We start from the raw sequence: 57,296 nt of genomic DNA, 5'->3' as shown, positions 1-57,296 counted from the left end.
CGATATCGCCATCGGCCGCCGCGTCGTCGTTCTCGGCGGCGGCATGACCGCGATCGACGCAGCCGTGCAGGCAAAATTGCTCGGCGCCGAAGAGGTGACGATCTGCTATCGCCGCGGCAAGGAACACATGAACGCCTCGGAATTCGAGCAGGATCTGGCCGCCTCCAAGGGCGTCATCATCCGCCATTGGCTCGCGCCGAAGCGCATCCTTGACAAGGACGGCAAGGTCGCTGGCATCGAGGTCGAATATACCGAGCTGCGTGACGGCAAGCTCGTTGGCACCGGCGATGTCGGCGTCATTGCTGCCGACCAGATCTTCAAGGCGATCGGCCAGACGTTCGAAGCCTCAGGCCTCGGCGCGCTGCGCATGGAATCCGGCCGCATCGCCATTGATGGCGAAGGCCGCACCTCGATCGAAGGCGTATGGGCCGGCGGCGACTGCGTGCTTGGCGGCGACGACCTGACGGTTTCGGCCGTGGCACAGGGTCGCGACGCGGCCGAATCCATCAACCGTGCGCTCGCTGCCGCCACGCCGGCCGCTGCAGTCGCCTGAAAGGAGAACCGATATGGCTGATCTCCGCAATAATTTCGTTGGCATCAAGTCTCCGAACCCGTTCTGGCTGGCCTCCGCGCCGCCGACCGACAAGGCCTATAACGTCGAGCGCGCCTTCAAGGCGGGCTGGGGCGGCGTCGTCTGGAAGACGCTCGGTGAAGAAGGTCCACCAGTCGTCAACGTCAACGGCCCGCGCTACGGCGCGATCTGGGGCGCCGACCGACGTCTGCTCGGTCTCAACAACATCGAACTGATCACCGACCGCGACCTCTATACCAACCTGCGCGAAATGAAGCAGGTGAAGAAGAACTGGCCGGATCGCGCGTTGATCGCCTCGATCATGGTCCCCTGCGTCGAGGATGCCTGGAAGGCGATCCTGCCGCTGGTCGAGGAAACGGAAGCCGACGGCATCGAACTCAACTTCGGCTGTCCACACGGCATGTCCGAGCGCGGCATGGGTTCCGCAGTCGGACAAGTGCCGGAATATATCGAAATGGTCGTGCGCTGGTGTAAGCAGTACACGCGCATGCCCGTCATCACCAAGCTGACGCCCAATATCACCGATATCCGCAAACCTGCCCGAGCCGCCAAGGCCGGCGGCACCGATGCCGTGTCGCTGATCAATACGATCAACTCGATCGTCTCCGTCGATCTCGACAATTTCGCTCCGAACCCGACTGTCGGCGGCAAGGGCAGCCATGGCGGCTATTGCGGCCCGGCGGTGAAGCCGATCGCGCTCAACATGGTGGCCGAGATAGCCCGCGATCCTGAAACCTATGGCCTGCCGATATCGGGCATCGGCGGCATCACCACCTGGCGCGATGCAGCGGAATTCCTCGCGCTCGGCGCCGGCAACGTGCAGGTCTGCACGGCAGCCATGACCTATGGCTTCAAGATCGTCGAGGAGATGATTACCGGCCTTTCCGACTGGATGGACGAGAAGGGACATCGTACTCTGGACGATGTTATCGCCCGCGCCGTGCCGAATGTCTCCGACTGGCAGTATCTGAACCTCAACTACATCGCCAAAGCGAAGATCGACCAGGATGCCTGCATCAAGTGCGGCCGCTGTCACATCGCCTGCGAGGACACCTCGCATCAGGCGATCACCAACATGGTCGATGGCGTCAGGCGCTTCGAGGTGATGGAAGAGGAATGCGTCGGCTGCAATCTGTGCGTCAACGTCTGCCCGGTCGAGAACTGCATCACCATGGAAGAACTGCCGGCCGGCGCCCTCGACAAGCGCACCGGCAAGATCGTCGATCCGAACTATGCCAACTGGACGACGCATCCGAACAATCCGATGGCACGCCAGGCGGCGGAATAACGGTAAAGTCCGCAATCATTCAAAAGGCGACCACAGCTTGCTGCGGTCGCCTATTATTTTAGGCGCAATCCTCCGAAGGATCGAGCCGCGGCTCAGCCCTGACGAATCCGAAGCCCGTCGACGAAAAGCTGTTCCAGATAGCGGGCAGCATCCTCGAAACGTCCCTCGCCAGAATGCTCGTCGCCAAGCACCGCGCGCACTTGTACGTCGAAATCCGCATAATGCTGTGTGGTCGACCAGATCGAAAAGATCAGGTGATAAGGATCGCATTTGGCGATCTTGCCGGCTTTTGCCCAGGCGCGGATGACCTCGGCCTTCTCGTCCACAAGCGCCTTCAGCGGCCCACGCAGCTCGTCCTCAACATGCGGCGCGCCCTGCAGCATTTCATTGGCAAAAAGCCGGCTTTCGCGAGGAAAATCACGGGCCATCTCGAGCTTGCGGCGGATATAGGAACGGATCTCGCTTTCGGGGTTGCCATTGGCATCGAAAGCGCGCAGCGGCTCCAGCCAGGTAAACAGCACCCGGTCGATCAAGGCCCGATGCATCGCCTCCTTGGTGCGGAAATAGTAAAGCAGATTGGGCTTCGACATGCCCGCTACTTCGGCGATCTGGTCGATGGTCGAGCCACGAAAACCGCTGACGGAAAATACGTCCAGCGCGGCTTCCAATATGATTTCCTCTTTCTCTTCCTGGATACGGGTACGGCGCTGCGTCCTGGCGGCTCTGGGGATGGCCATATCTGCTCTGTTTCTCCTTGAAATCCAAGCCTTTCGGCCGTTCCCTCATTCACCCTGTCGATGCATCGGATCTGGCAATCGCCTGAAATTTTATCGGAATTTTTCGTGCTTTTCGTCTTGAGCCGCGCCACGGAAGTTGTAATGTTTACCAATCGGTCAAATTATCTGTCAGATGTCTCCTAAAGGCAACTGGCGATTTCCGGGCAAGAAAAACAAGACGGCGCTCCGGAATTTGAAATAAGACCAACGGGAACAATTTCGGGCATGCGCCTTGCGTGCCCCAGGACAAACAGGTGAGGATTGCATCATGGTGGCAGCGCCAGGAGAAAACCTGCGTATCAATGGCGATCGCCTTTGGGATACGCTGATGGACATGGCGAAAATCGGCCCCGGCATTGCCGGCGGCAACAATCGCCAAACGCTGACCGATGCCGACGCCGAAGGACGCAGCCTTTTCAAGACCTGGTGCGACAAGGCCGGCCTGACCGTCGGCGTCGACAAGATGGGTACGATGTTCGCGACCCGCGCCGGCACCGATCCAGATGCGCTGCCCGTCTATGTCGGCTCGCATCTCGATACCCAGCCGACCGGCGGCAAGTATGACGGCGTGCTCGGCGTGCTTGCCGCGCTGGAGGTTGTGCGCACGATGAATGACCTCGGCATCAAGACCAAACATCCCATCGTGGTCACCAACTGGGCCAACGAGGAAGGCGCGCGCTTCGCGCCCGCCATGCTCGCCTCCGGCGTCTTTGCCGGCGTGCACACACTTGATTATGCCTATGGCCGCAAGGATCCCGACGGCAAGACCTATGGCGAGGAGCTGAAGCGCATCGGCTGGCTCGGCGACGAAGAGGTCGGTGCTCGCAGGATGCATGCCTATTTCGAATATCATATCGAACAGGGCCCGATCCTGGAGGCCGAAAACAAGACGATCGGCGTCGTCACGCACTGTCAGGGCCTTTGGTGGCTGGAATTCACGCTGACCGGCAAGGAAGCGCATACAGGCTCGACGCCGATGGCCATGCGCGTCAATGCCGGCCTCGCTATGTCGCGGATCATCGAGATGGTGCAGAGCGTCGCCATGGAAAACCAGCCGGGGGCGGTCGGCGGTGTCGGCCAGGTTTTCTTCTCGCCGAATTCGCGCAATGTCCTGCCTGGCAAGGTGGTCTTCACCGTCGACATCCGCACGCCGGACAAGGAAAAGCTCGATCGCATGCGTACCAAGATCGAAACCGAAGGCAAGAAGATCGCCGATGCCCTCGGCGTCGGCTGCTCTGTCGAAGCCATCGGCCATTTCGAGCCGGTCACCTTCGATCCCAAGCTCGTGACTTCCGTGCGTAACGCGGCTGAGAAACTCGGCTACAGCCATATGAACATCATCTCCGGCGCCGGTCACGATGCCTGCTGGGCCGCCAAGGTTGCCCCCGCCACCATGGTCATGTGCCCCTGCGTCGGCGGCCTCTCCCACAATGAGGCCGAAGAAATCTCCAAGGAATGGGCGACCGCCGGCGCGGATGTGCTGTTCCACGCAGTCGTTGAGACGGCGGAGATCGTGGCTTGATCATGGCTCACGCCCGGCCATCCCCCTCATCCGCCCTTCGGGCACCTTCTCCCCGAGGGGAGAAGGGGCTTCCCTCCGTTGCGCCATCTTTCTCAACAAACCGCGGACACAATCAGAAATTGTGTTGCACCAAAGGCTCGCCACACCTCTCCTTCTCCCCTCGGGGAGAAGGTGACCCGAAGGGTCAGATGAGGGGGCGCCACGGATGCCAGACTCTTAAAAACAGGGAACAGACACCATGAGCACAGTCATCAAGGGTGGAACCATCGTCACGGCCGATCTGACCTATAAGGCGGATGTGAAGATCGAAGGCGGCAAGATCGTCGAAATCGGGCAGAATCTCTCGGGTAGTGAAGTGCTGGATGCGTCCGGCTGTTATGTCATGCCCGGCGGCATCGATCCGCACACGCATCTGGAAATGCCGTTCATGGGCACCTATTCCTCCGACGATTTCGAGAGCGGTACCCGCGCTGCCCTTGCCGGCGGCACGACGATGGTGGTGGATTTTGCACTCCCCTCGCCCGGCCAGTCGCTGCTCGAGGCGCTGACCATGTGGGACAACAAGTCCACCCGCGCAACCTGCGACTATTCCTTCCACATGGCAATCACCTGGTGGGGCGAACAGGTCTTCAACGAGATGGAAGCTGTCGTCCGCGAGAAGGGCATCAACACATTCAAGCATTTCATGGCCTATAAGGGCGCGCTTATGGTGGATGACGACGAGATGTTCTCTTCCTTCCAGCGCTGCGCCGAGCTTGGCGCTTTGCCGCTCGTCCACGCCGAAAACGGCGATGTGGTCGCGCAGATGCAGGCAAAGCTGCTGGCCGAAGGCAACAACGGCCCGGAAGCGCATGCCTATTCCCGCCCGGCGGAAGTCGAAGGCGAGGCAACGAACCGCGCCATCATGATCGCCGACATGGCCGGTTCGCCTGTCTATATCGTTCATACCTCCTGCGAACAGGCGCATGAAGCCATCCGCCGCGCTCGGCAGAAGGGCATGCGCGTCTATGGTGAGCCGCTGATCCAGCACCTGACGCTCGACGAAAGCGAATATGCCAATGCAGATTGGGACCATGCCGCCCGCCGTGTCATGTCACCCCCCTTCCGCAACAAGCAGCATCAGGACAGCCTCTGGGCCGGTCTCGCCTCCGGCTCGCTACAGGTGGTGGCGACCGACCACTGCGCCTTTACGACCGAGCAGAAGCGTTTCGGCCTCAACGACTTCACCAAGATCCCGAACGGAACCGGCGGCCTTGAGGATCGTATGCCCATGCTCTGGACCTACGGCGTCAACACCGGCCGGCTGACGATGAACGAGTTCGTCGCGGTCACGTCGACCAACATCGCCAAGATCCTCAACGTCTATCCGAAGAAGGGCGCGATCCTTGTGGGCGCCGATGCCGATATCGTCGTCTGGGACCCGAAGCGCTCGAAAACCATCACCGCCAAGACGCAGCAGTCGGCGATCGATTACAACGTCTTCGAGGGCAAGGAAGTGACCGGCCTGCCGCGCTATACGCTGACGCGCGGCATCGTCGCCATCGAGGAAGGCACGGTCAAGACCCGAGAAGGCCACGGCGAGTTCGTCAAGCGCGAGCCCTTCACCGCCGTCAACCGGGCACTTTCCACCTGGAAAGAAGTCACCGCGCCACGCAAGGTGCAGCGCAGCGGCATCCCGGCAAGCGGGGTATGACGCTTGGGCACGGCGCTTCGGCTCATCGGCCATCTAGAGCAATTCCAGGAAAAGTGCGCAGCAGTTTTCCGTCCGGAATTGCGTAGAAACAAGGAGATAGAGCATTTTCGCGATTCAAAGAAAAGCGAGACGGCTCTAGCACGGCACATACCGTTCCAGATCCGGCAGCAGGACGACGCTTTCCTGCTCGTTCGGATCGGTGCGGGCGATGACCGCTGTCGCCGGCCGGTCGCTCAAGTTCGCGGGAAGATGCGGGACGCCGGCCGGAATATAAAACATCTCGCCCTCGCGCACGATGACATGCTCTTCCAGCTGGTCGCCGAACCAGCAATGCGTCTCTCCGGAAATCGCGTAGATCGCCGTCTCATGCGAGGCGTGAAGATGCGCCTTGGCGCGGGCACCCGGCGGGATGGTCAGAAGATGCATGCAAATCCCCGTCGAGCCCACTGTCTCGGCGGCAATCCCTTCGAAATAATTGAGACCCTGTTTTCCGGCATAGGTACTGCCGGGCCGCACGAGACGGCAGGTGGGCTTCGATGAGACACTCATGGCATTGCTCCCCTCTGTTCAGTAGCCCCAAGACCTTCTCGCCTCTCCGGACTGCGGCAATGCCAAACAGGATAACACGCAATCCGCCTCAAACATGCGGCGAAAACAGGACTGGTAGGTGTTAATGACGTCATCCGCTTCCTCCGTCGTCTCCGCGCGGAATCTCTGTCTCACCTACAATACGAATGACGGGCCGGTGCATGCGCTGAGCAATGTCGATCTCGATGTTCGCAAGGGCGATTTCGTCTCCTTCATCGGCCCTTCGGGCTGCGGCAAGACCACCTTCCTGCGTGTCATCGCCGACCTCGAGCGTAAGACATCGGGCGATATCAGCGTCAACGGCATGTCGCCGGAAGATGCCCGAAAAAATCGCGCCTATGGCTATGTCTTCCAGGCCGCAGCCCTTTATCCCTGGCGGACGATCGAGAAGAATATCGCCCTGCCGCTCGAAATCATGGGCTATGACAAGCAAGAGCAGGTCAAGCGCATCGCCCGGACGCTGGAACTCGTCAATCTCAACGGCTTCGAACACAAGTTTCCCTGGCAGCTGTCCGGCGGCATGCAGCAACGCGCCTCCATTGCCCGCGCCTTGGCTTTCGATGCCGATCTTCTCCTGATGGACGAGCCCTTCGGCGCACTGGACGAAATCGTTCGCGACCACCTCAACGAACAGCTGCTGAAACTCTGGAAACAGACGAACAAGACCATCTGCTTCGTCACCCACTCCATCCCGGAAGCAGTCTATCTCTCGACGAAGATCGTCGTCATGTCGCCGCGGCCGGGCCGCGTCACCGACGTCATCGAATCGACGCTACCGACGGAGCGGCCGCTTGACATTCGCGAAACGGCGGAATTCCTGGAAATCGCCCACCGCGTCCGGGAAGGGCTGAGAGCAGGGCATAGCTATGAGGAATAGGATGATGGACGGCTCCGTCGCGCGACGGCCCCTCACCGTACCGAGCCCAAGGCAATCGCATATAGGAGCAGGTCGGTGCGGTCTTTACCTTCTCCCCTCGGGGAGAAGGTGGCCCGAAGGGTCGGATGAGGGGGTTAACCGCTTCAAAGCCATCGGCTTCCGCTTTCTTGGCAAGCCCCCTCATCCGCCTGGCGGCACCTTCTCCCCGAGGGGAGAAGGAGGTGCGCTGAAGCAGCCTCATTCTCATGCAATTGCCGTACTGTCGGAGCCGGGAAAACAACGCCGCTCCGCAATCGGAGGAATATCATGAACCCGCAATTCCTCCTCTGGCTTGTCGGCGCGATGGCGATCTTTATCGGCGGTGCCACAGCTTCGCGCGCCTATATCGCCAACAACAACATGTTGGTCTTGATCCTGTCGCTCGCGCTCTATTGTATCGGCAATCTGATGATGGTGCGGTTGATGCGCGAGGGCGGACTTGGCCTGGCGATCTCCGCTTCCTCCATCGCGCAGCTCGTCGTCGTCAATGTCATCGCCTTCATCGTCTTCGGCGAACGGCTGAGCCTGCAGCAACTTGCCGGCGTGGGTCTTGGCATCATCGCCATGATCCTCATGCTGCTTCCCGCGCAAGGAAGGGCATGAGCATGGAAAAGGAACAGTTCTTCAAGCACAAGTTCCTGCCGGTCACGACGATCATCCTGGCGATTGTCCTGCTCTGGTATGTCTTCGCCGTCATTCTCAATGCGCCATTCCAGCGCGATCTCGACCGGCGCGGCAACGTAACACCGACGATGGTAGAATTCATCGGCAAGACGCTGTCGCAGCCGAAACCGACCCTGCCCGCGCCGCACCAGGTAGCGCAGAATGTCTTTGAAAACACTTTCCTGCGAGTGCCGACAAGCAATCGCAGCCTCGTCTACAACGCTTGGATAACGCTGGCGCCAACAGCAGTCGGCTTTGCCTTTGGCACGATTCTCGGCGTCCTCTTTGCAGTCGGTATCGTCCATCTCGTCGCGCTCGACCGCAGTCTCATGCCCTGGATCATCGCGTCGCAGACGATCCCGATCCTCGCCATCGCGCCGACGATCATCGTCGTCTTCAGTGCCCTTGGCATAGACGGGCTGATCCCGAAGGCGTTGATTTCCACCTATCTGTCGTTCTTCCCGGTCACGGTCGGCATGACGAAGGGCCTGCGCTCTCCGGAAATCATGCATCTCGATCTGATGCGCACCTATAATGCCAGCAGCTGGCAGACCTTCTGGAAGCTGCGCGTGCCGGCTTCGGTCCCCTTCCTCTTCACCTCCATGAAGGTCGCGATCGCCGCAAGCCTGGTCGGAACGATTGTCGGCGAGCTGCCGACGGGCGCAGTCGCCGGCATCGGCGCAAAACTGCTCGCAGGCTCCTACTACAGCCAGACGATCGACATATGGGCCGCTCTCGTGGCAGGCTCTGTGCTTGCGGCCGTTCTCGTGGGCATCGTCAGCATTGCGGCGCGCATCGTCGACCGTTCGATGGGAGGCAGAACGGCATGAGATCCTTTCTTTTCTCCTGGCAGGGCATTCTTGCACTTCTTCTCTGTCTTGCAGCCATCCCCGCATTGCCGCTGCTCGCAGCGGATGCCGCGGCACCCGTCAGCAGCGGAACTACCTTCGTCATCTTCATTCTGATTGCTGCGGCGGCCGCCCTCTCCTTCATGCGTCTCTCCGATGAGCTAAGCGCATCGATCCTCTTCTTCGGCGCACATGCCGCAGCATGGCTGCTGCTTGCCGGAATTTCCGGCAATGAAGGCAAGGCACAGCTATCCTTCTTCATTCTGATTGCCGCTTCATGGCTGCTGGCCTGGCGCTGCGTTTCCGTCCTGTCGTCGATGCGTTTGCACTCGACCGCCGGCAACTATACGCTGCGCCTGCTGATCCCGGCGATCTTTGGCATATGGATACTGATCATCTGGGAAGCTGTCACTCGCGGCGCCGGCGTTTCCCTGGTCCTTCTGCCGCCGCCAAGCGCCATCGGCGCCAGGATCGCCAATTCGATTCCGACATTGTGGATCGATGTCCGCCAGACGATCCTCACCGCCGTCCTGATCGGCTATATCATCGGCTGCGCCAGCGGCTTCATCGTCGCCATTCTTGCGGACCGCTTCGCCTTCCTGCGGCGCGGCCTGCTGCCGATCGGCAATTTCGTCTCGGCCCTGCCGATCATCGGCGTCGCACCGATCATGGTCATGTGGTTCGGCTTCGATTGGCAGTCGAAAGCCGCCGTCGTCGTCATCATGACCTTCTTCCCGATGCTGGTGAATACGGTGACAGGCCTTGCCGCCGCCGGCAATATGGAACGCGACCTGATGCGCACCTACGCATCGAGCTACTGGCAGACGCTCTTCAAGCTGCGCCTGCCCGCCGCCGCCCCCTTTATTTTCAATGCGCTGAAGATCAACTCGACCCTGGCGATGATTGGTGCCATCGTGGCGGAGTTCTTCGGCACGCCCATGTCGGGCATGGGTTTCCGCATCTCAACCGAAAATGGCCGGTTGAACCTCGATATGGTCTGGGCTGAGATCGCGGTTGCCGCGATTGCCGGCTCGGTCTTCTACGGTATCGTCGCCATCATCGAACGAATGGTGACGTTCTGGCATCCGTCTATCCGTGGTGGGCAGACGTAATCCAGGATCCCCTCCAAGGGATCAAGGCATAACTTCAGAGGGAAAGGGTGAAGACATGAAAAAAATAATGTTTGCATTGATGGCAAGTGCCATGACGCTTGCCGCCACCCAGGGCGCAATGGCGGCGGATAAGTTGACCCTGCAGCTGAAATGGGTGGCCCAGGCTCAGTTCGGCGGCTACTTCGTTGCCAAGGACAAGGGCTTCTACAAGGAAGAAGGCCTCGATGTCGATATCAAGGCGGGCGGGCCTGATATCGCTCCGGAGCAGGTCATCGCCGGCGGCGGTGCCGATGTGATCGTCGATTGGATGGGCGGCGCACTGGTTGCCCGCGAAAAGGGCGTGCCGCTCATCAATATCGCCCAGCCCTTCGAAAAATCCGGTCTGGAGCTGATCTGCCCTAAGGATGGCCCGGTCAAGACGGAGAAGGATTTCAAGGGACACACCCTCGGCGTCTGGTTCTACGGCAACGAATATCCCTTCTTCGCCTGGATGCATAAGCTCGGCCTCAAGACCGACGGCGGCAAGGATGGCGTCAACGTTCTGAAGCAGAGCTTCGACGTGCAGCCCCTCGTCCAGAAGCAGGCCGACTGCATCTCCGTCATGACCTATAACGAATATTGGCAGGCGATCGATGCCGGCTTCAAGGCCGAAGACCTGACCGTCTTCAACTATACGAAGCTCGGCAACGACCTTCTGGAAGACGGCCTCTACGTCAAAGAAGACAAGCTGAAGGATGCGAAGTTCAAGGCCGACATGGTGAAATTCGTCCGCGCGTCGATGAAGGGCTGGAAATATGCCGTCGAGCATCCGGATGAAGCCGCCGAAATCGTCATGGACAATGGCGGCCAGGATGAAAACCACCAGAAGCGCATGGCGGGCGAAGTCGCCAAGCTGATCGGCAGCGGCAAGCTCGACATGAAGACCTATAACCGCACGGTCGAAGCCCTGCTCGATCAGAAGATCATCAACAAGAAGCCGGATGGCGCCTATACGCATGAGATCACGGACGCTGCTCTGAAATAAGCTCGGAGCACTCACAGAGGCTAAAACGCGCGAGGTTTCCGCCTCGTGCGTTTTTTTCATTTTGTAACAGCAGCAACAAAACGCTGGCTTTGTCGCTCCGTCTGGCTGAAAAGCCCTCAGCCATCAACTATTCGAATGCTGACATCACAATGCCGTGATTGCTTCGCAGGGTTGTAGACGATAGAAATGCCCGCGAAATCATTTTCTCGTGATCTTGCGATAATTGAAAACCGATCCCATCTACAGGGCGATTTTAGGATGAGGGAACTGCAAGGCATGACAGACGGATATTGATCCGCCGGAGAAGCCGGCCCGCATGCATCGCATCCCCGTGTTCGCGACGGAAAACAGCGAAATCTCATTTTATCAAACGCCGAACTGGAACCGGACGCATGGCCCTTACGCCGTTTAGACTTCTGAGCACGACCGCAATCCTGCTTTCCCTGCTGGGCGTGTCTGCCGCCCTGGCGGAAGAACCCCCGGTTACCGCGCCGAAACAGAACCTGCCCGCAATCGTCATCACCACAGCCACGATGCGCCACCTGACCGATAAGGTCGTCGCGACCGGCACGGTGAAGGCCGTCGAGGAAGTTTACATCCAGCCGCAGGTGGATGGCCTCTCCATCCGCTCTCTCAACGCAGATGTCGGCGACAAGGTCAGCGCGAACAGCACGCTTGCCACGCTGAACGATGATGCTCTTATTCTGCAGAAGAGCCAGATGCAGGCGACGCGGGCCAAGGGCGAAGCAAGCCTTGCGCAATTGCACGCCCAGCTCACCGAAGCCCGCGCCAATGCCGAAGAGGCAGAATTGCAGCGTGTTCGCGCCGTCACAATGGGCGCCAAGGGCACGATGTCAACCTCCTCGGTGGAACAGGCGAATGCCGCCGCCGCCGCCAACAAGGCGCGCGTCGTTTCCGCCGAGCAGGCGATCGCCGTTGCAGAGGCCGATCTGAAAGTTACCGACAGCCAGATCGCCGATACCGATCTCAAGCTTGCCAGAACAGGCATTAAGACCCCCGTCGCCGGCACCGTCGCCTCGCGCAATGCCCGCGTCGGCGCCATCGCCAACGGCAATGGCGATCCGCTTTTCACCATCATCCGCGACAGCCAGCTCGAATTGGTGGTCGATGTGTCCGAGAGCGATATCACCAAGATCACGAGCGGACAGAAGGCCTTGATCGCGCTTTCAGGCCGTCGCGAAAAGCTTGCCGGAACGGTCCGTCTCGTTGCTCCAATCGTCGATCCCGTCACCCGCCTCGGCGCGGTGCATATCACGATCGACGAAGGCGAGAAGGCCCGCGCCGGCATGTATGGTAGCGCCGAGATCATCATTCGCCAGGAAGATGGCGTTGCGCTGCCGCTGACGGCAGTCAACAGCGAGGAAAACGGTTCTTCCGCCCGCAAGGTCGAAAACGGCGTGGTCAAGTTCGTGAGCGTCGAAACCGGCATCCAGGATTCAGGCTATGTCGAGATCGTCAAGGGCCTGAAAGCCGGTGATGATGTCGTCGCCAAGGCCGGTGCCTATGTTCGCGACGGCGACCACATCACGCCGGTTCGCGATACGTCGCAAGCCTCCAACTGAGCGAGAACGACAAGATGAACTTCTCCGCCTGGTCCATCCGAAATCCGGTCGCCCCGCTCCTCGGCTTCTTCCTGCTGATGGTCGTGGGCGCGCATGCCTTCTTCAATCTGCCCATCACCCGCTTCCCGAACATTGACGTCCCTATTGTCAATGTCACCGTGACGCAAAGCGGCGCCTCGCCGGCCGAGCTCGAAATGCAGGTGACGAAGGAGATCGAAGACGCCGTTGCCAGCATCAACGGCATCGACGAGATACAATCGACGATCACCGACGGCCAATCGCAGACCGTCGTCGTCTTCCGATTGGAGGTGCCGACCGAGCAGGCCGTTCAGGACACCAAGGACGCCATCGACCGCATCCGCGGCAACCTGCCATCGACCATCGATGAGCCGATCGTCTCCAAGGTCGATGTCGTCGGCCAGGCGATCCAGAGCTTCGCCGTGTCCTCGCCGAACATGACGCTCGAAGAGCTGTCCTGGTACGTGGACGATACGGTCAAGCGCGCGCTGCAGGGCAAGGCGGGCATCGGCCGAGTGGACCGCTATGGCGGCGCTGATCGCGAAGTGCGCATCGAGCTCGATCCCAACAAGCTGAACGCCTATGGCATAACAGCGCTTTCGGTGAGCCAGCAGCTCCGCAGCACCAATATCGATCTTGGTTCCGGCCGCGGCCAGGTGGCCGGCAGCGAGCAGGCGATCCGCGTGCTCGGCGACGCCCGCAATGTCGCCCAGCTCGCCGACACGACGATCGCGCTCACCAACGGGCGCTTCGTAAAACTCTCCGATCTTGGCGCCATCAAGGACACCTATCAGGAACCGAAGTCCTTTTCGCGGTTCAACAGTGCCCCCGTCGTCACCTTCGGCGTATTCCGCGCCAAGGGCGCCAGCGAGGTGACCGTCGCCAAGACGGTTGCCGACACGCTCGACAAGGTGCGCGCGGAGAACCCGAACGTCTCGATCGAGATGATCGACGACTCCGTCTACTACACCTATGGCAACTACGAATCCGCGATGCATACGCTGATCGAAGGCGCCATACTGGCCGTCATCGTCGTCTTCCTGTTCCTGCGGAACTGGCGCGCGACGCTGATATCGGCGGTTGCCTTGCCGCTCTCCGCGATCCCGACATTCTGGATCATGAACCAGATCGGCTTCTCGCTGAACCTCGTCAGCTTCCTGGCGCTGACGCTGGCAACCGGTATTCTCGTCGATGATGCCATCGTCGAAATCGAGAACATCGCGCGCCACATCAAGATGGGCAAGACGCCCTATCGCGCTGCCATCGACGCTGCAGACGAAATCGGTCTGGCCGTCATTGCAACGACCTTCACCATCATCGCGGTCTTCGTGCCCGTCTCCTTCATGCCGGGCATTCCGGGGCAATACTTCATCCAGTTCGGCCTGACCGTCGCCTTCTCGGTGTTCTTCTCGCTGCTGGTGGCGCGTCTGATCACGCCGATGATGGCCGCCTATCTGATGCGCGCCGAAGACGGCGTTGACGATCATCACGACAATGACGGCCGCTTCATGCGTGGCTATAGCTGGCTGGTGCGGCTAACGACGAAGAAGTGGTACACGCGTTATCCGACGCTGCTGGCCGCCTTCGCCTTCTCGGTCGTTTCGGTCTTCGCTCTCATCGTCTTCGTCCCCGGCAGCTTCATCCCGCCGGAAGACTCCTCGCGCATCGTTCTGTCGGCGGAACTACCGCCGAACGCCCGGCTCGATGATACCGAGCAGGCGACCAACGAGATTTATCGGCGCGTGAAGGGTATCGACGGCGTCGAAAGTGTGTTCGTGCTCGGCGGCGCCTCACCGAAGGGCGATCTGGAACTGCGCCGCGCCACCGTGACGCTGACGCTCGGCAAGCTCGATCAGTCGCTGACAAAGAAGCTCGTGAACGATGTGCTCGGCTCTATCCCCGTTATCGGCCCCCACCTGCCGAAGGTTACCGTCCATGGCCGCGTGCGCCCGCAATGGGAGATCGAAAAGGAAGTCTTTGCCAAGCTGCGCTCGATACCCGACGTCCGCATCACCAAGCTGAACGATCGCGGCGACCGCGACCTGACCTATAACTTCCTCTCGCGCAACGAAAAGGACCTCAATCAGGCCGTCGGTATTCTGGAAGCCAAGCTGCGCGCCGATCCGGCGCTTGCCAATGTCAGCGCCGACGGCGCCCTGCCGCGGCCCGAGTTGCAGATCTTCCCGCGCAAGGACGAGGCGGCACGCCTTGGCATCACGCCGCAGATGATTTCGGATACGATTCGCGTGGCGACCATCGGCGATATCGACGCTTCACTTGCGAAGATCTCGCTCGATGATCGCCAGATCCCAATCCGCGTTCAGGCCTCACTCGGCATGCGCCGAGATCTGGCCGCGATCCGTGCGTTGCGTATCAAGACATCCATGGGCACCACCGGACAGGCGTCCACCGGCACCACTGTACCGCTATCGAGCGTGGCCGACATCGACTATTCGGAGGGCCTCTCCTCCATCAAGCGCAACAACCGTTTCCGCGTCGTTGCGATCGGCGCCGACCTGCCGCAGGGCGTGGCGCTGGATACGGCATCGGAACATTTCCTCAATATCGTCAACAACGCCAAGATCCCGGCAACCGTGCATCTGGCCGAAAGCGGCGATACCAAGGTTCAGAAGGAAATGCAGCAAAGCTTCGGCAATGCCATGCTGCTCGGCCTTCTGCTCGTTCTGACCGTGCTCATCCTGCTGTTCAAGGATGTGATCCAGCCCTTCACCATTCTGCTGTCGCTGCCACTGGCGATCGGCGGTGTGGCGCTGGCCTTGATCATGACCGGCAATGCGCTGTCCATGCCCGTCATGATCGGCATTCTGATGCTGATGGGTATCGTGACGAAGAACGCCATCCTGCTGGTCGATTTCGCCATCGAGATGATGCATCAGGGCATGCCGCGGCTGGAAGCGGTCGTCGAAGCCGGCCGCAAGCGTGCCCGCCCGATCATCATGACCTCGATTGCCATGTCGGCCGGCATGCTACCGTCCGCTCTCGGCGTCGGCGAAGGCGGCTCCTTCCGCGCACCGATGGCGATCGCCGTGATCGGCGGCATCATTGTCTCGACGGTACTCAGCCTTGTGGTCGTGCCGTCCTTCTTCCTGATCATGGACGACCTGTCGCGCCTGCTCGGCTACCTCTTCGGCAGGCTTGTCGGCAAGAAAGATGCGGACGACGAGGTCGTGACCAAGGAAGGCCTGGCCGTCGCCGTCAACGAAAACCGCCAGTCGCTCACCAATCTGGAAGAGCGCCTGGAGGCCATCGAAAACAAGGATGGAAGAAACAGGTCGGTGGGCACCAATGTGCTAAAGCTGCCGCCCTTTGCGGCAGAATAAAACAGTCTCAGCGGATATGGGAACAAGGACGGGCGGCTCAAAGGCCGCCCTGTTCCTTTAGAAAGTCGACGATCCTGCTGACGCCCTCGCCGCGCTTCATGTCGGAAAAGACGAAGGGGCGTGCCTGGCGCATGCGGGTGGCATCGCGATCCATCACCTCGAGATCGACCTCGACGAAAGGCGCCAGATCCTTCTTGTTGATGACGAGAAGGTCGGATTTGATAATGCCGGGGCCGCCCTTGCGCGGGATTTCCTCGCCCTGGCATACCGAGATCACGTAGATGGTGATATCGGCAAGATCGGGTGAAAAGGTTGCCGCCAGATTGTCGCCGCCGGATTCGATGAAAACGACATCGAGGTCAGGAAGCCGCTCGTTCAGGCCGGCAATGGCCTGCAGATTGATCGTCGCATCCTCGCGGATCGCGGTATGCGGGCAGCCGCCCGTTTCGACGCCGACAATGCGATCCGAAGGCAGCGCCTGCATGCGCACCAGCGCTTCCGCATCCTCGGTCGTGTAGATGTCGTTGGTGACGACGGCGACGGAATAGTCCTCGCGCATCGCCTTGCACAGCTTCTCCGTCAACGCCGTCTTGCCGGAACCGACCGGGCCGCCGATCCCAACGCGCAAGGGTCCATGTCTCGATTTCATGCTCGCAACTCCGATAAAGTGATAGCATAGCTAAGCGTCGGGCGGCCGCACAGAGGCGAATGACGTAGGCGATGCCTCAATTTCAATATCTTCTTTGTAACGCCATCATGACCTGAAGAGCCTCGTGCCCTGGGTCTCATGCCGCAGGCTCGCAATATCGGCCTGTATGGTCGCAGCGCCAAGATCGTCGAGGCTGGATTGAGCAGCGCGGCGCGCGACATCTGCAAACAGACCTTCCAGCCGCGCCAGAACGGCGACACCATCTTTCTGGCCGCTGACACCAAGCCGAATGCCGGAAGATACCATCTGCGAGGCCAGCGCATGCAGGAAGGCGGCAGCCGCCTTCTCGACGGCAATGCCATGCGCACCTGCGACGGCGCCAACCGCAACCGGATAGGCCGTCCTTGCCGGGAGCATGGAAAAGATCGCATGTGGCCAGGCGGCAGCGGCCGAGAGAAAGGCATCTCCAAGCAGCATGGTCTCGTTATGCCGCTCCTTCGAGCCAGCCAGCGCCTCGGCAAGTTCCGCAACGGTCGCAAGCCGCTGCACATCTGTGCCCGCCCCGTGCGCCTCCACAAGCAGCACTGCATCATTCCACGCGGAGCCATGCTCAATGAGCGCGGCAATCCAATTGCTGAGGCCGGTGCTGTCGCGCACCAGGCCGTCATGCACCGCACGCTCCAAACCGCCGGAATAGGCAAACGATCCCACAGGAAACGCTGGCGACAGCCATGCCATCAGCCGCAACAGCGCCTGCAGGTCGCCATCATCTGAAACCACCGCGTTAGTCATCACGGTTCAATCATGCGAATGGTTGTGATAATCGTGTCCGTGGTCATGCCCCTGACCATGATGATGGTCGTGGCCGTGCGAATGGCCTCCATGGGCGTGGTAGGCGCCTCGCGCGGGCTGGAAAGGCTCGCTGACTTCGGTCACGACAGCCCCCAGCCCCTCAAGCATGGACCGGATCACATGGTCACGCAGGATCAGGATACGCTCCTCCTCGATCTGCGCGGGGAGATGGCGGTTGCCGAGATGCCAGGCAAGCTCGATCAGATGCCTGCGATCGCGCGGGCGGATCTCGAAAAGCTTTTCATCAGCTGCAACGATCTCAATCAGCTCGCCATCCTCGCGCACCAGCAGATCGCCGCTGGCAAACAGAACCGGTTCCTTGAGGTCGAGCATGACCATCTCGCCATTTTCGAGATGCAGCAGTTTGCGGCGCAGATGCCTGAGATCATGCGGCAGGACGACACGATCGATCGGATTGGAGGAAGGAGTGCCGGCCGGCAGATAGGAAGTGACGCGTAGCATGACTGTTCCAGTTTAATACTTTGTCAGACCATGCAAAATAGTCGCCTCCCGCGCAAGCATCAATGGCGCATGGAAGCCTCACATCCGCTGCACATAGCGTTGCAGTTCCCTGACATCCGTCGTTGCCTCCTGTTCCTGCTCCGTGGCGCAGCGATGCCAGACCTGCGACAGACGCTCGCGCTCGTGCATGACACGGTTGCGGCCGAGCGTCTTGGCAAGATAAAGCGCCTTGTCGGCGGCGGCGTAGACGGTCTCCGTCTTGCGATCCGCGCCAATATCGGCAATCCCGGCGGAAATGGTGATCTTCACCGACCCGCCTTCAATGGCGATCGAATGTTCGGCGATCTGCTCCTTGATCTCCTCAACGCGCGCGATACGCTCGGCCGTATCACCGCCATGAATGATGACGCCGAATTCTTCACCGCCAAGCCGTGCAATCACGTCTTCTCCGGTGAAGGCATCGGAAAATAGCCGCGAGACCGCAACGATCACGGCATCACCGGATGCATGCCCGAAACGATCGTTGATCGCCTTGAACCGATCCAGATCGAAAATCGCCAGGGAAGCGCCATCTCCGGCCATACTCAACGCCTCGGTGAAAGCACGGCGGTTGAGCAGGCCGGACAGCATATCGGTGCGGCTCAACCGCTCGAACTCAGCACGGGAGACCGCGAGCCTGTGGATGGAAAAGCCTGCCAGCACCGCAAGCGCGCCGGACACGGTGCCCCCGATGATCCATGCCAGCAAAACGCCAAAACGCATCGCCTCGAAGATCGGCAATGGCAGAAGATCAAGCCATTGCATCACAAAAAGCAGCACCAGGATGATGGCAAGCGACATGATGACGGCGACGAAACTCATCTTAAGCGCGAAAATAAAAATCGCACGTCGCTGCTGAAAATTACCGAGTTCGGCCTGCAGCGAAATCCATTGCTTCATGCGATTCACCTTCCTCAGCCCACTATTTCAATCATGTGAGATAGGGGTGAAGACGCTTCCAGGTCTTTAATGGAATGATTAAAATGCTGCGCATTTCCCAAGTTGTGAACAGACGGGAAGGTACATCCACCAAATCCGGTTTGCCGGCAGAAATGCGCAATGGCAAGCCACCATGCCATGTCATTGATATTGCTGCGTCCAGTGCGCAACATATGAAAACCCCGGAAAACCGGGGTTTTCATATCTGCCGATAATCGGCGTCCAAAATATCCTCAGAAAAGGAAATAGCGCTGCGCCATCGGCAGCACGGTTGCCGGCTCGCAGGTCAGAAGCTCGCCATCGGCCCGCACTTCATAGGTTTCCGGGTCCACCTCGATATGCGGCGTCAGGCTGTTGTGGATCATCGATGCCTTGGAAATGCCGCCGCGCGTGTTCTTGACGGGCAGCAGCGCCTTGGCAACGCCGAGCTTGCCGGCAAGCCCGGCATCGAACGCCGCCTGCGAAACGAAGGTCACAGAGGAATTCGTCCGGTTCTTGCCATAAGCGCCGAACATCGGCCGATAATGCATCGGCTGCGGCGTCGGGATCGAGGCATTCGGATCGCCCATGGGAGCAGCCGCGATGGAGCCGCCGATCAATACCATCTCCGGCTTCACGCCGAAGAAGGCTGGATTCCAGAGTACCAGATCGGCACGCTTTCCGACCTCGATCGAACCGACCTCGTGGCTGACGCCATGCGCGATCGCCGGATTGATCGTATATTTGGCGATGTAGCGCTTCGCACGGAAATTGTCGTTGTCGCCGGTCTCCTGCGCCAGGCGGCCGCGCTGGCGCTTCATCTTGTCGGCGGTCTGCCAGGTGCGGATCGCCACTTCGCCGACGCGGCCCATGGCCTGGCTGTCGGATGAAATGATCGAGAAGGCGCCGATATCGTGGAGAATATCCTCCGCGGCGATCGTCTCCTTACGGATACGGCTTTCGGCAAAGGCAATGTCCTCAGGAATCGACGGCGATAGGTGATGGCAGACCATCAGCATGTCCAGATGCTCTGCGATCGTATTAACCGTATAGGGCCGCGTCGGATTGGTCGAAGACGGAATGACGTTCGACTGGCCGCAGATCTTGATGATATCGGGCGCATGGCCACCGCCCGCGCCTTCCGTGTGGAAGGCGTGAATGGTGCGACCCTTGATGGCACCGATCGTATCTTCCACAAAGCCGCTTTCATTCAACGTATCCGTGTGGATCATCACCTGCACATCGTATTCGTCGGCAACGCTGAGGCAGCAGTCGATCGCCGCCGGCGTCGTGCCCCAGTCCTCATGCAGCTTGAGTGAGCAGGCACCGCCGAGCACCATCTCTTCCAAGGCAGCGGGCAAAGACGCATTGCCTTTGCCCGAGAGGCCGATATTCATCGGAAAAGCGTCGAAGGATTCGATCATGCGCGCCAGATGCCAGGGGCCGGGCGTGCAAGTTGTTGCCAGCGTTCCATGCGCCGGCCCGGTGCCGCCGCCAAGCATGGTGGTGATACCCGACATCAGCGCTTCCTCGATCTGCTGCGGGCAGATGAAATGGATATGGCTGTCCATGCCGCCGGCGGTGACGATCTTGCCCTCGCCGGCGATTGTTTCCGTGCCGGGTCCGACGATGATGTTGACACCGGGCTGCATGTCCGGATTGCCGGCCTTGCCGATCGCGACAATGCGGCCGTCCTTCAAACCGATATCCGCCTTGACGATCCCCCAATGGTCGAGGATCAGCGCATTGGTGATGACGGTATCGACCGCGCCATTTGCTCGCGTCACCTGGCTTTGCCCCATGCCGTCGCGAATGACCTTGCCGCCGCCGAACTTCACCTCCTCGCCATAGGTGGTGAAATCCTTCTCCACTTCGATGAACAATTCGGTGTCGGCCAGACGCACTTTGTCGCCGACGGTCGGTCCGAACATGTTGGCATAGGCGGCGCGGGAAATCCTGTAGGGCATCAATCAATCTCCTTGGGAGGCAGAGAGGAGGTTCGTGTCGGCAAGTCGCCTCAGGCGGCCGAGGGATATGTAGGCGTCCACCAGCCGTTTCTCGGCGGCGAAGGGATGTTCTTCCCAGCCCGTGTGGCTGAAACCGGTAATGGCGATATCGTCGTCGGAATAACGCGCCATCACATCGGCAATCACGATCATGCCGCTGCTCGGCACAACGTAGGAGCCGGGATCATGCTCTGCGAGTGCCGCATCGACGCCTTCGTGAATGGATTGACCGATCACGACATGCCGCTTGCCGGTTGCCTGACAGAAGGCGGTGAACTGGTCGGTATAGTCGTCGCAGAAATCGTCGAGTTCCGGATGCGAGATCGCCAGCGGCGTGCGCAGCGCCGCGAATTTGACCGGATCGCGCACGCTCCAGATCTCGGATGCGGAAGCAACGGCAGGGCTCTTGCGCCATTCGGCCGAGCCGAGCATGGCGCGCGCCGGCCGGCCGGTATTGCACACCGCAACGACGTCGGTTCGGCTGCCGCCGGCCCCCATCGAGCGGCAATCGTTGAAACGGATCACAAGATCGGCGGCATCGATGACGGCTGCGGCACCTGCCGCAACCTCACCATTACCGACAATCATTACGCTACGCCTGGAACTCACTGGTTGCCCTCCGGTCCATCGGCGAGGTCCTTCAATTCCTTGGTCCGCTTCTTCGTCAGGTCCGCCTTGCAGCCGGAGACGAGCATGGGCTCCATGGAGCCACCACGCGCCTGGAACCCTTGGGCCTCGCATTCGCCGTCGCGATAATCCACCCAGGCTCGCTGCGCCTTGATAAGCGCCTTTTCCGCGCCCTTCATGTTGTTGTCGAGATCCGCGTCGATGGCGACCATCGCCGCGCGCGTCTTCTTGTATTGCGCATTCAACGCCTTGTCGGCCTCACCGAATTCGAGCACAGCACAGATATTCATGTCCGTCTGCGTCTGTGCATTGGCGCAATCGGCCCCAGATTTCTTCGCGGTTTTCTGCGCAAAGACCGGGCCGCAAACCAGAACGGCGACAAGAGCGGCAGCGGATGCAAGCAATTTCATCGACATTGCGCTTCCCCGGAGACTCTACAGCTTGCCCATGACCTGCTGACGGAAGCCGTAGACTTCGCGCTTGCCCGACAGCGGGATCAGCGTTACCGCGCGCGTCTGCCCCGGCTCGAAGCGCACGGCTGTTCCGGCGGGAATGTCGAGCCGCATGCCCCTTGCCTTGTCGCGATCGAAAGAAAGCCCGGCATTGGTCTCGGCAAAATGATAGTGGCTCCCGACCTGAACCGGCCGATCGCCGGTATTGGAAACCTCAAGCGTCACAGTCGGCGCTCCGGCATTGAGTTCGATGTCGCCGCCTGCGGCGATGATTTCACCTGGGATCATGGTTCTCTCCTCATGCGGCCCGGACGGGCGCGCATCCCTCAGCTTTCAGAACACGCTTGGTCGAAGCGGGATATTTGGCGAGCAAGGCTGCCGGACGGACAGGACGCCGCGCGAAGTCGCCGCCGCAGTTCGGGCAGACGCCGTCCAGCACCGTATTGGCACAATCGGCGCAGAAAGTGCACTCGAACGTGCAGATCATCGCCTCCTCGCTTTCCGGCGGCAGATCCCTGTCGCAGCATTCGCAATTGGGCCTCAGCTCCAGCATGGCAACCTCATCGGATGGGTTCGTGGACGGTCACGAGCTTGGTGCCGTCGGGGAACGTCGCCTCGACCTGAACGTCATGGATCATCTCGGCAACGCCTTCCATCACCTGATCGCGCGTGATGACATGGGCGCCGGTCTCCATCAGCTCGGCGACCGGGCGGCCGTCGCGTGCGCCTTCGACCACGAAATCGGTAATCAGCGCAATGGCTTCGGGATGATTGAGCTTGACGCCGCGCTCCAGCCGCCGCCGCGCTACCATCGCCGCCATCGAAATCAGCAGCTTGTCTTTTTCTCTCGGAGTGAGGTTCATCGCCTACCTATGTGATTGCTGTTTGCTCAATTTACAGATTCCAGACTTTCGGCACGGGCGCTCCGTCGCGCAAGGCAGAAATGATCGGAATAAGGATTTTTCTGAGCGCGAAGCCATCGGCGGCAGCGAGCCGCACGACGAGCTTCTCGCCCCAGTGGCTGGCGCCGCCCATATGCGTTTCAAGAAGCGGCCGGACGCGGCCGAGATAGGTCTCAGCCAGCGGCCCGACGTAAAGCAAGGTCGCAAAGGCAACCTGACGGTTCAACACGGCCATCTTGGCGGTCAATGCAGCCACATCGCCATCCAGCCGCAACTCCTCGGCGTGAACCAGACGACCACCGCGGCGGATGCGCCAGCGATCGCGAAACAGCCCCTGCTCCATCGCCTCGCCCATGGCTTTCCGCCCGAGCAGGATCGCCTCGACGGCAAGGAATTCGGCCGTTTCGTCAAGCTCGACATTCAATGCACGTGAAAGCGAGGCGCGATCGAACAGGATGGTCTCCTGCGGCAGCCAATCGACCCGAGCGCCACTGCCGACCTTGATCGAGGTTTCAACTTCAGCCGTGCCCCTCGAAGCCTTGTAGATCTTCTCGCAAGCCTGTGTCGTCACGTCGATGCGCGTGCCCGGCCCGGCAACGACACTCCAATCCATCCGGTCGCCGCCGGTGAGACCGCCGGCGGTGTTGATGATGACCGCCTCCATCGAATGATCGAAGGTTTCCGGCAGCCTGATCTTGGCAGCCCCTTCCTGGAAAAGCTCGGCAAGACGCGTACGGCCGCCAAGCGACTTCGCCGCAAGATGGCCGCGACCCCGCGCCCGCTGCGGTCTCGTGCCTGCCGCCATCATTGCCATCAGCCTCTCCACACATCACGTCATGCCAAAGCCCGGCCATTGAAGCCCGGCAAGGAATAAATGCAAGCAATTCCTGTGCCTTATGCGATCTCCCGCAATGTCGATCTGAAACCGGCCAAATCAGCTGAATTTTTCGTCAAACGCCGAAAAGAAAGGCAATGAGCTTCAGTGGGCTGAACAGGTATCGGCAGCAGGTCGACACAAAGCTCTCCCTGCAAAGCGCATCTAGCCCTTCACTGCCGAGAAGAAGAGGAAGCGCGGCTTGGTCGTCAGGCTCTTGTATGCGCCGGGAAAAAGAGTGCTGACCCTGGGATCTGGCTGCGGCTCGCTCACGATATCGATCCGAAATCCGGCCGATCTTAGCGCATCGAACATGGCATGCAGCGGCCGATGCCAAAATCGCATGGTGATGTCCTTGCCGCCACGGTGCCACGTCTCGCTGAAATTATAGGTCTCGAAATAGCTTTCTCCGCTGACCGGATCATGATCCATGAACGGATGATGCGTCGAAAAAATCAGGCGGCCGCCATCGGACAAGACACGCCTGAATTCCGAAAGAGGCCGCGACCAATCGTGCAGATAATGCATGACCAAGGAGGCCATGACCAAATCGAAGGCGCCGTCTTCGAAAGGCAATCGCTCGTTCAAATCGGCCAGCAATAATCGCGCCCGCCCTTCCAGGCGGCGCCGTGCGATTTCGAGCAAGCCCGCGCTCGCATCGACGCCGGTCAGAACCGCTCCCCGATCGACGAGGGCGGTAGCGTGAGCCCCGCCTCCGCAACCCGCATCGAGAACGCGAAGTCCGGCAACGTCGCCGGCGAGGGAGAGAATTGCAGGTCGCTCATAATAAGCATTCCAGGCATTGTTCTCATTGTCGGCCTGATAGGCGGCTGCGAACGCATCATAGTCATTCTCAGACACTGTTCCTCCTTGCCGGAAAACGGCACATATGACAGCACTTCAAGTGATTGATGCCGCCACCTCGTGGACGCGCGGCCTGTCCGGCAACGTCGTATCGCAGTCTGGGTTTCTGTGTTTCTGCCTAGATCACACGATCCGGTGGCTCGCGCCCGGCAAAGAAGGCAGTGATATTGTCCACCACCTTCATACCCATGGCCGTGCGCGTCTCTTCCGTGGCACTGCCGAGATGTGGCAGAAGCACGACATTCTCCAACTCCCGCAGCCGTTCGGGAACATGCGGCTCCGCTTCATAGACATCAAGACCGGCACCGCGGATCGTTCCCTGCTCCAATGCCGATATCAGCGCCGCCTCGTCGACCACATCGCCCCTTGCCGTGTTGATCAGGAAAGAGCCGGGCTTCATGGCTGCGAGGCGAGCCGCATTCATCAGATGGCGGTTCTCGGCGCCGCCCGGACAGTGCAGCGAGACGAAGTCGGAGACTTCCAGAACATCTTCGACGGTTTGCAATTGCATGGCGCCATAGCGCGAAGCTTCCATCGGATCTATTGCCGAGCGATTATAGAAAACAACATCCATGCCGAAGCCGAAGTGACAGCGCTGCGCGAAGGCACGACCGATACGGCCGAAGCCGATGATGCCGACAGTCTTGCCCGTCACCTTCGTGCCGACGAGATGCGTCGGCCGCCAGCCGGCCCAGGTGCCAGCCCTAACCTCGCGCTCGCCTTCGCCGCCGCGTCGGGCAACGGAGAGGAGCAGCAACATGGCGATATCAGCCGTGCAATCCGTCAGCACGCCCGGCGTGTTGGTGACGGCTATGCCTTTTTCCTTGGCAGCAGCGATATCGATGTGGTTGAAGCCGACACCGAAATTGCCAAGGACCTTTGAGCGGATCGCCCCCTCGAAAAGCGCGGCCGGAAGCTTGTCGGAAACCGTCGGCAGGACCGCATCATAAGTGAGCAGCGCCTCGCGCAGCTGCCCCGCATCGAGTGCTGCGTCATCCCTGTTCAAAGTGGTGTCGAAACGCTCCGAAAGCACCGCCTCGACCGCCGATGGCCAGCGCCGGGTCACGAGAATACGGGGTTTGCTCATGCTGTGATCCTCCTGCCGATACAAGGGAGACTTAAAGCAGCTTCGGCATGAAGGAAATGGCGAACCGATATCGCAGATATGAAAAAGCCCGACCAGTGGCCGGGCTTCCCAAATCTTGCTGATGCCGGAAACCGGCGTCGCAAAGTTTACTTCGAAATTTCGGCGTAGTTGTACTTGCCGTCGGAGCCCTTGGACCACTTGTACATGACGTAGTCCGGACGGGTGATGTCGCCCTTGGCGTTGAAGCCGAGGTCGCCGATTGCGGTCTTGAACGGACCCTTTGCCTTCAGCGCGTCGGCAACGGCCATCGGATCGTTGGAACCGGCAGCCTTGGCGGCGGCAGCGATAACCTGCAGAGCCGAGTAGGAGTACAGCGTGTAGCCTTCCGGCTCGTAGCCGGCAGCGCGGAACTTGGCGACGAGATCGGCGGAAGCCGGGTTCTTGCGCGGATCCGGCGCGAAGGTCATCAGCGTGCCGTCGACGGCGTCGCCGGCGATCGATGCCAGCTCGTTCGAGACGATACCGTCACCGGACATGAAGTGAGCCTTCACGCCCTGGTCGGCCATCTGACGCATGATGAGGCCAGCTTCCGTGTGCAGACCGCCGTAGTAGACGAAGTCGACGCCAGCCTGCTTCATCTTCGCGATCAGGGCCGAGTAGTCCTTGTCGCCGGGGGTGATGCCTTCATAAAGAACTTCCGTCACGCCGGCGGCGTTGAGGTTCTTCTTGGTCTCGTCAGCTAGGCCCTGACCATACGGGGTCTTGTCGTGAACGACGGCAACCTTGGCGCCCTTGAAATTGTCGGCGATATACTTGCCGGCAACTTCGCCCTGCTGGTCGTCACGACCGCAAGTACGGAACGTGTTCCACAGGCCGCGCTCGGTGAACTTCGGGTTCGTCGAAGCGGGCGTGATCTGCAGGATGCCGTTTTCAGCGTAGACTTCCGAAGCCGGGATGGAAACGCCCGAGTTGAAGTGACCTACAACGAACTTCACGCCGTCAGCGACGAACTTGTTTGCGACCGAAACGCCCTGCTTGGCATCGGAGACGTCGTCGCCGAGTTCGATCTTGATCTTTTCGCCATTGATACCGCCGGCCGCATTGATGTCCGCAGCTGCCTGCTCTGCACCCTTCTGAAGCTGCGCGCCAAACGCAGCATTCGGGCCCGTCAACGGACCACCGACGCCAACAATAATGTCGGCCTTCGCAACGCCGCCGAAAGCGATCATCGCCGACAAGGCCACCGCCGACAGAAGATACTTCTTCATATTATTACTCCCAATTTTTAAGCGGGTTCCGTTTGATCTGCCCTGCGCGATACCCACCAATCATCACGCCGGTAACGCTTGCATTCCGAACTCTGGAAGCATGACCCCTGCCCGTTCCCGTCTGTTTTTATGGGGCTGGGTGACGCTCTTGGTTGTACGCAGACTGTGCCTAGTTTAGGCGCACTGTCAATTCTTCTTCTTCCACGAAAAGGCCGAGGTCTTTTCATAGAGCCAGTAATAATTATTCACCATCTGATCGGTACGTCGATACCGGTATCCCGCCGTCGCAAAAACAAGCAGAAGCACGACATCGATGATGTAGATGGTGACGTCGAAAACCGGGCCATTGAACAGCGCATGGTGCAGAAACTGCAGGCCAAGGCCGATCAGAAAGCTGTAGATGACGACAAGCGGATAGGTTTCCCAGCTGGATGCAACGGCGCGGCCAGCGCGCCATGCGGTCCAGAAACCGAGAATGACGATAACAGCGCGGATGACCATGCGCCCGCCGGTATCGGTGTCGAAGAGAAGTCCCTGCATCTTAAATTCTCCGCGAAACGAAACTCAATGGTGACCGCCTTCGAGATAGGCGGCACGCACCTCCGGATTGGCGAGCAGTTCCTTGCCGGAACCGCTCATCGTCACCCGGCCGTTGACCATCACATAGGCGCGGTCGGAAAGCTTGAGCGCCGCAAAGGCGTTCTGCTCGACGAGGAACACAGTCAGCCCCTGGGTCTGGTTCAGAACCTTGATCGCCTCGAAGATGCCCTTGACGATCAGCGGCGCCAGGCCAAGCGAGGGTTCGTCCAGCAGCAGCAGCTTGGGACGCGCCATCAGTGCGCGGCCGATCGACAGCATCTGCTGCTCGCCGCCCGAAAGCGTTCCGCCGCGCTGCGACTGGCGCTCCTTCAGCCGCGGGAAGAGCGTGAAGATCTTCTCGACGTCCTCGTTGAAATATTTGAGCTTGTCGAGACTCGCGCCCATCTGCAGGTTTTCATAGACGGTCATGCGCGGAAAGATGCGCCGACCCTCGGGCGACTGCGCGATGCGAAGCCGCGCGATCTCATGCGTCGGCATGCGCGTGATATCGCGGCCGTCGAAGGTGACCGAGCCGGTGCGCGCCTGCGGGCTGCCGCAGATCGTCATCATCAGCGTCGATTTGCCGGCGCCGTTGGCGCCGATCAGGCTGACGATCTCGCCGCTATTGACTTCGATATCGACGCCGGCAAGGGCGCGGATATTGCCGTAATAGGTTTCGACACCCGCAACTTTGAGAAGTGGTTGCCCCGCCATCAATGTTCACCCTCTTGGAGGTGCTCGACTTCGGCAATCACCTCTTCCACTTCCTCATCCTCGACGCCCAGATAGGCGGCAATCACGCGAGGATCGTTCTTGACCTCATCCGGCGTGCCATCGGCGATCTTCTGCCCATATTCGAGCACGATGACATGGTCGGAAATTTCCATGACCACGGACATGTCGTGTTCGATCAGCAGGATCGATGTGCCGGTGTCCTTGCGGATGCTGCGAAGGAATTCGTTGAGAACCAGAGATTCGCGAGGATTGAGACCGGCAGCCGGCTCGTCCAGGCAAAGCAGTTCCGGCCCCGTACACATGGCACGAGCGATTTCCAGGCGGCGTTGCGCGCCGTAAGGAAGGTCGCCTGCAGGATCGTCGGCGCGATCGATGAGATCGGCCTTTTCGAGCCAGAAGCGCGCCAATTCGATCGCATTCTTCGCTTCGGCTCGATAGGGACCGATGCCGAGCAGGCCGAGGATCGTGTAGCCGGAGGCACGCATCAGCTTGTTGTGCTGCGCCACCAGCAGGTTTTCGAGCACCGTGAGGCCCGAAAACAGACGGATATTCTGGAAGGTACGCGCCACCTTGGCTTCGCGCGTGATCCGGAAATCCGGCAGCCGTTCCAGGAGATATTCCTTGCCGCTCTTCTGCTGCAGCGTAAGCATGCCCATCGTCGGTTTGTAGAAGCCGGTGATGCAGTTGAACACGGTCGTCTTGCCGGCGCCGTTCGGCCCGATCAGCGCGGTGATATCGCCACGCTTGGCCTCGAACGAGAAGTCGTTGATCGCCATCAGGCCGCCGAACTTCATTGACAGGTGGTCGACCTTCAAGAGGACGTCGCTGGGGTTTGCGGTCACAGCGTTCATCAGCCGTGGCCCTCCTTGGTAAAGCTGCCTGAAACCGCTTTTCGCTCCTTGAGGAAAGCGGTCGGCTCGCGCGTGCCGACAAAGCCGCGCGGCTTGAAGATCATAACGACCACCATAGCGAGGCCGAAGATCAGCATGCGGTAGAGTTCCGGTGTGAAGTCCGGGCCGAAACCGGGAATGATCGTGGTATCGCCGAAGACCAGCCCGGTCTTGAGGAAGCTCATGTTGCGCAGCAATTCGGTGCCGCCAACCATGGCGATCGCGGCAATCGCGATGCCCTTCAGCGACCCCATGCCGCCGAGAACGACGATGGCGAGGATCACGGCGGATTCGAGGAACACGAAGGATTCCGGCGAGACGAAGCCCTGACGCGCCGCGAAGAAGGAGCCGGCAAAACCGCCGAACATGGCGCCGGTGGCAAAAGCCGTCAGCTTCGTCGTCACCGTATTGATGCCGAGCGAACGGCAGGCGATTTCATCCTCACGCAACGCTTCCCACGCACGTCCGATCGGCATGCGGCGCAGCCTGATGGTGACATAGGCGGTCAGCATGCAGAGCAGCAGGATCACGTAGAACAGGAAAACCTTGTACCAGGCCGACGAGATCGGCAGACCGAAACTGCGGACGAAGTTGTGCGGATCCTTCATATCGAAAGTATACAGGCCAAAAAGCGATGCCTTGGTGATGTTGGAGATGCCGAAGCTTCCCTGCGTCACATCGGTCCAGTTGGTCAGCACGATGCGGATGATTTCACCGAAGGCAAGCGTCACGATCGCCAGGTAATCACCCCTGAGGCGCAGCACCGGAAAGCCCAGGACCATCCCCCAAAGCGCTGCCAGAATGCCCGAAATCGGCAGAAGCAGCCAGAAGGATAGGCCGAAATGCATCGATAGCAGAGCATAGGAATAGGCGCCGACCGCATAGAAGGCGACATATCCCAGGTCGAGCAGACCGGCGAGGCCGACGACGATGTTCAGACCCCAGGCAAGCATCACGTAGATGAGGATCTGGATGCCGAAATTGTCGACATAGGTCAGCGCCCCTTGCGGGCCGAGGATTGCCACCGCCGCTATCGGATAGATCAGCAGAAACACAAGGGCGATCTTGTTGAAATGCTTGGAGACGAAGCTTTGTTCGCCCTCTACCTGCACGACCTTGGCCTTGGCTGCCTTTCGCGCTGCCAGATAAGGCTGGACGAAGACCGTCATGATGAAGCGGCCGACGGTAGCGATCGCGACGATGATCGCCAGAAGACCCCAGCGCTGCACGATAATCAGCTTGTTGTCCATATTCTGATCGGTCTTGAGACCGATATAGAGGACGAACATGCCGAAGGATATGACAGCGGTCCAGAGGGCGTCCGTAATCCCCTTCTGGACAAGACCGGGCGCGGTCTTGCCTGCAACGAAGTTTGAATTTGCCATGGCGTTATACCTTTTCGACTTCCGGCCGACCGAGAATGCCCGTCGGCTTGAAGATCAGCACGTAGGCAAGGATGCCGTACGTGGCGACATCCTTATACGCGATGGGAAAATTGCCAGACCAGAAGGACTCGATGAAGCCGATCATCAGGCCGCCGAGAACAGCGCCCGGAAGCGAGCCGATGCCGCCCAGAACCGCCGCCGTGAAAGCCTTGACGCCCGGCACGAAACCGTCCGTGAAGTTGGCCACACCATAATACATCAGATACATCGTGCCGGCGACAGCAGCGAGTGCCGCACCCATGATGAAAGTGATGGAGATGGTGCGGTCGACATTGATGCCGAGCAGCGCCGCCATCTTGCGATCCTGCTCGGTCGCCCGCTGGGCACGCCCAAGCGCCGTCTTGTTGACGATGTACCAGAAGGCGGCGAGCAGCACGACTGTGATGATGAAGATGATGATCTGCTTCAGAGACAGCGAGACGCCGCCGAAATTGTAGACATCGCCCACCAGCGTCGGGATCGGCTTGTTGCGCGGCCCCTGTGCAACCTGGATGAAGTTCGACAGAACGATCGACATGCCGATTGCCGTGATGAGCGGCGCGAGGCGGAACGATCCGCGCAGCGGCCGATAAGCCACCCGCTCGATCACCCAGTTCCACAGGCTCGTCATCAGCATGGCGACGATCAGCATGACAAGCAGCATGATCGCGACCGGCAGGCCAGCAAAGAGCGAAACGAGAACCAGATAGGTGATAAGAGCAGCAAAGCCGCCGAGCATGAAAACATCACCGTGGGCAAAGTTGATCATGCCGATGATGCCGTAAACCATGGTGTAACCAATAGCGACCAGGCCGTAGATCGACCCGAGAGTCAGCCCGTTTAAGAGCTGCTGGATAAAATAATCCATATATCACTTCCCCTGGATGCGGCGTCATACGACCGCATCTCTTATTGCTTTTTTAGGTTCCTTCTAGAGGCCTATGGGCGCGATTCCATACTGGTTTCGAAGGAAATGTGAAGCCAAAAAGGCGAGAAATTGACAAATTCTTTTCAAATCGCCGTGCGCTGATGCGAATCCGACCAAAAATGACACGAAAGCGGCAGGCCGTGGCTCAAAATTAGCCAAAACCGTGAAGCGGCGCCTACACTCTGAAGAGCTCTTGTCAGAGGCAGGCCTCGTCAGGCCCGCCATAACGATCGCCTGAACCGCGACTTTACGCCCGCATCCTGGCACCATCCGCATCGAACAGCGGCTCGGCCTGCAGCCTTGCCGGCAAGAGCTCGCCAAGCAGTTCGATCGACCAGCCTTGCACCTCGTCGGCGATTTCCTTCGGCACGTAGCCCACAGCGACGGAAAGACCGGAAGCATGAGCATAGCCGCCTGACGTCACCCAGCCACAGACCGCGCCGTTGTGATAGATCGGCTCATCGCCGATGACATCGGCATCCCTGGCCGAGAGGATGAAGGTCCGCAGGCGCAACGCGCCGCCCTCCGCCTTTTCCTTGGCGGCGGCCGCCTTGCCGATGAAATCGGCCTCCTTGGACAGCGCCACGAATCGGTTGAGGCCGGCCTCGAACGGCCCATAGAGTGGTCGGTATTCACGCGCCCAGCTGCCATAGGATTTGTCGAGGCGCAGCGCATTCAGCGCTCTCAGCCCAAAGAGCCGGATGCCGAACTCGGCACCTTCCTGCATCAGAAGGTCAAAGATATAGCGCTGATGCTCCGGCTTCATCCAGATTTCATAGCCGAGGTCGCCCGTATAGGAAACGCGGCCGACGATCGCAGGCGCCATACCGATATCCATGCGGCAAATGGACATGAACGGGAAGGCGGCGGTCGAGAGATCCTGATGGGTCAGCTTCTGCAGCAGCTTGCGGGCGTTCGGACCGGCGATCGACAGGCCGAGAAGCGAAAGACCGAGTGCTTCGAGCCGGACCGAGCCGTCCTTCGGCAGCAGTCCTTCGAACCAGCGCATGTGATAGGCTTCGGCAATGCCGGAGCCGATGAGAAGGAAATCCCCCTCGCCCAGCTTCGCCAGCGTGAAATCGCCGATCAGCTTGCCGTCGTGCTTCAGCATCGGTGCCAGCGTCATCCGGCCAATGGCCGGAATGCGGCAGCTCAACAGCCGATCGAGGAAAGCTTCCGCCCCCGGTCCCTTAATCGAATATTTGGCAAAGCCGGAGGTCTCCATTAGGCCGACGCTCTCGCGCACCGCCCTGGCTTCGGCGCCGACGACATCGAAGTCGTTGGAGCGGCGCCAGGAGAATTGGTCGAGCTCACCCTGCGGCGCGAACCACAGGGCCTGCTCGAGACCATAATAAGCGCCGAATACGCCGCCGGCTTGTTTCAGCTTATCGTAGATCGGCGTCGTCAGCAGCGGACGAGCGGCCGGCAGCTCCTCGTTAGGATAGCGGATCGAGAAGCGGCGAGCATAGTTCTCGCGTACCTTGGCATTCGTATAGGCGAGCGTCGCGTAGTCGCCATAGCGCGAAACGTCCATGGCGAAAACGTCGAAGCCCGGATCGCCGTAAATCATCCAGTTGGCGAGTGCGAGCCCCACACCGCCGCCCTGGCTGAAGCCGGCCATGACGGCGCAGGCCGACCAATAGTTCCTCAAGCCACGCACGGGGCCGACAAGCGGATTGCCATCAGGCGAAAAGGTGAAGGGGCCGTTGATAATCTTCTTGATGCCGGCATTGTTAAAGGCCGGGAAATGGCGGAAGCCGACTTCCAGCTCCGGCGTGATGCGCTCAATATCCTCGGCCAGCAGCTCGTGACCGAAATCCCAGGGCGTCGTCACCGGCGACCATGGACGGCAGGCCTTTTCATAGGTGCCCATCAGCATGCCTTGCCGCTCCTGGCGCAGATAGATCTCGCCATCGAAGTCGACGCAGTGCATCAGCTCCTTGCCCGTCGTCTTGTTGAAGTCGATGACCTCGGGCATGTCCTCGGTGATCAGATACATATGCTCCATCGCAAGCACCGGCAGCTCCAGCCCGACCATACGGCCGACTTCGCGCGCCCAGAGACCGGCGGCGTTGACGACATGCTCGGCGATGATCTCGCCCTGGTTGGTGATGACCCGCCAGGAACCATCCTCGCGCTGTACCAGCTCTTCCACCTTGGTATGCAGGTAGATTTCCGCACCGTTCTTCTTGGCCGAGCGAGCATAGGCATGCGTGGTGCCATAGGGGTCGAGATGGCCTTCGACGGGGTCGTAAAGCGCGCCGACAAACTGATCGGGATCGAGAAGCGGCATCATTTCATGCGCTTCCTTCGGCGTCAGCAGCGTCGCTTCCAGGCCATTGTAGCGCCCCTTGGCGAGAATGGATTTCAGCCAGTCGAAGCGCTGCGGGGTGGCCGCCAGCATCAGGCCGGAGGTGAGGTGCAGGCCGATGTCCTGGCCGGAATATTCCTCGATCTCCTTATAGAGCTCGACCGTATATTTCTGCAGCTTGGCAACGTTCGGATCGCCGTTGATCGTATGCATGCCGCCGGCAGCATGCCAGGTCGAGCCGGATGTCAGCTCGGAGCGCTCGAGCAGCACGACATCGGTCCAGCCGAATTTCGTCAGGTGATAGAGCACCGAACATCCGACGACACCGCCACCGATGACGACGACCTTGGCATGGCTTTTCATTGGGAATCCCCTGTTTTCGGCACGAAGCCGCCGGGTGTCTTCCCGCGCGACCGACCGTATTTGAGAGGAAACCTAGAGACTATCCGACAGGCCAAATAGCCCGAACTGCGAAACCAATATGTCTGTTTGCGCCATCGCAATTGTTCGGATCGCGCCATCGGCTATCGACGGCAAAGGCCGGTCGGCAAGGCGCTCGACCTCCGCCACCACGAGGCTTTTCAGTCGGCGAAACCGGCCGTGAGCGCGAACTCCCGCCCCATCTCCATAATCTCTTCGAAGACACTGCCGGCATAGGAGCGCGGCACGATGATTTCGAAATGATCCGGACCGGTGCGGGCAACATTGGCGCTGACGTGACAGCACAGCATGTTGGCCGACTGCCCCTCGGCAAAAACCTGCGGATGCAAGTCGACCGCCACGCATTTGGCAAGGATACGGCGAACGCTGGGACCAGAAATGCGAAGCATGACGCGACCGTCACTCTGCTCGAAGAAAGAGGCCCGGGCGGGATCGAGCGTGAAGAGATCCCGCGCGACGCTATCGGCGCTGAGCGTCTCCGATACCACGAACCATTCCCTCGGTCCGACATCGCGAACCGATACATCCTTCAATGCCTTCAGGCTTGCCAGAATACCGTCTTGATCGCCGGCCCTGGCGAGCACAGAGAAGATGGCCGGATGACGCACGACGGCGAGATGATTCGGATTGGCGGCAGCTTCGAAGCCGGAAATATGATCTTCCAGCACATGCCTGTTCTGAAACGCGACGCTCATCAATCCATCACCCCAAAAGCTTCTTGTTGTCGGGATCAACGAAAATTGGGCTGCAAACCTCTGCTGCCACTTCCTCACCCCGCAATCCGTCCCAGACGACCACGCGCTCGCCGATGCGTTCCCGGCCCGACTTCAGGAAAGCGAGCGCGATGGAATGGCCGAGCGTCGGCGAGAAGCACGCTGAGGAAACATGCCCCTGATCGTTCACCGTCGAAGGTCTCGCACCTTCCTTCAAAATATGCGCGCCGGCGTGAATTTCCTTGGCCGTATCGATCGGCTTCAGGCCCACAAGCTGGCCGCGGTCGGCGGCAGTCAGGCCGAAGCGGGTAGATAGCCGCTTGCCAATGAAATCCGGCTTCTGCGTCGACATCATGCGACCAAGCCCGACATCGTCAGGCGTGGTGCGGCCATCGAGTTCGTTATGGGTGACATGTCCCTTCTCGATACGCAGCACGTTGAGCGCTTCGACGCCATAGGGGCAGACGCCATGCGCCTTGCCGGCCTCCATGATGGCATCAGCCACCGCCTCGCCATAACCGGCCGGCACCGCTAGTTCATAGGCGAGCTCGCCCGAGAAAGAAATGCGGAACAGGCGTGCCCTGAGCCCCCCCTTCAGCATGATTTCGGCTGCAGCAAGGAAGGGGAAGAACGCGTCGGAGATATCATCTTCCACGATCTGCTCCAGCACCAGCCGCGCCTTCGGGCCGGCAATCGCCATCTGCGCCCATTGATCGGACGAGGACACGAAGCGAACGTCGAGCTGTGGCCAAAGCGTCTGCGCGCAGAATTCCATATGCGTCATCACCTCGCCGGCCATCGCCGTCGTGGTCGTCATGAAGAAATGGTCAGGCGTCAGCCGGCTCGTCGTGCCGTCATCGAAAACCATACCGTCTTCGCGTAGCATCAAGCCATAGCGCGCCTTGCCGATCGGCAGCTTGAGGAAGGCGTTGGAATAGAGACGATTGAGGAACTCAGCCGCATCCTTGCCGAAAATCTCGATCTTGCCGAGCGTCGACACGTCGCAGATCCCAACATTGTTGCGGACGTTGAGGACTTCGCGGTCCACACTGTCGCGCCAGCCCTTCTCGCCCGGTCGGGCAAACCAGGATGAACGATACCAGAGGCCGGCCTCGACGAAGCTCGCGCCATTCTTCTTCGCCCATCCATGCAGCGGCGATTCCCGAACCGGCTGCGCGTGCTTGTCGCGTGCGGTTCCCGCCAGCGCACCGAAGGACACTGGCGTGTAGAAGGGCCTGAATGTCGTGGTGCCGACGGCGGCCGGGCTGATGCCGCGCATGCCGGCGATGATGCCGGCGGCGTTGACATTGCCAAGCTTGCCCTGGTCCGTCGCCATGCCGCTTGTCGTATAGCGCTTGGCATGCTCCACATGACCGAAGCCTTCGCGCAGCGCGAGGCCAAGATCCTTGGTATGGACGTCGTTCTGGAAGTCGACGAATGCCTTGTCTTTGGCACCCGGCACATGCCAGATCGCCGCGAAGGATGGATCGTACTCGCCATCAACCTCAAGCAAATCTTCCGCATGAGCCGTGCGGCCCAGGCTTTCGATGACCCCTCGCGCCTTCTGCGCGCCATCGGCGAGGCAGCCGGAAACGCTCTCGATACCCGCAGCCGAACCGGCAATCTCCAGCTCGCCAGAGACGATCGGTGCGATGAAGGCCTGCTTCTCGTCGGACCAGACCGGCTTGGCACCCCGCTGGCAGGCAAGATGGATGATCGGTGACCAGCCACCCGACATGGCCAGCGCATCGCAGGCGATCAGCTCATCCAGCCCGCCGCGGTCTGCAATGACGCCACTGATGCGATATTTGCCTTTGGTCGCGTGGACGCTTGCCGCATGAACCACGCGCACGCCTTGCGGAGCAACATCGGCCGACGCGGCTCGCGTGTCGAGGATTGCCGAAATCTCCACGCCTGCAGCGGTGAGATCGGCGGCAGTTCGGTATCCGGAGCCGCCATTGGTGAAGACGGTAACCTTCTGCCCGGCAACGACGCCATAGCGATTGAGATAGCTGCGCATGGCACTGGCCATCATCACGCCCGGGCGATCATTGCCGCCGAACACCAGCGGTCGCTCTTCGGCGCCCGAGGCAAGGATGGCGCGCTTGGCGGCGATGCGCCAGAGCCGCTCCACCGGCAGGTCGGCCGATGGCATCGCCACATGCTTCTGCACCTTCTCGACGGCACCGAAAACATTGCCATCATACCAACCGAATACGGTGGTACGCGGCATCAAGGTGACGTTCTCGAAGCTCTGCAATTCCTCAAGCGTCGCCTGCACGAAAACGTCAGCGGAAGCGCCGCCGATCGTCAGCTTTTCCGACAATAGCGAGCCGCCAAGTCTAAAGCCTTCGTCGACCAATACGACACGCAAGCCGGCGCGGGCGGCGGTCAGAGCCGCCATTAGCCCCGCCGGACCGGAGCCGATCACGAGCAGGTCGCAATGCGCCCAGGCCTTCTCGTAACGGTCCGGATCGGCCTGCATGACCGCCTTGCCGAGGCCGGCAGCACGTCGGATCAGCGGCTCGTAGATCTTTTCCCAGAAGGCAGCCGGCCACATGAAGGTCTTGTAGTAGAAGCCAGCGCCGAGGAAGGGCGAGAACAACCCATTGATCGCGCCAAAATCATACTTCAGCGACGGCCAGCGGTTCTGGCTCACCGCACTCATGCCCTGATAGAGCTCGGCGACGGTAGCACGCGTATTCGGCTCGGTCCGGCCATCCTTGCCGATGGTGACGAGCGCGTTGGGCTCCGCCGAACCGGCCGTCAGGATGCCGCGCGGCCGATGATATTTGAAGCTGCGGCCAACCAGTATCTGGTCATTGGCGAGCAGGGCGGCGGCGAGTGTGTCGCCTTCCAGACCCTTCATTTCCTTGCCGTCGAACTGGAAGGACAGTGGGCGGCTGCGATTGACGAGACCACCGCTCGACAGACGATAAGAGGTCATCGCGCCGCCTCCTTTGCCTTGTCCTCGGCATCGGTAACGGAAAAGACCTCGTGCGTGACATTGCTGCGCTCGACGACCAGCCAGCGGCGGCATCCGGCGCTATGATGCCAATATTCCTCAATCCGGCCGCGCTCGTTATCGCGGATGAAGACGTAGCGGTTCCAGTCCTCATCCGGCGCGGTCGGCACCGGCCGGACGACGGAGGCCGAGCCGCGAATGGAGAATTCTTCCTTGGGTCGCACGCCGCAATGCGGGCAGTTGATCAAGCTTGCCATTGGTATTGTGCCCTCAATGCAGGTTCGGCTGCGGACCCTTGCCGCCTTCGTCGATCGCAAAGCCGCGCTCGAAACGGTCAAGCCGCAGAAGGCGGCTGACATCGTGGCTCTCGCCCCTCGCGATCAGATGCGCGAAGCAGAAGCCGGAGGCGGGCGTCGCTTTGAAGCCACCATAGTTCCAGCCGCAGTTCAGATAGAGATTTTCGATGGGCGTGCGATCGATGATCGGCGAGCCGTCCATGCTCATATCCATCACGCCGCCCCAGGTGCGCAGCACGCGCACGCGCGACAGACCGGGGATAAGCGCCACCCCCTCCTCCATCGTATGCTCGACGGTGGCGAGATTGCCGCGCTGCGCATAGGAGCTGTAGTAATCGATATCGGCGCCGAAGACCAAGCCGCCCTTGTCGGATTGGGATATATAGAAGTGTCCCGCGCCATAGGTGATGACATTGTCGATAACAGGCTTCAGCCCTTCGGAAACGAAAGCCTGCAGCACATGCGTTTCGATCGGCAGCTCCAGGTCAGCCATATTGCCGAGAATCGACGTATGACCTGCGGCCGCAAGCGCCAGCTTGTTGCAGCCGATGAAGCCGCGGTTGGTTTCGACCCCCGTCACAGCACCGCCCTCGTCGCGGCGAATGCCGATCACCTCGCATTGCTGGATGAGATCGACCCCGCGGCTGTCGGCGCCACGCGCATAGCCCCAGGCGACCGCATCGTGCCGCGCCGTGCCGCCGCGGCGCTGCAAAAGGCCGCCGAGGATCGGAAAGCGGGCATGATCGAAATTCAGATAGGGCATCATTCGGCGGACCTGCTCGCGATTGAGCAGTTCGGCATCGACGCCATGCATGCGCATGGCATTGCCGCGCCGGACATAGGCATCGCGCTGGCCATCGGAATGGAACAGATTGACGATTCCGCGCTGGGACACCATGGCATTATAGTTGAAATCCTGCTCAAGCCCTTCCCAGAGCTTCATCGAGAATTCATAGAAAGGCTCGTTGCCGGGCAGCAGATAGTTGGAGCGGATAATCGTCGTATTACGGCCGACATTGCCGGAGCCGATGTAGCTCTTTTCCAGCACCGCGACGTTGGTAATGCCGAATTCCTTGGCGAGGTAATAGGCAGTTGCCAGGCCATGTCCGCCGCCGCCGACGATGATCACGTCATAATGTGGTTTCGGCTCCGGCGTCCGCCACACCGGCTGCCAATGGCGATTGCCTGAAAACGCCTGTTTTAGAAGCTGATAAGCCGAATAACGCATGCATTCATCCTGATCACTACCCGGCCGCACATTCGCATATGCAATAAAAACGACAAGTCCCGAAAGAGCGAAAAAGCTTCGCAAACAGAACATGATCTTTTCCGAATGCGCAGTGATGGACGGTATCTGCTGCGGAAGGGAATACATGGCCGGCCTGCCAAAAGACCTGCCTTCCGGGCCGCTGTTGCTAAACCCTCGCTCAAGCGCTATGGCCAGGAAAGCCGGGGCATAGGAAGTCTAAACTTCGCAATCGCAACTTCTTATATATTCTTATATATAATGTCCGGAGAGTTTAGGCGCGGACTGCGCGCGGAAGACGAAGAAGCACATGCTTGCAACATTTGAAAAGGCGGCACTCGAGGCAGGAAAGGCCATCCTGGAGGTCTATCGTGCCGGCTATTCCGTTGCGTTAAAGCAGGACATGAGCCCCGTCACACTGGCCGACGAGCGGGCCGAACACATCATTCTCAGACACCTCGAGCGCGATTTTCCGCATATCCCGGCCATTGCCGAAGAGCAGGTTTCAGCCGGCAAGATTCCGGATGTGCGTGGCCGCGCCTTCTTTCTCGTCGACCCGCTCGACGGCACACGAGAGTTCATCGAGCATCGCGATGAATTCACCGTCAACATCGCCTATATCGAAGACGGTATTCCCCTCATCGGCATCGTCTACGCACCGGCGCTCGGCGTCGCCTTTACTGGCGAGCCCGGCAAGGCGCGCAAACTGATGGTGGACAAGTATTTTACCATTACCAGCCGCGTCAATATTGCGGTGCGTGAACCGCCGGCCAAGCTGACGGCGCTTGCCAGCCGCTGCAATAGCAATGCGAAAACCGAAGGCTTTCTCACCGACAATGCGGTTTCCGGCTGTACATCGATCGGTTCGTCGCTGAAATTCTGCCTGCTCGCTGAGGGCAAGGCAGATGTCTATCCGCGTTTCGGCCGGACCATGGAATGGGATACGGCAGCCGGCGATGCCGTGTTGCGGGCGGCGGGCGGCAAGACCGTCACAGTCGAGGGTGGCCTTCTGACCTACGGCAAGACCGACCAGTATGCGGACGCCGACTTCGCCAATCCGCACTTCATCTGCTGGGGCGGACAGAAGCACGGCGTCTCGGCGTAAGTTTATTTTTGCAAGTAAAAACAATTCCTGCAGCTTTTCTTGAGCGCGCCAGTAGCGGAGCGGACCGGCTAATTTCGGCCCGAAAGCGTAAGTTTTCACTGACAAAAAATCATAGAATGAATGCGATTTTCCCTGAAATAACAGGGGCTTTTGCGCATTTTTCTCAGGCGAAACATACGCAAATCAGCACTTCGCCACATTGATTAAAATTATTAGCAAAGTCTTACCATGTGCTTAGGCAATTTTTAAATGTGGCAAGCTAGAGTGCCACACGTGGTCTTGAGTGTGTGTAGAGAGTCCAATGACCGAAATGATACGTCCCCGAGTGAAGTATGTCATCGGCCCCGATGGCAGCCCGCTGACGATAGCAGACCTTCCGCCGCCGAATACGCGCCGCTGGGTCATTCGTCGTAAAGCTGAGGTTGTCGCCGCCGTGCGTGGTGGTCTGCTCAGCTTGGAAGAAGCCTGCGAACGTTATACGTTGACCGTCGAAGAGTTCCTCTCCTGGCAGTCGTCCATCAATACCCATGGCCTTGCCGGCCTCCGGACGACCCGCATACAGCAGTATCGCCACTGACAGCAGCGACAGCACCACCTTTATTCCATTTTGTGTTCGGGCCTCTTTTCTTGCGAAAGAGGCCCGAATTATTTTATTGAAAGGCGCCCGCGCATTGCTCGCCTCGCCTACGCTAAAGGGCTTGGCCGGTCCGTATTTTCGACATCAACCTAAACGGAGACGGTCCGTTAACAATCTCGATGGTTGGCAGACGCCGGAGCACATGCAATCCTCGTTGCATCAGATGCGACAAGGGAGAAAATCATGGATATCCGCAACGAAAACAATGCATCCGGCGGCCGTTATGTTGCAACGGTCGAAGGCTACGAGGCGGAGATGACCTTTTCCCGCACGTCTCCCAAGCTGATCATCGTCGATCATACCGGCGTGCCGGATGCCCTGCGTGGCAAGGGAGTCGGCCAGGCGCTGGCGCTTCACGCCGTCGAAGAGGCGCGCCGTGGCGGCTGGAAAATCATCCCGCTCTGTCCCTTCTTCAAGGCTCAGGCGCAACGTCATGATGACTGGCGCGACGTCGTCAATCTCTAAAACGCGGTGCTTTAAGCACGGTAGCACGCGTCGCACGCGCGCATCGCATGACCAAGCGGGACAAAATCCGTCCAATCGGTCGGATTATCTTCGAAAACGCAAAAGCCGCGCATGGCCGGCCCCGTCACGGCCAGTCATGCGCAGCCTTCATGCGCTTCCATCATACTCTTCGCATTCCGAAGATAAGCTCCGTACCGGAACGCAATCATGCTTGATCCGAAGGAGAAGACGGAATTGCGATCTCAGGCGCGTGCCCGCGCCGGACCCGAACCATCACGCTCTTCAAGCGCTGCGGCCTTGGCATATTCGGCCTGCATTTCCTCAAGCGAATTTTCCAGCGCCTCTTCCTGAACCTGCAGCTCCCGGATCGACACCTGCAGATTGTCCGCACGCTGGCGGGCAGCCTTGGCAAAGGTCGGGTAGGCAAAATGGCTCGGATCGGAAATGCCGGACTTCTTCTCCTCGACGACGATCTGGCTTTCCAGTTCCTTCGTCATGCGGTCAAATTCCGCCATCATCATCTGCAGCTGCTGCAGCTGACGGCGTTTTTCGTTCACCTGAAACTCTTTCAGGCGAACAAGGCTCTCACGTGACTTCATACGCATTACTCCCGTGATGCGAGACCCCGGCTCTCGATATTCCCGTTCGCCGAACCGCTTTGAGACGGCTTGGTTAAAAAAATTTCCAGCGGTCTTAATAAAAGCCTACCGCTGGTAACCTTTCGTTTACGGGCATCGTTAATGATAGGCGCAATGATTTAAGGCTCGGTAAATGTTGTGGTCGGAATTCGACATGTCGGCATTGGTGAGTCAGATGAATCACTTGGCGTTGGTTGTTAATGCAATACTTTAGGAGTCGATTTTACTGATTGTCGTTGGAAAACAGTGCAATGGAAAAATTATTTAATAAATTCGATACGACTTGCCAGAGTGAATCAGAATTTGTTAACCATTGCATGGCAGCTTCCAAATCAAGCAGTGATTTGATCGGTATCGCGTTAAGGGGCTGACGACCTTTCGGCGGCGGTAAAGGGGACAATTATGCGGGTTCTACTCATTGAAGACGATAGCGCGACAGCGCAGAGCATCGAGCTGATGCTCAAATCCGAAAGTTTCAACGTCTATACCACCGATCTCGGTGAAGAAGGCGTCGATCTCGGAAAGCTCTACGACTACGACATCATCCTTCTCGATCTCAACCTTCCCGACATGTCCGGCTACGAAGTGCTGCGCACGCTGCGCCTCTCGAAGGTCAAGACGCCGATCCTCATCCTCTCCGGCATGGCCGGCATCGAGGACAAGGTTCGCGGCCTCGGCTTCGGCGCCGACGACTATATGACCAAGCCTTTCCACAAGGATGAGCTGGTCGCCCGCATCCACGCCATCGTCCGCCGTTCCAAGGGCCATGCCCAGTCTGTCATCATGACCGGCGAGCTCATCGTCAACCTCGACGCCAAGACCGTCGAAGTCGGCGGTCAGCGCGTGCATCTGACCGGCAAGGAATATCAGATGCTGGAGCTGCTCTCGCTGCGCAAGGGCACGACGCTCACCAAGGAAATGTTCCTCAACCACCTCTATGGCGGTATGGACGAACCGGAACTGAAGATCATCGACGTCTTCATCTGCAAGCTCCGCAAGAAGCTGGCAAATGCCGCCGGCGGCGCCAACTACATCGAAACGGTCTGGGGCCGCGGCTATGTGCTGCGCGAGCCCGACAGCAGCGATTTCGCCGAAAGCGCCTGAGCCGCCTCCCCGCCTTTACCGCCGTCACACAGAAATCCCGCCTTTCGAGGCGGGATTTTTTGTTGGCGTCAGCGCAGCGCAAAATAATAGCCGCCTCGAAGGGCGGCTAATCCTTGTTTCTATGTGTCTCGTTGAAATCAGGCGGCCGCGGCGCGATTGCCGAAGATGGCCGTAAGAATTTTGCGATCGAATGGCTTCAGCAGAAAATCCGTTGCGCCCGCGCGCTTTCCGGCCATCAGCTTGCGAAGGTCGGCCTCGATAACGCAGTAATAGATCTTTACGTCCTTGCCATCGGGCATGGCGCGGATGCTGGCGATGAGCTCGAGTGCCCCTTCCATGCCGGCATCGACGATCAGATAATCTGGCATTTCGGCCTGGCAGCGCATCAGCGCTTCGCGCGCATCTCCGGCTTCGCTCACGAGAAAATCCAGCTCGGACAGGATTCGTTTGCCGACCTTGCGTACGACATCCGATGTATCCGTTATCATGAACCGCTGCATGTGTGAGCTCCCTGGCATCAGCCGCCATCATCGATGCCGGCTTCAAATTGAAACGATAGGAGCAGCAAGCTAAGGATTCGTTACCGCTACATTATCAATTGAGCGGACAACTCAAAGATTGCACAGAATTTTCGATACACGAAAAGATAAGCCCGCAGCCGATGACCGACTGCGGGCTAACACATCAATGAATCGAGCCGCTTACTCCGCGGCTTGGGCAGCCATGGTCGCTACGAAGGTTAATTCCTCCGGAGTCGCATTGTAGGAGAGCTCCATGCCGCTCTCCTCGGCCAGCAGCACCGTGTAATAGGGCTGGATCGAGTGAGCATCGATGGCTTCCTCCAGCGTGCCGGAGCAAATCTCGGCGAACTTCGGTGGTATTCGCATCAGCCGACCCTTGGCGGTGATCGTGAACTTTGCCTCGAATTCGGGATTTTCGAGTGTCACCTCGATATTGCCGCCGCGCGGAATGGCGCCATAGGCAACGAGGAAGAGATTGAGCAGCAGCTTCACGCGGTTCTTGGCGATGATCGCGCGCGGACCGACCCAGCTAACCTCGGTCTTCTTCTCGGCGGCGGCGAAATCCTTGGCGGCCCGCTCCGCCTCGCCGGTGTCGATCGACGCGCCGACCGAACCGGACGCGCCAAAGGCAAGACGCGCGAATTTGAGGCGGACGGAAGCGTTGAGCGCACTGGTGCGGATCAGATCCATCGCATCGGCGTCGGCACCACCCTCGTCGAGCAGCTCCAGGCCATTGTTGATCGCCCCGACCGGCGAGATCACGTCATGGCAGACGCGGCTGCACAGCAGCGCGGCCAGATCCGGTCCGGTCAAAGTGAGATTGGGATTTTTCGACATTCATTGTCTCCTGAATGCTGACAGGGCAAAGCGAGTAGTTCCACCTTGCCACGGTAAGGTTGCTCGAGGGTTTCGCAGCCAGTGTACCGCGCGCCATAATGACACCATATTTGGTAAACCGATTGTTAAGACCATCGACGCAAAATGCATTCATCACCATCAGACTTTTTCGCACGCGATTCGTCCTGCGAGAGATGGGCGAAATGGTCTGAAAAAATGGGGGCGTGCCATGCATGGCGCATTCAGGCGAATGCGTCGCCTATTCGTCCCTGTTGCACCGACCATGATGAACGGAAGACTTCCATGCGCTATGAATTCCTGAAGAGAATGCCAAGCCCCGGCACCAGAACGCTCGGCCTCGGCCTGATTCTGGCCATTGTCGCATTTGTGAGTTTCGCGTTGCCGGCCCGTCAGGCCGCTGCCGCGCCCACCAATCAATATTCGGCTCAGGAAATCGTCGATGCCGGCCACTCCTTCTTCGGCTCCACCAGCGGCGGCCTTGCCAAGGTGGTCGAGCGCGCCTTCCAGCAGTATGGCCTGCCGAATGGCTACATCCTCGGTCAGGAAGGTTCCGGCGCGTTCCTCGCAGGCCTGACCTACGGCGAAGGCCAGCTCAACACCAAGAATGCCGGCGAGCATCCGCTCTACTGGCAGGGACCATCGCTCGGCTTCGACTACGGCGGCCAGGGCACCCGCGTCATGATGCTGGTCTATGATCTGCCGAGCATCAACAGCGTCTACACCCGCTTCGGCGGCGTCAGCGGCCAGGCATTCGTGGTTGCCGGCTTCGGCATGACTGTCCTGAAGAACAACAACATCGTGCTCGTTCCGATCCGCACCGGCCTTGGCGCACGCCTCGGCATCAACATGGGCTATCTCAAAGTCACGCCGAACCCGACCTGGAATCCTTTCTGAACCGATCCTCTGATACGATCTCCCAAGCAGCGCACGCCTTGGCCCGCTTCAGTTGCGGGCCTTTTCTTTCCGCAAAACCGGCTCCGCGCCGATAAACCATATCCGCGTTAAAAGCTTGCCCGCATGGCTAACCCATGATTAATCATTTTATCGATATCGAACATAACTCCAGGATACTGGCTGCGTCGTGATTCAATTTGCTCTCTTGTTCGGATTGGGCTTTCTGACGGCCGCTCTACTGGTCTTTCTCATCGCGCCGGCAATCCATCGTCGCATCGTCTGGTTCACCGAGAAACGCTTGAAGGCGACCATGCCCTTGAGCCCGCAGGAAGTGCGCGCGCAGAAAGACATGGCGCGCGCGCTCTTCGCAGCCGAAAACGCGCGGACCGAACATGCCCTGACGCAGGAGCGTGACAAGACCGTTGCGCTGCAGATTCAGAATAGCAAACTTCAGCAGGAAGCGAGCCGGCTCTCCGCCGCAAGCGGGGAGCTGCAGACGCGCATCGACGATCTGGAGGTGGAGGCAGGCGAACTGCGCTCGCGTCTGCGCCAGGAAGAGAGCTATATCAGCCAGCTGAAATCGAGCATCCACGCGGCCGAGCAGGCCAGCGCCGAGAAAGAGGCGGATATTGACAGCCTGCGCAAACGGATGACGAAAATGGGTGCTGATGCCGACAATCTCAGGATCGATCTGGCAGCCCGCGAAACCGAGATCGAGAGTCTCAAGCTGCGCATCAACACATTACGCGACGAGCGCAATACGCTGCGCCAGGAGCTGAATGCGGCAAGCCTGCGCGCCGCAGATGCCGAACAATCGCTGCGCCAGGAAAGCGACAAGAACAAGCGGCTTGAGGAACGCCTCAACCGCGAGATTGCCGGCAGCGCCGACAAGGAAACCGCGATCGAACGCCACGCCCAGGATGTCGTTCGCCTGAGGGAGCGGCTGGAGGCTGCCATCAAGGAATCGAAGGAAGCCGGCAAGGCGCTGCGCGCCGCTGGCCTCACACCGCCGAAGAGGGCCACAAGAACGCCGAAACTCGCTGCCGCATCGATAATTGCGGGCAGCGCCGGTGAGCAAGGAACCATAAGCGAGCCGCCGCAGATGGCGGAACCGGAACGAAAAGTGGAAGACGAAATCGCCCAGATGACGGAAGAGGTTCGCAATCGTGCGGCGGCCCTATCGGACCGCCTGCTGAAGGCCCGCACGCCAGCGCATGACGATGCCATGCGCGAGGAGATTGCCAAGATCGCCGCCAGCATGGTGGCGCTGACGGCACTCAAGGAAGGCGACGGCTCGCCGATCTTCGATCTCCTGCCGAAAGATCAGGAGCCCGCCGAACCCGGCGCGCGCATCAGCCTAGCCGACCGCGTCGCCGCCATACTGCCGAAGCATCCATAAGCTCCAGGGAGCAACCCGCTCAGATGCGCCCGTTCTTCGCGGCCATCTCGAAAAGGGCGATGCCGCTCGCCGTCGCGACATTGAGGCTATCCAACCCCGGCGCCTGCGGAATCCGCACACTGCCGAAGGCGGAGAGAATGCTTTCCGGCAAGCCTTCCCCTTCCGTGCCGACCACGAGCGCCATACGCTCCGAAGCCGGGACATCGCGAATATCGACCGCCCCTCGCGGCGACAGGCTCCAGATCGCAAAGCCGCGCTCGACAAGCCCCGCAAGCAGCTGAACGCCGCTTGATTGCCGGCGATAGGGCACGGTCAGGATCGATCCGACCGAAACCCGCAGCGCTTTGCGATAAAGCGGATCGCAACAGCTTTCGTCGAGCAGCACCGCAGCCGCGCCGAAGGCCGCGGCATTGCGGAACATCGAGCCCATATTGTCATGATTGGAAATGCCGCAGCCGACGAGCACCAGCGACTGCTTTGGGAGGCGGTCGAATAGGCCGCTCGTCTCGTCTTCAGCTGTTCTTCGCCCCAGGGCCAGAACACCACGATGGAGATGGAAGCCGACAATACCATCGAGCACCTCGGCTTCGGCGACGTAGATCGGGACATCCGCTGGGAAGGTGTCGATGATATCGCTCAACCCGGCCACGCGGTTTTTGAGCAGCAGCACTTTCTCAGCGAGGAAATCCCCGGCTGCCGCATGCGCACCGGCGAGAAGCCGCAGCACGACGGTCCCTTCCGCTATGAACTGGTTCTCCCGACCTGTCAGATCGCGTTCGCGGATATTGCGGAATTCGGCGATACGCGGATCGTCAGGATGCGTAATCTCGATGAGCCGCGCGCTCGTCATCGTCATGCCATCAGTTGGACAGCGATATGGTCGCCACGATGCGGCCGATACCATAGTCGAAGACGATAGCCTGACGCTGGCCGCTGGCAAGCGTACCGTAGAACAGCACCTGATTGCCCGAGAGCGCCGTGGACTGCACCGTGAAGCCCGCCGGCAGTAACGCCGTCACCGCAACCGGGGCATCGGACGGGATGCCGGACGCCGCCTGCCCCGCGGGCTTCGCCGCTGGCTTCATCGTCTTGTAGACAACGGCGCCGAACACGGCCATAAGGCTCACCACCATGACGGCCGCGGAGACGATCTGCAGGCGGATCATCTTGCGTCGGACTTTCTCCAGGGCCGGATCGAGGGGCTTTTCCTCTTGATCGTCTGGCTCGAGATTCGTCATCGATGCGTCCTTGCTTCCAGTAGAGCGCTTTGTGCGCCGGAGAATATGTTTGAGCGACCCCTTTAAAGAAGCCGCGGACAATAGAAAAGTCCTAACCGCCGATGAAAATGCCGAAGGACGGTTGGATTCATGGCTGACGGCCGAGATCGGCGAGGAATTTTCCCGCAGCCGCGTGCAAGGACTCATCAAGGATGGCGCCGTTACGCTGAAGGGCGCAGCGGTAACAGACGCCAAGCGCAAGGTGCGCCCTGGCGACGTCTACGAGATCACGTTGCCCGAACCGGAGGACCCGACGCCGCAGGGCGAGGATATCCCGCTCGACGTGCTCTATGAGGACGACGATGTCATCGTCATCTCCAAGCCGGCCGGGCTGGTCGTTCATCCCGCAGCCGGCAACTGGACGGGCACGCTGGTCAATGCGCTGATCCACCATTGCGGCGACAGCCTTTCCGGTATTGGCGGCGTCCGCCGCCCAGGCATTGTGCACCGGCTGGACAAGGATACGACTGGTGTGATGGTTGTCGCCAAGAATGATGTTGCCCACCGGCACCTCTCCCTGCAATTTGCCGACCACGGCCGGACAACTTCCCTCGAGCGCGCCTATCAGGCGATCGTCTGGGGACGTCCCCGCCAGCTCGTCGGCACCATCGATGCCCCTCTCGGCCGGTCGAGCAGCGACCGCACGCGCCGCGCCGTCAAGCGTCCGGATTCGCAGGATGCCGACGAGGCGATCACGCATTACGAGGTGCTGGAGCGTTTCCATGAGACACCGGACGCAACCGCCCTCGCCTCATTGATCGAGTGCCATCTGGAAACCGGCCGAACGCATCAGATCCGCGTGCACATGGCGCATATCGGCCACCCGCTGCTCGGCGACGCCGTTTACGGCGGCGGCTTCAAGACCAAGGCCAATCTCCTGCCGGAAGCCGCAAAACAGGCCGTCCATCGTTTCACGCGCCAGGCACTGCATGCCTATATGCTGCAATTCGAGCATCCACGCACGGGTGAGGTCATGCATTTCGAGGCGCCGTTGCCTGAGGATATGGAAGAATTGGTGGCGGCGCTCAGGGAATAGCCGAACATCACAATGACTGGACGCCAGCCCCCTCCCGCCCTATAATATCGTGTATGAAGGACCGAAGTCCGAGCGCCTGTGCTGGCCGAAAACGCGACCGCGTTTGGGAGGTCGATATGGCCGCGCCACATGGCACCGGACAATTCGGGAGGGTAATCCCAAGGGCAATGTTCCGGCGAGACCTGCGGTCACGCCGCTATAACACTTGCGTGACCGCATCCTTGAATCACCGTTTCGCCGTACTTATCTTTACATTGGTTGAGTGCGGGGTCCTCGGACCCGTACGCCTTGGTCCGCTTCGCAGAAGGCGCGCAAAATACGCCCCCAGAAGGAACCAAATCTCGAATAGGAGGGTGCACAATCATGGCCCGTAATACCTTACCGTCCATCGCTGCCGGAGAAGCCGGCCTCAATCGTTATCTCGACGAGATCCGCAAGTTCCCCATGCTGGAACCGCAGGAAGAATACATGCTCGCCAAGCGCTATGCGGAACATGCCGACCGTCAGGCTGCGCATAAGCTCGTCACCAGCCATCTGCGCCTCGTGGCGAAGATCGCCATGGGTTACCGCGGCTATGGTCTGCCGATCGGCGAAGTCGTATCGGAAGGCAATGTCGGCCTGATGCAGGCTGTGAAGAAGTTCGACCCGGAACGCGGTTTCCGTTTAGCAACATACGCCATGTGGTGGATCAAGGCCTCGATCCAGGAATATATCCTGCGCTCGTGGTCGCTCGTAAAGATGGGGACGACTGCCAACCAGAAGCGCTTGTTCTTCAACCTGCGCCGCCTGAAGGGCCGCATTCAGGCCATCGACGACGGCGACCTGAAGCCCGAGCATGTCACCGAGATCGCCACCAAGCTGAACGTCTCGGAAGAAGAGGTCGTTTCGATGAACCGCCGCCTCTCCGGCGACGCTTCGCTGAACGCGCCGATCAAGGCTTCCGAAGGCGATTCCGGCCAGTGGCAGGATTGGCTCGTCGATGACCACGACAGCCAGGAAGACGTGCTGATCGAACAGGATGAGCTCGACACGCGCCGCCGCATGCTGGCGCGCGCCATGGGCGTCCTGAACGACCGCGAACGCCGCATCTTCGAGGCACGCCGCCTCGCCGACGAGCCGGTGACGCTGGAGGACCTGTCGTCCGAATTCGACATCAGCCGCGAACGCGTGCGACAGATCGAGGTTCGCGCCTTCGAAAAGGTGCAGGAAGCCGTTCAGAAGGATGCGCTGGAACGCGCCAAGGCGTTGCGTGTCGTCGAGGCGACCGCGTAACAGCTGCCGCTCAGAAGATTTGACGGATAAAAAAGGCGGGCCTAGAGCCCGCCTTTTGCATGTCATCGATGTCCGGTTGGTTTACTGGCCGCTTGAGGCAACGCCGCCGAGAGCCTGCCACTCCGCAATCGCCTTGTTGAAGGCATCCGTACCGGTCGGCCCCTTTTCCATGGTCAGAAGCGCGCGACGGCCATTGCGATAGACCACCGGAATATCGATCCAGTTGCGGCTCTTCAAAAGATCGAGATTGGTCTTGCGTGCATCCGGGAAATCATTGAGCGCGACCATGTAGACATCGTCGGTCACTTTGGCCGGTACCGCGATCAACGCATCGCCGCGATCCTGCTCGGTCGCCTTCAATGCGACGCGCTGGACGTTATCGATCGCCCCGCCTTCGAAATTCGGCGGCACCTGGAAGGCAAGCTCGATCAGATGGCTCGCCGGAAGCGAGGAGTCCGAATTCCGCGATACCGTGATCGTCGCGGTCAGGCCGCGATCCGGGACTGTGATGAGGCCCTGCACCGAAGGCTCAGGCCGGCCGTCAGACCCCTTGCCTTCCTGCAGCGACCAGGTGACCGTGCCCTGGAAAGCCGTGGGCGACGTCTGGCCGAGGCGCTCTTCATAAAGGAAAACCTTCTGCCCATCGGTTGCAGGAGCGGTCTGCTGCGTCACGGGCGGCGGCTGGTTGGCGGTCGCCTGTTGCTGCTGGCTGGCAGCGGGTGCCTGCTGATCCGTCGAGGCGGATGGCGTATTCGGCGCGGCAGTTGCGGGCGCCTGGGTCTGCGGAGCAGCGGTGCCGGCATTGTTGGCGGCCGGCTGCGTTGCCGCGGCGGCAGGTGCTGCAGAGGCAACATTCTGCTCGGCTACAGACTTGCCTTCCACGACGCCGGGCTGCCCGTTCGGAGCCGGCCCTTCGTCCTCTTCCGTGCCATTGGCCAGAAGACGCTGCGTGAACTTCGTATTGACCGTATTCGAGTCGCTGCCCAAAGCCGCAACATCCGTATTGCCGGCGCCTGCCGGCTGCTGAGCGGCCGTGTTGGTCTGCTGCGGCGCAGCCGCCTGCTGGGCGGGAGCTGCAGCTTTGCCGTTGCTCGGTGCATTGCTGCTTGCCGTATCCGAAGTCGCAGGTGTCGCATTCTTCGGAGCGGAACTGACGAGCTTCGTCACCATGTTGTTGAGCGCATCGCGATTCAGCCAGGCTGCATAACCGCCACCTCCGACGACTGCGAGGCCGACGAGCGTGACGATGATGCCGGTGACATTGATACGACGGCGCTTCGGCTCCATGCGGAAGCTGCGGCCCTGTAGCTTCGCTGCCATCGCCTGATCGAGATCGGGCGGAACAGCAGCGCCGCCGCCTCGTTCGTCTTCAGCACGCTTGTCGAAACCCGCAAGCTCCTTGAGCTCGCGCCAGCCGTCATTGGCGGCATCGGCCTCGGACGCCGGCTTCCTGGACGGATGCACATCCGCAAAGAGATCGACATCGTCGAAGGCATTTTCCGGCATCTGCCGAGCCGACTGCTGCGCCGGCTTGGGAGCAGCCGGTGCGGGCTGCATTTCCTCGAAGACATCCGCGTCCCAGGCAAAGCCGGTATTGGTGGCTGCCGCCTTCGCATTGACAGGTCCCTCGACGGGCTGACCGAAGGGTGCTTCCGCAAAGGCTGCGGCCGGCATGACCGGCTCGTTGTAGCGGGAGGCGGACGACTGGGACGCAGCATGGGAAGCCGGAGCATCCACCTCCGCCCAGATCTGCTCAACCTGGCTTATGACATCGTCAGCCGGCAGCGGCACGCGCGGCGCGGGGGCAGGCTCGGCAGTGACTGCCGGTGCCTCTTCTGGCTGGGGCTCGTTGCCATGCCCCTTCGGCTCTTCATGATAAACCGGCTCAGGAGCCGGCTCCTCGTGAACTTCGGCATGGTGTTCGACGCCGCCATGTTCAGCGGCCGGAGCATAGGGCTCCTCTTCGTGATGCGGTTCCCGCCATTCCTCTGCCGGCTGGTGCTCATGCGCATGATCCGGCTCGGCAGGTGCGGCCGGTTCCTCATAGGCATGCTGCCCGTGCTCGGCTTGCGCGACGCTGGGTTCTTCAGGGGCATGCACCTGGGCAGGAGCCTGTGCAGGCTCTTCTGCATGCGGCTCCGCATGTACTTCCTCGGTCACATGATGGTCCTGAACGGACTCGGCAGCGGTCTCTTCGTGCGGCACGGGCGCTTCGGCAACCGGCGGCTCCTCGCCGCCCGGCAGGGCCTCGGCATGTTCGGCCTCGACCTCGACGATCGCCGCTTCAAGCTTGTCGAGCTGGCGGCGCAGCATTTCCTCGGGCGGGCGCGGCTTCATGCTCTCGAGCTGCCGTTGCACGGCACCACGAGCTCGATCGTAAACCTTGACCCGCATCTCGGGAGTATTGTCCGTCAGGCCGTCAACGGCCCGTCGAATAACTGCTACAAAATCCGCCATCAGTACTTTCTCATGATGCCCGGTGTGCAGCCGGGCCGGGATTCGTCATAGATACGCAACTTTAGCCCTCAAAGGGGTCAGTCACAAGTATGGTGTCCTCGCGCTCCGGGCTGGTCGAAAGCAGCGCCACGGGCGCACCGATCAGCTCTTCCACCTGACGCACATATTTGATCGCCTGCGCCGGCAGATCGGCCCACTTACGAGCGCCGACGGTCGATTCCTTCCAGCCCTCGAGCGTGATGTAGACCGGCTCGACGCGGGCCTGCGCTGCCTGGCTTGCCGGCAGATAATCGATTTCCTTGCCGTCAAGCTTGTAACCGACGCAGATCTTCAGTTCGTCGAGGCCATCGAGCACATCGAGCTTGGTAAGCGCAATACCGGTGATACCAGAAGTCTTCACGGTCTGGCGCACCAGCATGGCGTCGAACCAGCCGCAACGGCGCGGACGGCCGGTATTGACGCCCACTTCGCGGCCGACCGTCGACAGGTGCTTGCCGATCTCGTCATGCAGTTCGCAGGGGAACGGCCCCTCGCCGACGCGGGTCGTATAGGCCTTGGTGATGCCAAGCACATAGCCGAGCGCTGTCGGACCGAGGCCCGAACCGGCGGCCGCCTGGCCGGCAACCGTGTTGGACGAGGTCACGAACGGATAAGTGCCGTGGTCGTTGTCCAGCAATGCACCCTGCGCACCTTCGAAGAGGATGCGGGCGCCGGCCTTGCGCTGCTCGTCGAGCAGGCGCCAAACTTGGTCGATATAGGGAAGTATATGCTCAGCAACAGAGCTCAGCTCGTTGTGCAAGGCATCGAAGGAGATTTCATCGACGCCCATGCCGCGGCGCAGCGCATTGTGATGCGTCAGCAGCCGGTCGATCTTGGCCGGCAGCGTTTCCGGCTCGGCAAGGTCGATGACGCGAATGGCGCGGCGACCGACCTTGTCCTCATAGGCCGGACCGATGCCGCGGCGCGTGGTGCCGATCTTCGTGCCGCTATTGGAAGCGGCATCTTCGCGCATGGCATCCAGATCGCGATGCAGCGACAGGATCAAGGGCGCATTCTCGGCGATGCGAAGCACGTCAGGCGTAACGGCAACGCCCTGGGCGCGCAGCTTTTCCACTTCGGCGACGAAGTGATGGGGATCGACCACGACGCCGTTGCCGATGACGCTGAGCTTGCCGCGCACGAGGCCGGAAGGCAAAAGCGCGAGCTTGTAGCTGACGCCATCGACGACAAGCGTATGACCGGCATTATGGCCGCCCTGAAAGCGTACAATCACATCGGCGCGTTCCGAAAGCCAGTCGACAATCTTGCCCTTGCCTTCGTCACCCCATTGCGAGCCGATCACTACAACATTCGTCATTTATCCATTCCCGCTTCCTGCGCGCGGCGGCGCGCCTTGCTCAAACCCGCGCATCTATAAAGCTTTGTTTTTGGGAAAGCGACCCTGTTGTCTCAGGAGATTCGGCTTTTTGCATGACGAATCAGCGCCTCCAACAGGAATTTTCCCGGCCATCGGCCAGACAGGGCCTCCAGATTACCCTTATCTGGCCGATTGCCTTGCCTGTCAAAGGCCCGGCTTGTGAGCGACGACATGGAAATATTCATGCTCTGACGACGCCACCGCACCGATCGGTTTGCCATCGAGATCGAGGAGCAGCACCGGTATGGCAAAACCGGCCTCTGCCAATTGCGACTGGACCTGCGCCGGCGTCGTCGCATAGACCATGACACCGAAATCATGGGCGCCATGCAGCAGGATCGCATGTTCGCCATCTCGCTCTTCGAGCGGTCTGAGCCGACGCTGGCGCAGCGTGCCGGAAATGCGGCCCTCGACATAGCGCAGGGTTCGCAAACCGAGCCGCACCGGATTGGATGTCCATTCCAGCCGGCGATAGTCGATGCGATGATCGAAGCCACCCCAGCCGCGATGGAACGTCGAAAAGACGAAAGCACCGCCGGAAACAAGAACGCGCGCCACCTCGTTCAGGATGGCTAGCCTCCCTGCCGCATCGACGGAATCGATGCCGTTATAGCTGAAGACGACCATATCGAAACTGGCATCTCGGAATGCCGAGAGATCGCGTGCATCCCTATGCTCGAACCGAAGGTCTGGATGGTTCTTTCGGCAGAGCGCGACCATCTCCGGCGTGTAATCGATGCCTATGTAGTCGCTGGCGACATCTCGCAAGAGCTGCGCGGTGCGGCCCCCGCCGACACCGATATCAAGAATGCGTCCCCTGCCCGTCTGCGGGGCAGCTATAGCAAAGGCGGCACGCTCGCCTTCGTTGAGATAGCCGCTGCTGCGGCGATAGTCGCGCAAGGCCCAGGGATTACGCCAGGTCTGCCGGTTAATACTTTCCATGACATGCATAGCCGACTCCAACAGAAAATGAACAATCATTGTTCAACTTCCCCTTGGCGCCCCCGCAGGACTTATATAGCGGCTGGGTCGAAGAAGCAGCCGTTAAGGTTGATTAAACCTCCGGCGGGACCGTTATTCGTTTGTTAACGTTAATGTTGCCGCCTGCTCCCAGCAGTCGGACGAGCCAGCTCTAGCCGAGCTCGAGCGTGGTGACACCGAACACGCGATCGAGCGGGATTTCCGGTGCCTTGCCGCGATACATGCGCGCCGTCTCGAACACCGGAGAAAGACCGCAATCTTCCGCAAGCATGATCGCCTGGGCATTATCGACCGGCACATCAAGATACACAGGCTGCCCATTGGTCTTGGCAAGCAGCTTGCTCATCAACGCAAGCGCAACCTCCGGCTTATTGGCGAAAAGCGGACCGATCTTGTAACCCTCGAAACAGCGGCGGATCGTGCCGTAGCCCCGAACCCTGCTGCCACCACCGACGATGAAGGATGCACGCCTTTCGGGAGCACCGCACCAGGCCCGGATGAAAGAATGACGCAGGCCGGGGAAGATTTCCGCATCATAGTGCACCAGCGCTTCAAGCTTGCCGTCCACGACCGGCATCACCTGCCTTGCCTGCTGTTCGTCCACCTCAGGCACTTTGGGGATGCCGCCATACCTCAGTGTCCGATAGGCCGTCTCGAAACCGTGCCGCCGGTAGTTTTCCTGCTGCGCGACGACCCCATCCAGCCCGACAATGCGATTGCCGGCAAGCATCATGCCCTTGTTCCAGAGCTGCTTGCCGTATCCCCGCCCACGCAACTCCGGATGCAGTATGTAAAGACCAAGAAAAGCGAAGGCCTCACCATAACGAACGACCGATATACAACCGACAGGCACCTCGCCGATGGCGCCGATCAGAAAACCGGCAGGGTCTGCCTCCCAGAAAGCGAGCGCATCGTCAATACCGGGATTCCAGCCTTCTTGCCGTGCCCATTCCAGAGCAAGCTCCAGCTCGCCAGCCCGCATTGTCCGCACGGCAAAAGTCGATTTCATGCAATAGTCCCGAACCGCCCACTACACCGCCGCCCCTGTGGAACGACCGCGCCCAAATTCATCATGTGACAACATGCTGCCAATCACAAGCAATGGGAGGATAAGCTTAAAGTGCAAAGGCTTCGTTTCATTTGGAAAACAAGGCGATTACGCGAATAAGACGGCGGGAAATCAACCAAGCTTTTGTGATACTTCTGTCGCAATCCTCCTAAACCCAGCATCGCATATAGGCGTCACCTGCGATCCTGTGTATAAGCGCAGACAATCGCCCATGCCACCTTTGCGTTTTCATGCGAAGCCCGGCGCCAGTAAAAGGATTGAAATTTCATGCGCATCACGATGATCGGCTCGGGTTATGTGGGGCTTGTGTCAGGTGTTTGCTTTGCCGATTTCGGCCATGATGTCATTTGCGTCGACAAGGACACGAGCAAGATCGAGGCACTGCGGCGCGGCGAAATACCGATCTTCGAGCCGGGCCTGGAGCAGCTGGTGGCAGACAATGTCCGCGCCGGACGCCTCTCCTTCACGACGGAAGTGGAGGCGAGCGTTGCTGCAAGCGACGTCGTCTTCATCGCGGTTGGCACCCCTTCGCGGCGCGGCGACGGCCATGCCGACCTCTCCTACGTCTACGCTGCCGCCCGCGAGATCGCCGAGCACGTGAAGGGCTTCACGGTCATCGTCACCAAATCGACCGTACCGGTCGGCACCGGCGACGAAGTGGAGCGCATCGTGCG

At 60.1% G+C, this 57,296-nt stretch carries 55 protein-coding genes (2 of these 55 only partly in view); 20 read left to right on the top strand and 35 right to left on the bottom strand.

The window, feature by feature from the left end; all coding sequences use genetic code 11:
• Both JJQ51_RS19245 and preA read left to right on the top strand, forming a co-directional pair.
• A protein-coding gene (locus JJQ51_RS19245; protein ID WP_113351715.1) for an NAD(P)-dependent oxidoreductase crosses the window boundary here: on the top strand, window positions 1–553 show its 3' end. It extends 806 nt beyond the left edge of the window; only the last 553 of its 1,359 coding nucleotides appear in the window; the start codon falls outside the window, past its left edge; it ends in the stop codon at window positions 551–553.
• 13 nt (window positions 554–566) lie between these two features.
• Window positions 567–1,880, top strand: a complete 1,314-nt coding sequence (gene preA, locus JJQ51_RS19240; protein WP_113330228.1) for an NAD-dependent dihydropyrimidine dehydrogenase subunit PreA — start codon at window positions 567–569, stop codon at window positions 1,878–1,880.
• A gap of 92 nt (window positions 1,881–1,972) precedes the next feature.
• Here the strand turns inward: preA and JJQ51_RS19235 are convergent, their stop codons facing one another.
• Window positions 1,973–2,617, bottom strand: a complete 645-nt coding sequence (locus JJQ51_RS19235) for a TetR family transcriptional regulator C-terminal domain-containing protein (protein WP_113330229.1) — start codon at window positions 2,615–2,617, stop codon at window positions 1,973–1,975.
• A 307-nt stretch (window positions 2,618–2,924) separates the two neighbouring features.
• Between JJQ51_RS19235 and JJQ51_RS19230 the strand changes: the two genes are divergently transcribed.
• On the top strand, window positions 2,925–4,178 hold the full coding sequence (locus JJQ51_RS19230) for a Zn-dependent hydrolase (protein ID WP_269245112.1): 1,254 nt from the start codon (window positions 2,925–2,927) through the stop codon (window positions 4,176–4,178).
• 238 nt (window positions 4,179–4,416) lie between these two features.
• Complete coding sequence (hydA, locus tag JJQ51_RS19225) at window positions 4,417–5,871, top strand: dihydropyrimidinase (protein ID WP_113351713.1); 1,455 nt, start codon at window positions 4,417–4,419, stop codon at window positions 5,869–5,871.
• Between the two features lie 135 nt (window positions 5,872–6,006).
• Here the strand turns inward: hydA and JJQ51_RS19220 are convergent, their stop codons facing one another.
• A complete protein-coding gene (locus JJQ51_RS19220) occupies window positions 6,007–6,420 on the bottom strand; it encodes a cupin domain-containing protein (protein WP_113351712.1) in 414 nt (137 codons plus the stop codon).
• Window positions 6,421–6,544: 124 nt separating this feature from the next.
• Here JJQ51_RS19220 and JJQ51_RS19215 point away from each other — a divergent pair, with 124 nt between their 5' ends.
• The 7 genes from JJQ51_RS19215 (at window position 6,545) to JJQ51_RS19185 (ending at window position 15,964) form a co-directional block, all read left to right on the top strand.
• Complete coding sequence (locus JJQ51_RS19215; protein ID WP_113351711.1) at window positions 6,545–7,336, top strand: ABC transporter ATP-binding protein; 792 nt, start codon at window positions 6,545–6,547, stop codon at window positions 7,334–7,336.
• 306 nt (window positions 7,337–7,642) lie between these two features.
• Window positions 7,643–7,978 (top strand): hypothetical protein, encoded by a 336-nt coding sequence (locus JJQ51_RS19210; RefSeq protein ID WP_113351598.1) that lies wholly within the window; start codon window positions 7,643–7,645, stop codon window positions 7,976–7,978.
• A gap of 2 nt (window positions 7,979–7,980) precedes the next feature.
• Window positions 7,981–8,868: an ABC transporter permease gene (locus JJQ51_RS19205; RefSeq protein ID WP_113330235.1), complete on the top strand. Its 888-nt coding sequence runs from the start codon at window positions 7,981–7,983 to the stop codon at window positions 8,866–8,868.
• Window positions 8,865–9,998 (top strand): ABC transporter permease, encoded by a 1,134-nt coding sequence (locus JJQ51_RS19200; RefSeq protein ID WP_269245111.1) that lies wholly within the window; start codon window positions 8,865–8,867, stop codon window positions 9,996–9,998. Before JJQ51_RS19205 ends, JJQ51_RS19200 begins: the two co-directional genes overlap by 4 nt.
• Window positions 9,999–10,053: 55 nt before the next feature.
• Complete coding sequence (locus JJQ51_RS19195; RefSeq protein ID WP_113330237.1) at window positions 10,054–11,022, top strand: ABC transporter substrate-binding protein; 969 nt, start codon at window positions 10,054–10,056, stop codon at window positions 11,020–11,022.
• A 392-nt stretch (window positions 11,023–11,414) separates the two neighbouring features.
• Window positions 11,415–12,605, top strand: coding sequence for an efflux RND transporter periplasmic adaptor subunit (locus JJQ51_RS19190; RefSeq protein ID WP_113330238.1), 1,191 nt, complete (start codon window positions 11,415–11,417; stop codon window positions 12,603–12,605).
• Between the two features lie 14 nt (window positions 12,606–12,619).
• A complete protein-coding gene (locus JJQ51_RS19185) occupies window positions 12,620–15,964 on the top strand; it encodes an efflux RND transporter permease subunit (RefSeq protein ID WP_113351600.1) in 3,345 nt (1,114 codons plus the stop codon).
• A gap of 37 nt (window positions 15,965–16,001) precedes the next feature.
• On the opposite strand, the gene ureG is transcribed toward JJQ51_RS19185, so the two are convergent.
• The 24 genes from ureG to JJQ51_RS19065 all read right to left on the bottom strand — a co-directional run bounded on the left by ureG (window position 16,002) and on the right by JJQ51_RS19065 (window position 39,474).
• The gene (gene ureG, locus JJQ51_RS19180) at window positions 16,002–16,613 is read right to left on the bottom strand and encodes an urease accessory protein UreG (protein ID WP_113351601.1); all 612 of its coding nucleotides are present in this window, start codon (window positions 16,611–16,613) and stop codon (window positions 16,002–16,004) included.
• Window positions 16,614–16,718: 105 nt separating this feature from the next.
• Window positions 16,719–17,405 (bottom strand): urease accessory protein UreF, encoded by a 687-nt coding sequence (locus JJQ51_RS19175; RefSeq protein ID WP_269245110.1) that lies wholly within the window; start codon window positions 17,403–17,405, stop codon window positions 16,719–16,721.
• A 6-nt stretch (window positions 17,406–17,411) separates the two neighbouring features.
• Window positions 17,412–17,927, bottom strand: a complete 516-nt coding sequence (ureE, locus tag JJQ51_RS19170) for an urease accessory protein UreE (protein WP_145316308.1) — start codon at window positions 17,925–17,927, stop codon at window positions 17,412–17,414.
• A 78-nt stretch (window positions 17,928–18,005) separates the two neighbouring features.
• The gene (locus JJQ51_RS19165; RefSeq protein WP_113395461.1) at window positions 18,006–18,866 is read right to left on the bottom strand and encodes a GGDEF domain-containing protein; all 861 of its coding nucleotides are present in this window, start codon (window positions 18,864–18,866) and stop codon (window positions 18,006–18,008) included.
• Window positions 18,867–19,138: 272 nt separating this feature from the next.
• Window positions 19,139–20,851 (bottom strand): urease subunit alpha, encoded by a 1,713-nt coding sequence (gene ureC / locus JJQ51_RS19160; RefSeq protein WP_113330244.1) that lies wholly within the window; start codon window positions 20,849–20,851, stop codon window positions 19,139–19,141.
• A gap of 3 nt (window positions 20,852–20,854) precedes the next feature.
• Window positions 20,855–21,478, bottom strand: a complete 624-nt coding sequence (locus JJQ51_RS19155; protein ID WP_269245135.1) for a Urease operon accessory protein — start codon at window positions 21,476–21,478, stop codon at window positions 20,855–20,857.
• 17 nt (window positions 21,479–21,495) lie between these two features.
• Window positions 21,496–21,933, bottom strand: a complete 438-nt coding sequence (locus tag JJQ51_RS19150) for a lysozyme inhibitor LprI family protein (protein WP_183813741.1) — start codon at window positions 21,931–21,933, stop codon at window positions 21,496–21,498.
• 18 nt (window positions 21,934–21,951) lie between these two features.
• Window positions 21,952–22,257 (bottom strand): urease subunit beta, encoded by a 306-nt coding sequence (locus tag JJQ51_RS19145; RefSeq protein ID WP_269245109.1) that lies wholly within the window; start codon window positions 22,255–22,257, stop codon window positions 21,952–21,954.
• A 10-nt stretch (window positions 22,258–22,267) separates the two neighbouring features.
• Complete coding sequence (locus JJQ51_RS19140; RefSeq protein WP_269245108.1) at window positions 22,268–22,522, bottom strand: DUF1272 domain-containing protein; 255 nt, start codon at window positions 22,520–22,522, stop codon at window positions 22,268–22,270.
• A 7-nt stretch (window positions 22,523–22,529) separates the two neighbouring features.
• On the bottom strand, window positions 22,530–22,832 hold the full coding sequence (locus JJQ51_RS19135) for an urease subunit gamma (RefSeq protein ID WP_015340839.1): 303 nt from the start codon (window positions 22,830–22,832) through the stop codon (window positions 22,530–22,532).
• Window positions 22,833–22,863: 31 nt separating this feature from the next.
• Window positions 22,864–23,685, bottom strand: a complete 822-nt coding sequence (locus tag JJQ51_RS19130; RefSeq protein WP_269245107.1) for an urease accessory protein UreD — start codon at window positions 23,683–23,685, stop codon at window positions 22,864–22,866.
• Between the two features lie 225 nt (window positions 23,686–23,910).
• Window positions 23,911–24,606 carry a class I SAM-dependent methyltransferase gene (locus JJQ51_RS19125; RefSeq protein WP_269245106.1) on the bottom strand — a complete coding sequence of 232 codons (696 nt, stop codon included), beginning with the start codon at window positions 24,604–24,606 and terminating at the stop codon, window positions 23,911–23,913.
• Window positions 24,607–24,727: 121 nt separating this feature from the next.
• On the bottom strand, window positions 24,728–25,696 hold the full coding sequence (locus JJQ51_RS19120; RefSeq protein ID WP_269245105.1) for a 2-hydroxyacid dehydrogenase: 969 nt from the start codon (window positions 25,694–25,696) through the stop codon (window positions 24,728–24,730).
• 146 nt (window positions 25,697–25,842) lie between these two features.
• A complete protein-coding gene (locus tag JJQ51_RS19115) occupies window positions 25,843–26,964 on the bottom strand; it encodes a branched-chain amino acid ABC transporter substrate-binding protein (RefSeq protein ID WP_095435602.1) in 1,122 nt (373 codons plus the stop codon).
• Window positions 26,965–27,150: 186 nt separating this feature from the next.
• Window positions 27,151–27,504: a DUF6867 family protein gene (locus tag JJQ51_RS19110; protein ID WP_095435603.1), complete on the bottom strand. Its 354-nt coding sequence runs from the start codon at window positions 27,502–27,504 to the stop codon at window positions 27,151–27,153.
• Between the two features lie 24 nt (window positions 27,505–27,528).
• Window positions 27,529–28,257: an ABC transporter ATP-binding protein gene (locus JJQ51_RS19105; RefSeq protein WP_069611708.1), complete on the bottom strand. Its 729-nt coding sequence runs from the start codon at window positions 28,255–28,257 to the stop codon at window positions 27,529–27,531.
• A complete protein-coding gene (locus JJQ51_RS19100; RefSeq protein WP_069611709.1) occupies window positions 28,257–29,129 on the bottom strand; it encodes an ABC transporter ATP-binding protein in 873 nt (290 codons plus the stop codon). The genes JJQ51_RS19105 and JJQ51_RS19100 overlap by 1 nt, the downstream gene beginning before the upstream one ends.
• Complete coding sequence (livM, locus tag JJQ51_RS19095) at window positions 29,129–30,553, bottom strand: high-affinity branched-chain amino acid ABC transporter permease LivM (RefSeq protein WP_113330250.1); 1,425 nt, start codon at window positions 30,551–30,553, stop codon at window positions 29,129–29,131. Before livM ends, JJQ51_RS19100 begins: the two co-directional genes overlap by 1 nt.
• Window positions 30,554–30,557: 4 nt before the next feature.
• Window positions 30,558–31,460, bottom strand: a complete 903-nt coding sequence (locus JJQ51_RS19090; RefSeq protein ID WP_269245104.1) for a branched-chain amino acid ABC transporter permease — start codon at window positions 31,458–31,460, stop codon at window positions 30,558–30,560.
• A 307-nt stretch (window positions 31,461–31,767) separates the two neighbouring features.
• Window positions 31,768–34,194, bottom strand: coding sequence for a GcvT family protein (locus tag JJQ51_RS19085; protein ID WP_269245103.1), 2,427 nt, complete (start codon window positions 34,192–34,194; stop codon window positions 31,768–31,770).
• 218 nt (window positions 34,195–34,412) lie between these two features.
• On the bottom strand, window positions 34,413–34,967 hold the full coding sequence (locus JJQ51_RS19080) for a sarcosine oxidase subunit gamma (protein WP_113330253.1): 555 nt from the start codon (window positions 34,965–34,967) through the stop codon (window positions 34,413–34,415).
• A 7-nt stretch (window positions 34,968–34,974) separates the two neighbouring features.
• Window positions 34,975–37,932 carry a sarcosine oxidase subunit alpha family protein gene (locus tag JJQ51_RS19075; protein ID WP_269245102.1) on the bottom strand — a complete coding sequence of 986 codons (2,958 nt, stop codon included), beginning with the start codon at window positions 37,930–37,932 and terminating at the stop codon, window positions 34,975–34,977.
• Complete coding sequence (locus JJQ51_RS19070) at window positions 37,929–38,207, bottom strand: sarcosine oxidase subunit delta (protein WP_069611715.1); 279 nt, start codon at window positions 38,205–38,207, stop codon at window positions 37,929–37,931. The genes JJQ51_RS19075 and JJQ51_RS19070 overlap by 4 nt, the downstream gene beginning before the upstream one ends.
• 13 nt (window positions 38,208–38,220) lie before the next feature.
• Window positions 38,221–39,474: a sarcosine oxidase subunit beta family protein gene (locus tag JJQ51_RS19065; protein WP_269245101.1), complete on the bottom strand. Its 1,254-nt coding sequence runs from the start codon at window positions 39,472–39,474 to the stop codon at window positions 38,221–38,223.
• Window positions 39,475–39,802: 328 nt separating this feature from the next.
• On the opposite strand from JJQ51_RS19065, the gene cysQ reads away from it, so the two are divergent.
• The 3 genes from cysQ (at window position 39,803) to JJQ51_RS19050 (ending at window position 41,699) form a co-directional block, all read left to right on the top strand.
• Window positions 39,803–40,597 (top strand): 3'(2'),5'-bisphosphate nucleotidase CysQ, encoded by a 795-nt coding sequence (gene cysQ / locus JJQ51_RS19060; RefSeq protein ID WP_183813725.1) that lies wholly within the window; start codon window positions 39,803–39,805, stop codon window positions 40,595–40,597.
• Between the two features lie 301 nt (window positions 40,598–40,898).
• A complete protein-coding gene (gene sciP / locus JJQ51_RS19055) occupies window positions 40,899–41,174 on the top strand; it encodes a CtrA inhibitor SciP (protein WP_004107124.1) in 276 nt (91 codons plus the stop codon).
• Between the two features lie 243 nt (window positions 41,175–41,417).
• On the top strand, window positions 41,418–41,699 hold the full coding sequence (locus tag JJQ51_RS19050) for a GNAT family N-acetyltransferase (protein WP_113395470.1): 282 nt from the start codon (window positions 41,418–41,420) through the stop codon (window positions 41,697–41,699).
• A 242-nt stretch (window positions 41,700–41,941) separates the two neighbouring features.
• Here the strand turns inward: JJQ51_RS19050 and JJQ51_RS19045 are convergent, their stop codons facing one another.
• Entirely contained in the window at window positions 41,942–42,298 is a 357-nt protein-coding gene (locus JJQ51_RS19045; RefSeq protein WP_075851407.1) for a flagellar export protein FliJ, read from the bottom strand.
• 441 nt (window positions 42,299–42,739) lie between these two features.
• On the opposite strand from JJQ51_RS19045, the gene ctrA reads away from it, so the two are divergent.
• Window positions 42,740–43,441 (top strand): response regulator transcription factor CtrA, encoded by a 702-nt coding sequence (gene ctrA, locus JJQ51_RS19040; RefSeq protein ID WP_069611718.1) that lies wholly within the window; start codon window positions 42,740–42,742, stop codon window positions 43,439–43,441.
• 137 nt (window positions 43,442–43,578) lie between these two features.
• On the opposite strand, the gene JJQ51_RS19035 is transcribed toward ctrA, so the two are convergent.
• Both JJQ51_RS19035 and chpT read right to left on the bottom strand, forming a co-directional pair.
• Complete coding sequence (locus tag JJQ51_RS19035; protein ID WP_112334930.1) at window positions 43,579–43,941, bottom strand: response regulator; 363 nt, start codon at window positions 43,939–43,941, stop codon at window positions 43,579–43,581.
• A 201-nt stretch (window positions 43,942–44,142) separates the two neighbouring features.
• Window positions 44,143–44,799, bottom strand: coding sequence for a histidine phosphotransferase ChpT (gene chpT, locus JJQ51_RS19030; protein WP_113351612.1), 657 nt, complete (start codon window positions 44,797–44,799; stop codon window positions 44,143–44,145).
• 303 nt (window positions 44,800–45,102) lie between these two features.
• On the opposite strand from chpT, the gene JJQ51_RS19025 reads away from it, so the two are divergent.
• Window positions 45,103–45,714, top strand: a complete 612-nt coding sequence (locus tag JJQ51_RS19025) for a DUF1134 domain-containing protein (protein WP_113330258.1) — start codon at window positions 45,103–45,105, stop codon at window positions 45,712–45,714.
• Window positions 45,715–45,901: 187 nt separating this feature from the next.
• Window positions 45,902–47,113, top strand: a complete 1,212-nt coding sequence (locus JJQ51_RS19020) for a hypothetical protein (RefSeq protein WP_113351613.1) — start codon at window positions 45,902–45,904, stop codon at window positions 47,111–47,113.
• A gap of 19 nt (window positions 47,114–47,132) precedes the next feature.
• Here JJQ51_RS19020 and JJQ51_RS19015 read toward each other — a convergent pair whose 3' ends face one another.
• Entirely contained in the window at window positions 47,133–47,963 is an 831-nt protein-coding gene (locus JJQ51_RS19015) for a TrmH family RNA methyltransferase (protein WP_113351655.1), read from the bottom strand.
• 10 nt (window positions 47,964–47,973) lie between these two features.
• Window positions 47,974–48,351 (bottom strand): hypothetical protein, encoded by a 378-nt coding sequence (locus JJQ51_RS19010; protein ID WP_092712079.1) that lies wholly within the window; start codon window positions 48,349–48,351, stop codon window positions 47,974–47,976.
• Between the two features lie 49 nt (window positions 48,352–48,400).
• On the opposite strand from JJQ51_RS19010, the gene JJQ51_RS19005 reads away from it, so the two are divergent.
• Window positions 48,401–49,426 carry an RluA family pseudouridine synthase gene (locus JJQ51_RS19005; protein WP_113351614.1) on the top strand — a complete coding sequence of 342 codons (1,026 nt, stop codon included), beginning with the start codon at window positions 48,401–48,403 and terminating at the stop codon, window positions 49,424–49,426.
• 363 nt (window positions 49,427–49,789) lie between these two features.
• Complete coding sequence (gene rpoH / locus JJQ51_RS19000; RefSeq protein WP_069611726.1) at window positions 49,790–50,698, top strand: RNA polymerase sigma factor RpoH; 909 nt, start codon at window positions 49,790–49,792, stop codon at window positions 50,696–50,698.
• Window positions 50,699–50,779: 81 nt separating this feature from the next.
• On the opposite strand, the gene JJQ51_RS18995 is transcribed toward rpoH, so the two are convergent.
• From JJQ51_RS18995 to JJQ51_RS18980, 4 genes are all read right to left on the bottom strand, one after another.
• A complete protein-coding gene (locus JJQ51_RS18995; protein ID WP_269245100.1) occupies window positions 50,780–53,155 on the bottom strand; it encodes a hypothetical protein in 2,376 nt (791 codons plus the stop codon).
• 61 nt (window positions 53,156–53,216) lie between these two features.
• Window positions 53,217–54,512 (bottom strand): adenylosuccinate synthase, encoded by a 1,296-nt coding sequence (locus JJQ51_RS18990; protein WP_269245099.1) that lies wholly within the window; start codon window positions 54,510–54,512, stop codon window positions 53,217–53,219.
• 204 nt (window positions 54,513–54,716) lie between these two features.
• A complete protein-coding gene (locus tag JJQ51_RS18985) occupies window positions 54,717–55,514 on the bottom strand; it encodes a class I SAM-dependent DNA methyltransferase (protein WP_269245098.1) in 798 nt (265 codons plus the stop codon).
• Window positions 55,515–55,704: 190 nt separating this feature from the next.
• Entirely contained in the window at window positions 55,705–56,562 is an 858-nt protein-coding gene (locus tag JJQ51_RS18980) for a GNAT family N-acetyltransferase (protein WP_113351616.1), read from the bottom strand.
• 327 nt (window positions 56,563–56,889) lie between these two features.
• Here JJQ51_RS18980 and JJQ51_RS18975 point away from each other — a divergent pair, with 327 nt between their 5' ends.
• Window positions 56,890–57,296: the start of a UDP-glucose dehydrogenase family protein gene (locus JJQ51_RS18975; protein ID WP_113395477.1), read on the top strand. The gene runs 916 nt beyond the window's last position; 407 of the gene's 1,323 nt are visible here — the first part of the coding sequence; its start codon is at window positions 56,890–56,892; its stop codon lies beyond the right edge, outside the window.

Source organism: Rhizobium sp. AG207R (assembly GCF_027109195.1).
GTDB classification, from domain to species: domain Bacteria; phylum Pseudomonadota; class Alphaproteobacteria; order Rhizobiales; family Rhizobiaceae; genus Rhizobium; species Rhizobium dioscoreae.
The sequence above is the reverse complement of the archived record's forward strand: the minus strand, read 5'-3'. Positions and strand labels throughout refer to the sequence as shown.

Coding starts and splice junctions, on each gene's coding strand:
- JJQ51_RS19145 (WP_269245109.1), bottom strand. CDS start 22,257: ATGATCCCAGGTGAAATCATCGCCGCAGGCGGCGACATCGAACTCAAT.
- sciP (WP_004107124.1), top strand. CDS start 40,899: ATGACCGAAATGATACGTCCCCGAGTGAAGTATGTCATCGGCCCCGAT.
- JJQ51_RS19110 (WP_095435603.1), bottom strand. CDS start 27,504: ATGCAGGGACTTCTCTTCGACACCGATACCGGCGGGCGCATGGTCATC.
- JJQ51_RS19045 (WP_075851407.1), bottom strand. CDS start 42,298: ATGAAGTCACGTGAGAGCCTTGTTCGCCTGAAAGAGTTTCAGGTGAAC.
- JJQ51_RS19195 (WP_113330237.1), top strand. CDS start 10,054: ATGAAAAAAATAATGTTTGCATTGATGGCAAGTGCCATGACGCTTGCC.
- JJQ51_RS19205 (WP_113330235.1), top strand. CDS start 7,981: ATGGAAAAGGAACAGTTCTTCAAGCACAAGTTCCTGCCGGTCACGACG.
- JJQ51_RS19150 (WP_183813741.1), bottom strand. CDS start 21,933: ATGTCGATGAAATTGCTTGCATCCGCTGCCGCTCTTGTCGCCGTTCTG.
- JJQ51_RS19070 (WP_069611715.1), bottom strand. CDS start 38,207: ATGGCAAGCTTGATCAACTGCCCGCATTGCGGCGTGCGACCCAAGGAA.
- JJQ51_RS19175 (WP_269245110.1), bottom strand. CDS start 17,405: ATGACTAACGCGGTGGTTTCAGATGATGGCGACCTGCAGGCGCTGTTG.
- ctrA (WP_069611718.1), top strand. CDS start 42,740: ATGCGGGTTCTACTCATTGAAGACGATAGCGCGACAGCGCAGAGCATC.
- cysQ (WP_183813725.1), top strand. CDS start 39,803: ATGCTTGCAACATTTGAAAAGGCGGCACTCGAGGCAGGAAAGGCCATC.
- JJQ51_RS19140 (WP_269245108.1), bottom strand. CDS start 22,522: ATGCTGGAGCTGAGGCCCAATTGCGAATGCTGCGACAGGGATCTGCCG.
- hydA (WP_113351713.1), top strand. CDS start 4,417: ATGAGCACAGTCATCAAGGGTGGAACCATCGTCACGGCCGATCTGACC.
- JJQ51_RS19080 (WP_113330253.1), bottom strand. CDS start 34,967: ATGAGCGTCGCGTTTCAGAACAGGCATGTGCTGGAAGATCATATTTCC.
- JJQ51_RS19115 (WP_095435602.1), bottom strand. CDS start 26,964: ATGAAGAAGTATCTTCTGTCGGCGGTGGCCTTGTCGGCGATGATCGCT.
- JJQ51_RS19200 (WP_269245111.1), top strand. CDS start 8,865: ATGAGATCCTTTCTTTTCTCCTGGCAGGGCATTCTTGCACTTCTTCTC.
- ureC (WP_113330244.1), bottom strand. CDS start 20,851: ATGCCCTACAGGATTTCCCGCGCCGCCTATGCCAACATGTTCGGACCG.
- ureE (WP_145316308.1), bottom strand. CDS start 17,927: ATGCTACGCGTCACTTCCTATCTGCCGGCCGGCACTCCTTCCTCCAAT.
- JJQ51_RS19015 (WP_113351655.1), bottom strand. CDS start 47,963: ATGACGAGCGCGCGGCTCATCGAGATTACGCATCCTGACGATCCGCGT.
- JJQ51_RS19235 (WP_113330229.1), bottom strand. CDS start 2,617: ATGGCCATCCCCAGAGCCGCCAGGACGCAGCGCCGTACCCGTATCCAG.
- JJQ51_RS19025 (WP_113330258.1), top strand. CDS start 45,103: ATGCGCTATGAATTCCTGAAGAGAATGCCAAGCCCCGGCACCAGAACG.
- preA (WP_113330228.1), top strand. CDS start 567: ATGGCTGATCTCCGCAATAATTTCGTTGGCATCAAGTCTCCGAACCCG.
- JJQ51_RS18985 (WP_269245098.1), bottom strand. CDS start 55,514: ATGGAAAGTATTAACCGGCAGACCTGGCGTAATCCCTGGGCCTTGCGC.
- JJQ51_RS19065 (WP_269245101.1), bottom strand. CDS start 39,474: ATGCGTTATTCGGCTTATCAGCTTCTAAAACAGGCGTTTTCAGGCAAT.
- JJQ51_RS19210 (WP_113351598.1), top strand. CDS start 7,643: ATGAACCCGCAATTCCTCCTCTGGCTTGTCGGCGCGATGGCGATCTTT.
- JJQ51_RS19130 (WP_269245107.1), bottom strand. CDS start 23,685: ATGGCAATGATGGCGGCAGGCACGAGACCGCAGCGGGCGCGGGGTCGC.
- JJQ51_RS19105 (WP_069611708.1), bottom strand. CDS start 28,257: ATGGCGGGGCAACCACTTCTCAAAGTTGCGGGTGTCGAAACCTATTAC.
- ureG (WP_113351601.1), bottom strand. CDS start 16,613: ATGAAATCGAGACATGGACCCTTGCGCGTTGGGATCGGCGGCCCGGTC.
- JJQ51_RS18980 (WP_113351616.1), bottom strand. CDS start 56,562: ATGAAATCGACTTTTGCCGTGCGGACAATGCGGGCTGGCGAGCTGGAG.
- JJQ51_RS19185 (WP_113351600.1), top strand. CDS start 12,620: ATGAACTTCTCCGCCTGGTCCATCCGAAATCCGGTCGCCCCGCTCCTC.
- JJQ51_RS18995 (WP_269245100.1), bottom strand. CDS start 53,155: ATGGCGGATTTTGTAGCAGTTATTCGACGGGCCGTTGACGGCCTGACG.
- rpoH (WP_069611726.1), top strand. CDS start 49,790: ATGGCCCGTAATACCTTACCGTCCATCGCTGCCGGAGAAGCCGGCCTC.
- JJQ51_RS19050 (WP_113395470.1), top strand. CDS start 41,418: ATGGATATCCGCAACGAAAACAATGCATCCGGCGGCCGTTATGTTGCA.
- JJQ51_RS18990 (WP_269245099.1), bottom strand. CDS start 54,512: ATGACGAATGTTGTAGTGATCGGCTCGCAATGGGGTGACGAAGGCAAG.
- livM (WP_113330250.1), bottom strand. CDS start 30,553: ATGGCAAATTCAAACTTCGTTGCAGGCAAGACCGCGCCCGGTCTTGTC.
- JJQ51_RS19010 (WP_092712079.1), bottom strand. CDS start 48,351: ATGACGAATCTCGAGCCAGACGATCAAGAGGAAAAGCCCCTCGATCCG.
- JJQ51_RS19075 (WP_269245102.1), bottom strand. CDS start 37,932: ATGACCTCTTATCGTCTGTCGAGCGGTGGTCTCGTCAATCGCAGCCGC.
- JJQ51_RS19120 (WP_269245105.1), bottom strand. CDS start 25,696: ATGAGCAAACCCCGTATTCTCGTGACCCGGCGCTGGCCATCGGCGGTC.
- JJQ51_RS19090 (WP_269245104.1), bottom strand. CDS start 31,460: ATGGATTATTTTATCCAGCAGCTCTTAAACGGGCTGACTCTCGGGTCG.
- JJQ51_RS19165 (WP_113395461.1), bottom strand. CDS start 18,866: ATGAAGCAATGGATTTCGCTGCAGGCCGAACTCGGTAATTTTCAGCAG.
- JJQ51_RS19220 (WP_113351712.1), bottom strand. CDS start 6,420: ATGAGTGTCTCATCGAAGCCCACCTGCCGTCTCGTGCGGCCCGGCAGT.
- JJQ51_RS19135 (WP_015340839.1), bottom strand. CDS start 22,832: ATGAACCTCACTCCGAGAGAAAAAGACAAGCTGCTGATTTCGATGGCG.
- JJQ51_RS19085 (WP_269245103.1), bottom strand. CDS start 34,194: ATGAAAAGCCATGCCAAGGTCGTCGTCATCGGTGGCGGTGTCGTCGGA.
- JJQ51_RS19190 (WP_113330238.1), top strand. CDS start 11,415: ATGGCCCTTACGCCGTTTAGACTTCTGAGCACGACCGCAATCCTGCTT.
- JJQ51_RS19100 (WP_069611709.1), bottom strand. CDS start 29,129: ATGAACGCTGTGACCGCAAACCCCAGCGACGTCCTCTTGAAGGTCGAC.
- JJQ51_RS19155 (WP_269245135.1), bottom strand. CDS start 21,478: ATGATTGTCGGTAATGGTGAGGTTGCGGCAGGTGCCGCAGCCGTCATC.
- chpT (WP_113351612.1), bottom strand. CDS start 44,799: ATGTCGAAAAATCCCAATCTCACTTTGACCGGACCGGATCTGGCCGCG.
- JJQ51_RS19215 (WP_113351711.1), top strand. CDS start 6,545: ATGACGTCATCCGCTTCCTCCGTCGTCTCCGCGCGGAATCTCTGTCTC.
- JJQ51_RS19230 (WP_269245112.1), top strand. CDS start 2,925: ATGGTGGCAGCGCCAGGAGAAAACCTGCGTATCAATGGCGATCGCCTT.
- JJQ51_RS19035 (WP_112334930.1), bottom strand. CDS start 43,941: ATGCAGCGGTTCATGATAACGGATACATCGGATGTCGTACGCAAGGTC.